At 37.6% G+C, this 57,671-nt stretch carries 49 protein-coding genes, 1 pseudogene and 1 riboswitch (1 of these 51 running past the window's edge); of the genes and pseudogenes, 12 read left to right on the top strand and 38 right to left on the bottom strand.

Features of this window, described 5'->3' with window-relative positions; translation table 11 throughout:
• The 6 genes and pseudogenes from dnaG to AEQU1_RS08095 all read right to left on the bottom strand — a co-directional run.
• Nucleotides 1–923, bottom strand: partial view of a DNA primase gene (dnaG, locus tag AEQU1_RS08120; protein WP_111880273.1) — the beginning only. It extends 1,036 nt beyond the left edge of the window; the window shows 923 of its 1,959 coding nt (coding positions 1–923); it begins with the start codon at nt 921–923; its stop codon lies beyond the left edge, outside the window.
• Between the two features lie 199 nt (nt 924–1,122).
• On the bottom strand, nt 1,123–1,509 hold the full coding sequence (locus tag AEQU1_RS08115; protein WP_111880271.1) for a hypothetical protein: 387 nt from the start codon (nt 1,507–1,509) through the stop codon (nt 1,123–1,125).
• 121 nt (nt 1,510–1,630) lie between these two features.
• Nucleotides 1,631–2,701, bottom strand: a complete 1,071-nt coding sequence (locus AEQU1_RS08110) for a hypothetical protein (RefSeq protein WP_111880270.1) — start codon at nt 2,699–2,701, stop codon at nt 1,631–1,633.
• 92 nt (nt 2,702–2,793) lie between these two features.
• Nucleotides 2,794–3,618 carry a hypothetical protein gene (locus AEQU1_RS08105; protein ID WP_111880269.1) on the bottom strand — a complete coding sequence of 275 codons (825 nt, stop codon included), beginning with the start codon at nt 3,616–3,618 and terminating at the stop codon, nt 2,794–2,796.
• Nucleotides 3,605–4,172: pseudogene (locus AEQU1_RS08100) on the bottom strand (RNA polymerase sigma factor). Before AEQU1_RS08100 ends, AEQU1_RS08105 begins: the two are co-directional and overlap by 14 nt.
• 140 nt (nt 4,173–4,312) lie before the next feature.
• Nucleotides 4,313–5,290 (bottom strand): polyprenyl synthetase family protein, encoded by a 978-nt coding sequence (locus AEQU1_RS08095; protein ID WP_111880268.1) that lies wholly within the window; start codon nt 5,288–5,290, stop codon nt 4,313–4,315.
• Nucleotides 5,291–5,611: 321 nt separating this feature from the next.
• On the opposite strand from AEQU1_RS08095, the gene AEQU1_RS08090 reads away from it, so the two are divergent.
• Nucleotides 5,612–6,418, top strand: a complete 807-nt coding sequence (locus AEQU1_RS08090) for a T9SS-dependent choice-of-anchor J family protein (RefSeq protein ID WP_111880267.1) — start codon at nt 5,612–5,614, stop codon at nt 6,416–6,418.
• A 48-nt stretch (nt 6,419–6,466) separates the two neighbouring features.
• Here AEQU1_RS08090 and rlmN read toward each other — a convergent pair whose 3' ends face one another.
• The 11 genes from rlmN to AEQU1_RS08035 form a co-directional block, all read right to left on the bottom strand.
• Entirely contained in the window at nt 6,467–7,507 is a 1,041-nt protein-coding gene (gene rlmN, locus AEQU1_RS08085; protein ID WP_111880266.1) for a 23S rRNA (adenine(2503)-C(2))-methyltransferase RlmN, read from the bottom strand.
• 79 nt (nt 7,508–7,586) lie between these two features.
• Nucleotides 7,587–9,242: a T9SS type A sorting domain-containing protein gene (locus AEQU1_RS08080; protein WP_111880264.1), complete on the bottom strand. Its 1,656-nt coding sequence runs from the start codon at nt 9,240–9,242 to the stop codon at nt 7,587–7,589.
• Nucleotides 9,243–9,370: 128 nt separating this feature from the next.
• Nucleotides 9,371–10,420 carry a tRNA preQ1(34) S-adenosylmethionine ribosyltransferase-isomerase QueA gene (queA, locus tag AEQU1_RS08075; protein WP_111880417.1) on the bottom strand — a complete coding sequence of 350 codons (1,050 nt, stop codon included), beginning with the start codon at nt 10,418–10,420 and terminating at the stop codon, nt 9,371–9,373.
• A 141-nt stretch (nt 10,421–10,561) separates the two neighbouring features.
• Nucleotides 10,562–11,806 carry a 3-phosphoshikimate 1-carboxyvinyltransferase gene (locus AEQU1_RS08070; RefSeq protein ID WP_111880262.1) on the bottom strand — a complete coding sequence of 415 codons (1,245 nt, stop codon included), beginning with the start codon at nt 11,804–11,806 and terminating at the stop codon, nt 10,562–10,564.
• On the bottom strand, nt 11,803–12,045 hold the full coding sequence (locus AEQU1_RS08065) for a hypothetical protein (RefSeq protein ID WP_111880261.1): 243 nt from the start codon (nt 12,043–12,045) through the stop codon (nt 11,803–11,805). Before AEQU1_RS08065 ends, AEQU1_RS08070 begins: the two co-directional genes overlap by 4 nt.
• Nucleotides 12,046–12,372 carry a nucleotide pyrophosphohydrolase gene (locus AEQU1_RS08060; RefSeq protein ID WP_111880259.1) on the bottom strand — a complete coding sequence of 109 codons (327 nt, stop codon included), beginning with the start codon at nt 12,370–12,372 and terminating at the stop codon, nt 12,046–12,048.
• Nucleotides 12,372–14,390, bottom strand: a complete 2,019-nt coding sequence (locus tag AEQU1_RS08055; protein WP_111880258.1) for a DUF3857 domain-containing protein — start codon at nt 14,388–14,390, stop codon at nt 12,372–12,374. Before AEQU1_RS08055 ends, AEQU1_RS08060 begins: the two co-directional genes overlap by 1 nt.
• Nucleotides 14,391–14,407: 17 nt before the next feature.
• On the bottom strand, nt 14,408–16,306 hold the full coding sequence (locus tag AEQU1_RS08050; protein WP_111880256.1) for a DUF3857 domain-containing protein: 1,899 nt from the start codon (nt 16,304–16,306) through the stop codon (nt 14,408–14,410).
• Between the two features lie 63 nt (nt 16,307–16,369).
• Complete coding sequence (gene dtd, locus AEQU1_RS08045) at nt 16,370–16,822, bottom strand: D-aminoacyl-tRNA deacylase (RefSeq protein ID WP_111880254.1); 453 nt, start codon at nt 16,820–16,822, stop codon at nt 16,370–16,372.
• 30 nt (nt 16,823–16,852) lie between these two features.
• A complete protein-coding gene (gene rsgA, locus AEQU1_RS08040; RefSeq protein WP_111880252.1) occupies nt 16,853–17,800 on the bottom strand; it encodes a ribosome small subunit-dependent GTPase A in 948 nt (315 codons plus the stop codon).
• A 21-nt stretch (nt 17,801–17,821) separates the two neighbouring features.
• Nucleotides 17,822–18,904, bottom strand: a complete 1,083-nt coding sequence (locus tag AEQU1_RS08035; RefSeq protein WP_111880250.1) for a bifunctional 3-deoxy-7-phosphoheptulonate synthase/chorismate mutase type II — start codon at nt 18,902–18,904, stop codon at nt 17,822–17,824.
• A 248-nt stretch (nt 18,905–19,152) separates the two neighbouring features.
• Between AEQU1_RS08035 and gldA the strand changes: the two genes are divergently transcribed.
• The gene (gene gldA, locus AEQU1_RS08030; protein WP_111880249.1) at nt 19,153–20,052 is read left to right on the top strand and encodes a gliding motility-associated ABC transporter ATP-binding subunit GldA; all 900 of its coding nucleotides are present in this window, start codon (nt 19,153–19,155) and stop codon (nt 20,050–20,052) included.
• On the opposite strand, the gene AEQU1_RS08025 is transcribed toward gldA, so the two are convergent.
• From AEQU1_RS08025 to AEQU1_RS07970, 13 genes are all read right to left on the bottom strand, one after another.
• A complete protein-coding gene (locus tag AEQU1_RS08025; protein ID WP_111880247.1) occupies nt 20,039–20,788 on the bottom strand; it encodes a head GIN domain-containing protein in 750 nt (249 codons plus the stop codon). The genes gldA and AEQU1_RS08025 overlap by 14 nt on opposite strands.
• Nucleotides 20,789–20,812: 24 nt before the next feature.
• Complete coding sequence (locus AEQU1_RS08020; RefSeq protein WP_111880245.1) at nt 20,813–21,922, bottom strand: acyloxyacyl hydrolase; 1,110 nt, start codon at nt 21,920–21,922, stop codon at nt 20,813–20,815.
• A gap of 27 nt (nt 21,923–21,949) precedes the next feature.
• Nucleotides 21,950–22,702, bottom strand: a complete 753-nt coding sequence (locus AEQU1_RS08015; protein ID WP_111880244.1) for a head GIN domain-containing protein — start codon at nt 22,700–22,702, stop codon at nt 21,950–21,952.
• 3 nt (nt 22,703–22,705) lie between these two features.
• Nucleotides 22,706–23,797 (bottom strand): acyloxyacyl hydrolase, encoded by a 1,092-nt coding sequence (locus AEQU1_RS08010; protein WP_111880242.1) that lies wholly within the window; start codon nt 23,795–23,797, stop codon nt 22,706–22,708.
• A 20-nt stretch (nt 23,798–23,817) separates the two neighbouring features.
• On the bottom strand, nt 23,818–24,774 hold the full coding sequence (metF, locus tag AEQU1_RS08005; RefSeq protein WP_111880240.1) for a methylenetetrahydrofolate reductase [NAD(P)H]: 957 nt from the start codon (nt 24,772–24,774) through the stop codon (nt 23,818–23,820).
• Between the two features lie 58 nt (nt 24,775–24,832).
• Nucleotides 24,833–27,592 carry a methionine synthase gene (gene metH / locus AEQU1_RS08000; protein ID WP_111880239.1) on the bottom strand — a complete coding sequence of 920 codons (2,760 nt, stop codon included), beginning with the start codon at nt 27,590–27,592 and terminating at the stop codon, nt 24,833–24,835.
• Nucleotides 27,592–27,945, bottom strand: coding sequence for a four helix bundle protein (locus AEQU1_RS07995; RefSeq protein WP_111880237.1), 354 nt, complete (start codon nt 27,943–27,945; stop codon nt 27,592–27,594). The genes metH and AEQU1_RS07995 overlap by 1 nt, the downstream gene beginning before the upstream one ends.
• Nucleotides 27,946–28,131: 186 nt before the next feature.
• Nucleotides 28,132–29,073, bottom strand: coding sequence for a pyridoxal-phosphate dependent enzyme (locus AEQU1_RS07990; RefSeq protein ID WP_111880235.1), 942 nt, complete (start codon nt 29,071–29,073; stop codon nt 28,132–28,134).
• The gene (locus AEQU1_RS07985) at nt 29,070–30,083 is read right to left on the bottom strand and encodes a homocysteine S-methyltransferase family protein (protein ID WP_111880416.1); all 1,014 of its coding nucleotides are present in this window, start codon (nt 30,081–30,083) and stop codon (nt 29,070–29,072) included. Before AEQU1_RS07985 ends, AEQU1_RS07990 begins: the two co-directional genes overlap by 4 nt.
• Nucleotides 30,084–30,101: 18 nt before the next feature.
• Nucleotides 30,102–30,527 (bottom strand): OsmC family protein, encoded by a 426-nt coding sequence (locus tag AEQU1_RS07980; protein ID WP_111880234.1) that lies wholly within the window; start codon nt 30,525–30,527, stop codon nt 30,102–30,104.
• Between the two features lie 127 nt (nt 30,528–30,654).
• Complete coding sequence (locus AEQU1_RS16375; protein WP_111880232.1) at nt 30,655–31,797, bottom strand: aspartate kinase; 1,143 nt, start codon at nt 31,795–31,797, stop codon at nt 30,655–30,657.
• Nucleotides 31,775–32,785, bottom strand: a complete 1,011-nt coding sequence (locus tag AEQU1_RS16370; protein WP_111880231.1) for an alpha/beta fold hydrolase — start codon at nt 32,783–32,785, stop codon at nt 31,775–31,777. The genes AEQU1_RS16375 and AEQU1_RS16370 overlap by 23 nt, the downstream gene beginning before the upstream one ends.
• A 33-nt stretch (nt 32,786–32,818) precedes the next feature.
• Nucleotides 32,819–34,114, bottom strand: a complete 1,296-nt coding sequence (locus AEQU1_RS07970; protein WP_111880229.1) for an O-acetylhomoserine aminocarboxypropyltransferase/cysteine synthase family protein — start codon at nt 34,112–34,114, stop codon at nt 32,819–32,821.
• 126 nt (nt 34,115–34,240) lie between these two features.
• Nucleotides 34,241–34,360, bottom strand: a riboswitch (SAM riboswitch).
• Nucleotides 34,361–34,632: 272 nt separating this feature from the next.
• Between AEQU1_RS07970 and AEQU1_RS07965 the strand changes: the two genes are divergently transcribed.
• The 5 genes from AEQU1_RS07965 (at nt 34,633) to AEQU1_RS07945 (ending at nt 43,160) form a co-directional block, all read left to right on the top strand.
• On the top strand, nt 34,633–39,087 hold the full coding sequence (locus AEQU1_RS07965; RefSeq protein WP_111880228.1) for a chemotaxis protein CheB: 4,455 nt from the start codon (nt 34,633–34,635) through the stop codon (nt 39,085–39,087).
• Nucleotides 39,084–39,449: a PleD family two-component system response regulator gene (locus AEQU1_RS07960; protein ID WP_111880226.1), complete on the top strand. Its 366-nt coding sequence runs from the start codon at nt 39,084–39,086 to the stop codon at nt 39,447–39,449. Before AEQU1_RS07965 ends, AEQU1_RS07960 begins: the two co-directional genes overlap by 4 nt.
• A 29-nt stretch (nt 39,450–39,478) precedes the next feature.
• Nucleotides 39,479–39,838, top strand: a complete 360-nt coding sequence (locus tag AEQU1_RS07955) for a PleD family two-component system response regulator (RefSeq protein WP_111813817.1) — start codon at nt 39,479–39,481, stop codon at nt 39,836–39,838.
• 346 nt (nt 39,839–40,184) lie between these two features.
• Nucleotides 40,185–41,438 (top strand): methionine adenosyltransferase, encoded by a 1,254-nt coding sequence (gene metK / locus AEQU1_RS07950; RefSeq protein ID WP_111880224.1) that lies wholly within the window; start codon nt 40,185–40,187, stop codon nt 41,436–41,438.
• Nucleotides 41,439–41,837: 399 nt separating this feature from the next.
• On the top strand, nt 41,838–43,160 hold the full coding sequence (locus AEQU1_RS07945; RefSeq protein WP_408730902.1) for an amidase family protein: 1,323 nt from the start codon (nt 41,838–41,840) through the stop codon (nt 43,158–43,160).
• On the opposite strand, the gene AEQU1_RS07940 is transcribed toward AEQU1_RS07945, so the two are convergent.
• From AEQU1_RS07940 to alaS, 8 genes are all read right to left on the bottom strand, one after another.
• Nucleotides 43,161–44,711: a M20/M25/M40 family metallo-hydrolase gene (locus AEQU1_RS07940; protein WP_111880223.1), complete on the bottom strand. Its 1,551-nt coding sequence runs from the start codon at nt 44,709–44,711 to the stop codon at nt 43,161–43,163.
• Nucleotides 44,712–44,786: 75 nt separating this feature from the next.
• Entirely contained in the window at nt 44,787–45,434 is a 648-nt protein-coding gene (locus tag AEQU1_RS07935) for a response regulator transcription factor (protein WP_111880221.1), read from the bottom strand.
• 77 nt (nt 45,435–45,511) lie between these two features.
• Nucleotides 45,512–47,305 carry a sensor histidine kinase gene (locus AEQU1_RS07930; protein ID WP_258455228.1) on the bottom strand — a complete coding sequence of 598 codons (1,794 nt, stop codon included), beginning with the start codon at nt 47,303–47,305 and terminating at the stop codon, nt 45,512–45,514.
• A gap of 3 nt (nt 47,306–47,308) precedes the next feature.
• On the bottom strand, nt 47,309–47,551 hold the full coding sequence (locus AEQU1_RS07925) for a hypothetical protein (RefSeq protein ID WP_111880219.1): 243 nt from the start codon (nt 47,549–47,551) through the stop codon (nt 47,309–47,311).
• Nucleotides 47,552–47,769: 218 nt separating this feature from the next.
• Nucleotides 47,770–49,638 (bottom strand): PQQ-binding-like beta-propeller repeat protein, encoded by a 1,869-nt coding sequence (locus tag AEQU1_RS07920; RefSeq protein ID WP_111880218.1) that lies wholly within the window; start codon nt 49,636–49,638, stop codon nt 47,770–47,772.
• Between the two features lie 279 nt (nt 49,639–49,917).
• Nucleotides 49,918–50,436: a DUF6252 family protein gene (locus AEQU1_RS07915; RefSeq protein WP_111880216.1), complete on the bottom strand. Its 519-nt coding sequence runs from the start codon at nt 50,434–50,436 to the stop codon at nt 49,918–49,920.
• A gap of 137 nt (nt 50,437–50,573) precedes the next feature.
• On the bottom strand, nt 50,574–51,557 hold the full coding sequence (locus tag AEQU1_RS07910) for a GSCFA domain-containing protein (RefSeq protein ID WP_111880214.1): 984 nt from the start codon (nt 51,555–51,557) through the stop codon (nt 50,574–50,576).
• 58 nt (nt 51,558–51,615) lie between these two features.
• Nucleotides 51,616–54,228, bottom strand: coding sequence for an alanine--tRNA ligase (gene alaS / locus AEQU1_RS07905; protein WP_111880212.1), 2,613 nt, complete (start codon nt 54,226–54,228; stop codon nt 51,616–51,618).
• A gap of 122 nt (nt 54,229–54,350) precedes the next feature.
• Here alaS and AEQU1_RS07900 point away from each other — a divergent pair, with 122 nt between their 5' ends.
• From AEQU1_RS07900 to AEQU1_RS07880, 5 genes are read left to right on the top strand one after another with little or no spacing between them, the layout of a single operon-like run.
• Nucleotides 54,351–55,328, top strand: coding sequence for a M23 family metallopeptidase (locus AEQU1_RS07900; protein ID WP_111880210.1), 978 nt, complete (start codon nt 54,351–54,353; stop codon nt 55,326–55,328).
• A 39-nt stretch (nt 55,329–55,367) separates the two neighbouring features.
• Complete coding sequence (locus AEQU1_RS07895) at nt 55,368–55,697, top strand: MerR family transcriptional regulator (protein ID WP_111880209.1); 330 nt, start codon at nt 55,368–55,370, stop codon at nt 55,695–55,697.
• Nucleotides 55,698–55,711: 14 nt separating this feature from the next.
• Nucleotides 55,712–56,320 carry a LemA family protein gene (locus AEQU1_RS07890; RefSeq protein WP_111880207.1) on the top strand — a complete coding sequence of 203 codons (609 nt, stop codon included), beginning with the start codon at nt 55,712–55,714 and terminating at the stop codon, nt 56,318–56,320.
• Nucleotides 56,320–56,781, top strand: coding sequence for a TPM domain-containing protein (locus tag AEQU1_RS07885; protein ID WP_111880205.1), 462 nt, complete (start codon nt 56,320–56,322; stop codon nt 56,779–56,781). The genes AEQU1_RS07890 and AEQU1_RS07885 overlap by 1 nt, the downstream gene beginning before the upstream one ends.
• 45 nt (nt 56,782–56,826) lie before the next feature.
• Nucleotides 56,827–57,624, top strand: a complete 798-nt coding sequence (locus AEQU1_RS07880; protein WP_111880203.1) for a YgcG family protein — start codon at nt 56,827–56,829, stop codon at nt 57,622–57,624.
• Nucleotides 57,625–57,671 lie beyond the last annotated feature (47 nt).

Genomic DNA, 57,671 nt, shown 5'->3' with positions numbered 1-57,671 from the left:
AAAAGCACAGTTATGTTTTTGGTAAGCCTATTTATGAGCCTAATTTGCTCCGAAGTTAAAGCCGTTCCCGAAGAAGATACTACGTTGTGAATACCCGTTTGGTGAAATTGAATAACATCTGTATAGCCTTCAACTAAATAACAATTGTCTTCTTTGGCTATGCTCTGTTTGGCGTGAAAAATGCCGTAGAGCACTTTACTTTTATGATAAATGTCGCTTTCGGGAGAGTTTAGATATTTTGCAGCCTTTTTATCAGAAGTTAAAATCCGTCCCCCAAAACCAAGTGTACGACCACTCATACTGAGAATTGGGAACATTACCCTTCCCTTAAAACGGTCAAATTGTTTTTCTTCTTTTACAATAGATAAACCTGTTTTGTCAAGAAATTCTAGCTTGTAGCCTTTTTTTATAGCGTGGCCGGTAAAGGCATCCCAAGAATCGGGCGAATAACCTAGCTCAAACTTTTTGATGGTTTCATCAGTAAATCCACGTTCCTTAAAATAGGAAAGACCAATAGCTTTTCCTTCTTCAGTTTTTAATAATGTACTGTGAAAATAATCCTTTGCGAATTCGCTTACCAAATATAAACTTTCCCTTTCATTGGCCTGCTCTTTGTCTTCGGCTGTCTGTTCGGTTTCATCTACTTCAATACCGTATTTTTTTGCCAGATATTTTATGGCTTCGGGATAAGTAAAGTGTTCGTGCTCCATCAAAAAAGCAACTACATTCCCTCCTTTTCCGCTACTGAAATCTTTCCAAATCTGCTTTACGGGACTCACCATAAAACTTGGCGAGCGTTCATCTGTAAAAGGACTTAACCCTTTAAAGTTACTTCCAGATTTTTTAAGCTGAACAAAATCGCCTATCACCTCCTCTACACGGGCGGTTTCAAAAACGTTGTCTATGGTGGTTTTAGATATCAGAATTTTGGAGTGTTAGATTTTCGATTTGTAAAAATAGGGATTTCTTTATAGTTTCAAGTTTAAAGTTGTAAGTATAGATTGACACACTTGCGGTTCTATGCGTTTTGCTGCTTTATGACTTAAATAATTATTTACTATAAAAAAATAAAACCCTGTAAACATTCATCTACAGAGCTTTTTCAAAAACTATGTATTAACGCTAACTAACTTTTGAAAGCTTTAATACTTTTTCTACTTCTATATTGCAGGTGATGGAACGAGTATAGTCCATTATTAGATTTACGGACACATTTTTTAAGGAAACGCCTTGATTGTTTCCATATCGATGTATGTAGTATTTTTTGAAGTTCTTTATTGCATTATCATCTTCTATTTCTATTTGCTCAAGTGCGTCGAAACTATTATTAAGCGTTTCGTAATCTTGGGCGTTGATGCTTTTGCCTCTAGATAGATCCAAAGAAATAAGGTAATGCTGATCATCTATATCCTTAACGTAGCAGCTGTCTGAAATTAGCGAAGGAATATTTAAACCTTTATTTAACTGAATTTTCAGTTTTAGGTTTTGTTTACGGAGGTCTCTTTTCATAGTTTAAGAATTATGATGTTGAAACGCTCAGTTTTTGTCTGATATAAAAGTAGTAAAAAAACCTGCACTTTAAAATATAAAATGTGCAGGTTTTAAACAATCAATAATGAAATCGTTTTGGCTAATCCATATCAAAACGCAGTCCGAGAGATACATTGCGCTGGTCCACAAGATTATTTTTAAAGATTGTATTTAAATCATATTTGGCATATACAGCCACGCCCTGCCAACCTATGTAAGCACTTAATCCGTAGATGAAGTTATTTGTATTGTAATCTGCTTTTAACTTTAGCTTTTGATCTTCGCCGTCTTCTTCAAATTTTAGTTTTTGGCGCGCGCCCAAATTGATACCTGCATAACCACCAAGCCCTACTTTTATTTGGTTTTCTGTGTTATAGCGAAAGTAGCCATCGTGTTCTTCTTTTTTGGAAGAGCCAAACTCAAAATGAATTGGCACCACCAAATTATCCATTCTAAATTTTGATTTGTCGAGATTTAAAGGATATTCCTGAAGCACAGTTTCTGAACCAGTATCTACATAGAAACGATTTTCAGTCGGTTTCAATCCATTAAATTGAAAAGAAACCCCGTACTTAACCCGTAACCAATTAGTGTTTTTGAAAACACGTGTTTTCCAAGCCCAGCCTAACTCTGCAAAGCGACTACCTCCAACTTTAAAGTCTGAATCCTGCAAAGATTCTCCCTCTGTAATTACGTTGTTTAAACCGAAAGCGAAAACGAGGTCTGAGGTAGTACGGCGGTCATATTTGCGTTTTTTGTCTTTTGGGCCGATATAAAGTACATTGTCATTCTCATTGTTTTTGCCACTGGAACCAATGCGAATAACCATACCGCTGTCTTCGTCTTCTTCAACACTTCCATTACGTTTTAACAGTGCTACTTTATTGTCAATGATAGCAAGTCGATTTTCAATATTAAGCGCGTGCCTTTCTGCAGCTTCCTGCTTTAATGTTTCGGCCTCTTCTTTTGTAATTGCCTCATTTTCCAAACGGGCATTGATGTTTTCAACATCAGCGAAAAGGGCATCTTTTTCTTCCTGAATTATTTTTTCTTTTAATTCCGTTAGCTGCTCCACAGCTGCCTGGGCGTCGTGGTCCATTTCCTGAGCCTGTGCATACATTGCCGCAAATAGCCATAAAGAAAAGGCGATAGTGATTGTAATTAATTTCATAACTGTTCGATTTTTGATTAATGATGAATTTTACTATTGATGAATTTGTGAATAAGTGAGTATGTGAATCAGTAATATTAATTATTGATTGATTAATCATTCCGTTCGTTCACGGCAGTGCGCACTTTTTGAAAACCTTCCCCAAGGGCGTCAAACACTTTGTCGCGGAAGCTTTTTTCGAGTTCCCACTCAACATCCTGCAACAACGCCATAGCATCTACTTTTGGACTGTTTAGTATCCGCTGGGTCTGTATTTCGCGACGCGCGCTGTTCAGTAGTGCCTCCACTTCGGTTGTGGATACTTCTGTATTATTCTCTTGAAGTTTTTTTACAGAGGCTACTACCTCGTCCACTTTCGTGTTAAAAATTTTATCTTCCTTAAGTTTTGCTATGGATTCAGAAGACAGCTCGGACTTAATTGGTTTTTCCTTGTTTCCAACTTGTGGCATTTCCTCATTCGTAACTTTAGCGATGGCATCTGTTTTTTCAATCTTTTTGTCAAGTGCAGACTTTTTCTGCGGAAGTGGTTTCAATTGAACCGAATTTGATTGTTTCTTTTCAGTTTCCTTTTTGGAAACATTCGTTTCAATTTTTTCTGAATTATTGGTTTCAGAAGCAATTTCTTCAGCTTCAGAATTATTTGGAATAATTTCAGATTCAACATCAATATTTTGTTTTTCTGAATTTTCATCCACTATTTGGTTGTTCACTTCAGTATTATTTCTACTAAAGAAAACCGAAGCCAAAATGAGCAGCCCCACAAAACTTGCGGCAATGTAATACCAAACAACAGTTTTCTTTTTGGGCTGTTTTGTCTCCAATTGTGCTTCCAATTTTTTCCACGCCTCTGCGGAAGGTTTCATTTCCCTCGCTTCTAGCTTTTCGCGGATGTTGTCTTCCAGTTTATAAGGTGCCATAACTTAAATTGTTTTGTTGTTTAACCATGTTCTGAAGCATTTTACGGGCTTTAAAAAGTTGTGTTTTTGAAGTGTTTTCGCTTATCTGCAATAACTCTCCAATTTCACCGTGTTTGTAACCTTCAACTGCATAGAAGCACAAAAACTGTTTTGTAACCGTCTGGCAGGCTGTCTATCATTTTTTGAATTTCAGCTGTTTCCAACTCGGTTTCAATGTAAGTGGAATGTTCGGTCGTGTTCTCTATTTCAGTTTCAGAAATAAATTGCAGCTTTTTGTCTTTCCGAAGTTGAGAAATACTTTCGTTCACCATTATCCTGCGAATCCAACCTTCAAAACTACCTTCGTTTTTAAAATCGTTTAAGTGGGTAAACATTTTCAAAAATCCAGAAAGCATTACTTCTTCTGCTAAATCGTTGTTTTTTAAATATTGTCTGCAAACTCCCAGCATTTTTGGCGAAAACATTTCGAACAATTGGTGTTGCGCGCGACGGTCGCCGTTGGACGCTTTCTCAATTAAATTTGAATAGTTTTTATGTAACGATATTATCTTCACGCAAGCTTTGCTGTTTGTGCTTCTATTTTAATAGACGCAGGTTTTTGAAGAATGGTTGCCTGAGGAGAAAAAAATTCTTGTTTCAAGTTTCAAATTGAATAAACAAACTCACGAATTCAAGGATTCATAATTTCATTTATTTACTTTTTCCGGTCAATAACATAATTCACCATCAACTCTAGAGATTTCTTATAGGGCGAAGCGGGATAAGTTTCCAATAGGCGAAGAGCTTCTTTTTGGAATTCCTTCATTTTTGTAACGGCATAATCCAGGCCGCCGTTATCTTTTACAAAAGTGATGACTTCCTTTACGCGCTGTTTGTCTTTATTATGGTTTTTAACCGAATTGATGATCCATTTTTTTTCTTCGGAAGTAGAATTATTTAGTGCATATATTAAAGGTAGTGTCATTTTCTGCTCCTTAATATCTATACCCGTCGGTTTGCCAATGTGTTCGTTTCCGTAATCGAAAAGGTCATCTTTAATTTGAAAAGCAGTTCCTATAAGTTCCCCGAATTTGCGCATTCTTTCAACTTCTTCATCGGGAGCCATTACAGAGCGGGCGCCCATTGCACAGCAAGCAGCAATAAGTGTTGCTGTTTTTTGACGTATTATTTCAAAATAAACATCTTCAGTAATATCCAGGCTTCGGGCTTTTTCAATTTGAAGTAACTCACCTTCGCTCATTTCACGAACGGCTACGGAAATTATTTTAAGTAAATCAAAATCATCGTTATCTATAGAAAGCAACAATCCTTTAGATAATAAATAATCACCAACAAGCACGGCAATTTTATTTTTCCAAAGTGCATTTATGGAAAAGAAACCACGGCGGCGGTTGCTGTCATCTACAACGTCATCGTGAACCAATGTTGCTGTGTGTATAAGTTCGATGACCGAGGCGCCGCGATAAGTTCGCTCATTCACTTTGCCATCGCCTGTCATTTTCGCAATAAGGAAAACGAACATGGGGCGCATCTGTTTTCCCTTTCGATTAACTACATAATGTGTAATTCTGTTTAAAAGCGAAACTTTTGAAGACATGGAAGAAGAGAACTTTTTTTCAAAAAGCTCCATTTCCTTTTCAATAGGAAGTTTGATGTGAGAAACTATCTTCATAAGGTTCAAAGATAGTTAAAATTGGATGATGGTTTTAATGCGTGAACTAAGTAGAATTGATTGTTTTCTGAAGACTGAACTTCACATTTAACATTTTTTAATAATTACGCTTTAAAGCAGTATAATAAAATAACTAAGCAATGATAGGCAAAAAATAGAATGCTTTAAAAAGGCTGTTAATATCAATTAGATAATTTAATATTTCAATAATATTTTGATGATTTTCAAAAAGGCGTTAAAATCATTAAAAATCCTATATTTCTAAAGGAGTCGTCTTATTTTTGAAAAAATCAATTTTTAATCTCTTAATTAATAATTACAATGAAAAAAATTACATTATTTTTCACATTATTTGCTGGCTTTGCTATGAATGCACAGACTGTTTTCTTCTCAGACGATTTTAACGATGAAGACGTTTCAGATTGGACACGTTATGACGAAGATGGTGATGGAAACTTTTTTGCTGATCTTTTTGTGGTTGAAGACGGAAGCGGAAACCCTGTAACTCCAGTTTCGATTATCTCAAGATCTTGGCAAGGTGCTCCTCTATTTCCAGACAACTGGATTGTATCTCCTGCAATTGATTTGACAACTGCAACTGGTCTTGTTCAATTAACTTGGAAAGTTCAAGCTGCCGCAGCTTCTTGGGATTTAGAAAAATACAGCGTTTATGTAGGTACAAGCAGCGACATAGCTGATTTAGAATCTGCTACTGTTACTTTTACTGAAGTTTATGATGATCCAGCAGACTTGGGAACACAATACGATCGTACTTTAGATCTTTCTAGCTTAGCTGGTGAGACTGTTTACCTTGCTTTCAGACATCACGATGTTACTGATCAAGATTTTCTTTCTATTGATGATGTAACTGTTGCTGGTGTATTGGCAGTTGGAACTAATGAGTTTAAAGGCTTCAACTATTTTGTAGCAAACAACCAATTGAGCCTTTCAGCAAATACTTCAATGGAGAATGTTGTACTTTACAATATGTTGGGACAACAAGTTGTTTCTCAAAAACTAAACAACAGCAACGAAACTATTGAGCTTTCTGGATTGCAATCTGGAGTTTACATTGCTACTGTTTCTATTGATGGTGCAAGCAAGTCTTTTAAAATTGTAAAAAACTAATTTACTTTTTATATTGAATTGAAAAGAGCGGCCAAAAGCCGCTCTTTTTTATTGTTTATTAGCCAACTGCCCGCAAGCAGCGTCAATGTCTTTTCCACGGCTTCGGCGAACCGTCACGGGTATTCGACTGTGCTCTAAGGCTTGTATATAATCATCGATTACTGTTGAAGAAGCTTGTTGAAAATGGCCATCGTCAATTGGGTTGTATTCAATAATATTTACTTTACACGGCACATATTTGCAGAAAGTAACCAATGCTTCCATATCTACCCATTTGTCATTGATGTCTTTCCAAACGATGTATTCGTAAGTTATTTTACGCTTCGTTTTACTGTACCAATATTCCAAAGACTCACGCAAATCTGGCAAGGTAAAGTTTTTTGCAAAGGGCATAATTTGCTCACGGGTTTCTTGAATTGCCGAATGAAGAGATACGGCAAGATGGAATTTCACTTCGTCATCAGCCAATTTTTTTATCATTTTTGGCACTCCAGATGTGGAAACCGTAATTCGTTTTGGTGACATTCCCAAACCTTCATCAGATGTGATCTTTTCAATAGATTCCAGAACGTTTTTATAATTCATCAGCGGTTCACCCATTCCCATAAAAACGATATTTGAGAGCGGCTTGTCGTGATAAAGGCGACTTTCTTTATCTATTGCAACTACTTGGTCGTAAATTTCATCAGGGTTTAGATTTCGCATTCTTTTCAACTTTGCAGTGGCGCAGAATGTACAATCTAAACTACAGCCCACTTGTGACGAAACACAAGCAGTAGTCCTTTTTTTTGTTGGAATCAAGACAGATTCAACAATTAAATCGTCGTGAAGTTTTACTGCATTTTTTATTGTACCATCAGCGCTTTTTTGAAGATGATCAACTTTTATATGATTGATGACGAAATTTTCGTTCAAATGCGCACGTGTTTCCTTTGATAGATTTGTCATTTCATCGAAACTGTGACTGCCTTTACTCCAAAGCCATTCGTAAACTTGCGTTCCACGAAAGGCCTTATCGCCAATGCGTTCGAAAAAACTTCGAAGTTCTTCTTTTGAAAGTGCCCGTATGTCTTTTTTTTCTGAAATCATTTTGCAAAACTACTTTAATTTAAAGTAAAAAGCCCCTTCCTTTTCAGAATAGAGGCTTACCAGTAAATAGAATTATGGTTTACTTTTTTATTATTACTTTTTTTGTGATACTATCTTTACTGTCTTCATCTAATAAATAAAGAAAATAAACGCCCTCTGCAAGATTATCAACAGCAATGGTGTTCATAGTATTAGCCAATGATCCAGCGTGGATACGTTGCCCAATTACATTAATCATCTGAAAGGACAAATGCGGATATCTGTTGTTCATAATTGTGATGGTAGTACTTGCAGGATTTGGATAAATTTTAAGCTCACCAAGAAGTTCAAAATCTGGAGTATTCAAAAGATTTTGAAGTGTTTCTACAGTAGTGTGTCCCGAATTGGCTGGATCCAACCAATCCATTAAACGAGATTCGGGGGTTGTCCCGGTACTCCAAGAAACCCCGAACCTACCATAAATATCATAATCGTGGTTGTTTTCTAAACCGTTACAGGCAGATTGCCCTGCATACAGCTGTCCAATAATTCTTCCATTTTCATCAAATAAAGGAGAACCCGAAGATCCACTTTCAGTTGTACCTATTTCCCAGCCATTACCATTACCGTGTGATCCACCGCCAATTAGCCAAACCTGAGTGCCATTGGCATCTATTTTTTGGGTTCCAGAATCATCACGACATATTTTCATAATATCTCCGTTAGGATGATGGATTCCCACTTCATACAAAGGGTTGTTGTCTGAATTATCCCAACCAGCAAAAGCAACATCCCAAGACTCTGGGATGGGATCAAAAAGTTCTACCAACGCAAAGTCACTTTTGCTATTGTTTGCTCTTAATTCTGCACCGCTAATGGTAAAATTGGTCTGCAGATCTCCACTCTCATCGCCTGTTCCACAAACCGGGACAGGGCTTACCCAGTTAAACCGGATAGTCCAAAGACTGGGGTTACTGTTTTCCAAGCAATGGTTTGCGGTTAGCAGATACGGAGTTTTGTCATTTGTAGTATTGTTCACTAAGGCAGCAGAGCATAAATATCCATTGCCTAAATTCAACAATGCAACTGTCTTTTTAACTAAATCCTTTTTTGAATCAAAATCATTTCCGATGGGGCAATTTACGTCATAATTGCATTCTCCGGAATCATTTATACCGCGGTTTTCTCCAAGCAGTGCATTTACCCTTCCCATTCTATAACCGTGAATAACACTATTAATTTGAAGTTTAGGGGAATCCTGCGTTCCTGGAGGCTGATAATATTCTACCCAAATGATATCCCCTTCAACAAACCAAGTACCTATACTTCCATCCATTCTATTATGGGAATTAGTATAAGTATTTGTAATATCAGTATGATCTTGATTGTAAAGCTGAAGACGTGAACCTTTTGGCAAATAGTAATCGTTAAAATTCACACTAAGATTCAATGCTCCCGATGATTTTATAACTGTTTGCCATATTTTTCCTCCATCGGGCAAAACAGTCCAAAGTCCACCATGTTGCATATTTATAGCCACAGATCTTTCAATTCCATAGCGCCAAGGCATGCTTTTATCTAAATCGTTAATACTGTCTTGCTCTATTATCAATTCAAAATCTAAAGCTGGAAGACGAACAATATTGGGCTGTTCAAGTAAATTAAGACTCCAGCTTTCGGGCAGGTAGTCTTCGCCACCTTGTGGAAAGGCAGAAAAAAAAGCAAGAAAAAAAATGAAAAGTATAGTTTTTTTCATTCAAACAGCCAATTAATTTTTAAATGACAGACTAAGGTAAATTATTATTTTGACATTTGAAAACCAAACGCTTATAAAATAAAAAATCCTGATTAGCATCAGGATTTTTAAAATATATGTACTATTTATTAGATAATCAACATTGCGTCTCCGTATGTGTAAAATCTGTATTTTTCTTTTATTGCTTCAGCATATGCTTCCTTTATAAAATCATGACCTGCAAAGGCGGAAACCATCATCAACAAAGTAGATTTTGGAGTGTGAAAATTGGTAACCATTGCGTTTGCGATACTGAAATCATAAGGAGGGAAAATAAATTTATTTGTCCACCCCGTATATGCATTAAGTGTATGGTTTGAAGATACTGAACTCTCTAATGCACGCATCGCGGTTGTTCCCACCGCGCAAACACGTTTTTTTCGTTTTATACCTGTGTTTATAACATCTACAGAGTCTTGAAGAATACTCATTTCTTCAGAATCCATTTTGTGTTTAGAAAGATCTTCAACCTCAACAGAGCTGAAAGTTCCCAAACCTACGTGAAGTGTAACTTCAGCAATGTTTACCCCTTTAATTTCAAGGCGTTTCAATAGATGTTTTGAAAAATGCAAGCCTGCGGTTGGGGCAGCTACAGCTCCTTCAATCTTTGCGAAAATGGTTTGATAACGGTCTGCATCTTCTGGCTCAACTTCTCTTTTTATATATTTTGGAAGAGGCGTTTCACCCAACTCAGTCAATTTATTTCTAAATTCTTCATAAGAACCATCAAAAAGAAAACGAAGTGTTCTTCCACGTGAAGTAGTGTTGTCTATAACTTCAGCCACAAGAGTTTCATCATCGCCGAAATACAGTTTGTTCCCTATTCTTATTTTTCGTGCTGGATCAACCAAAACGTCCCAAAGACGAGTTTCAGAATTTAATTCTCTCAAAAGGAAAACTTCGATACGCGCACCTGTTTTTTCTTTATTCCCAAATAAACGTGCGGGAAAAACCTTGGTATTATTGGTCACCAACACATCATCCTCCTCAAAGTAATCAATAAGATCCTTGAACATTTTGTGCTCTATAGTTTTGGTTTTTCTGTTAAGGACCATCAGGCGTGATTCGTCGCGGTTTGGTGCTGGATATTCGGCTAATAATTCCTCTGGAAGGTTAAAGCTGAAATTTGAAAGTTTCATTCCCATAATTCGTTGCGTCTTTAGATTTTAAAAGGGTGCAAATATACAACCTCAAAATAGGCGTTGTCAAGTAAATGACTGTTTATTATTTAGAAATGTGTATTGCTGGGTGTTAGAAGCTAGAAGAAAAAAACCCAGTAGCTATTTTAATGAATCTGCAAACTCACACTTAATGCCTGCTTTTTGCAAATCTTCCCAAAAACGAGGGTACGATTTTGAAACTACTTCGGCATCATTTATAGTGAGATTAGCTTTTACCGCGAGAGGCGCAAAAGCCATGGCCATACGGTGGTCTTGATAGGTTTCAACTGTTTTACTTTCAAAAATATGAATTGTTTTTTCAAGATTTAATGAATTTTCGTCCACCTGAATCATAGCTCCAAGTTTTTCCAATTCATTTTTTAAAGCTAAAAGCCTGTCCGTTTCTTTAATTTTTAAAGTATGAAGACCCATTAACTTACAGCCAATGCCCAATCCGAAACAGCTTACGGCAATAGTTTGTGCTAAATCTGGAGTGTCTGTTAAATCGAGTAAAAGTGAATCTGGGAGTTCTGTATTTTTTTTTGAAAGTGAAATGGTGTTATCAGAAATATTAAAAATAGTTTCAACTCCCAAAGAATCATAAATCTGTACTAAAGCAGAATCCCCTTGCAGACTTTCTTTTGAAAAGCTTCCGAGAGTTATCTCAAAATTTTCTGAAAGAGCAACCAAACTATAAAAATAGGATGCCGAGCTCCAATCTGACTCAACAATCAAGACATTTTCTTCAACATTATTTGCGGCAGGAATTGAGATTATATTTTTATTGAAATTTCCTTCTACTCCAATTCTTTTTAGCAATGAAAGCGTCATTTCAATATAGGGTACTGAAGTAGATTTGCCTTCCAAGGAAATTTTAAGACCATTTGGGAGCTTGGGCGCTACAAGCATCAATGCTGAAATATACTGGCTGCTGATGTTGGCTTTGATTTTTACTTCATTTTTTTCTAAGGATTTTCCTTTTATTTTTAATGGCGGAAAACCATCTCTTTTAATATATTCAATATCGGCACCTAATTTTCTTAGTGCGTCTACCAAAATTCCGATGGGTCTTTCCTGCATACGCTGACTTCCGGTGAGCGTTATTTCTGCTCCTTCTTTTGCTGAAAAGTAAGCAGTGAGAAAGCGCATAGCCGTTCCTGCATGGTGAATGTCTACTGTTCCTTTTGTTATTTTTAGTCCCTTTTGAAGTACGGAGGTATCATCACTTTCCGAAAGATTTTCAATAGAGATATGCGGAAAGTGCGATTGCAGAATTAACAAACGGTTCGATTCGCTTTTGGAACCTCCAATGTTAATTTTTACTTTTTTTAAGGGAAAATCTCCACGTTCGAGAATGACTTTCATCGTCCAGAATCGTTTTCTTTCAACTTAGCTCTAAACTTTCCAAAGGTTACAAAAAACCCATAAACAAAGCCTGCAAGCACTATTGTAAGTATAAGCATCACTGGATTTCTTTCAGTAAAATATGCCATTTCAAAACCTTCTATTGCCCATTTTATAAATGTAAAAAGCACAGAGAAAGCAACGGCCAAAGAAAAGACAGATTTCCAAAAACCTTTTGTGTTTATTACTCTTTTGAACATTTATTTTAGTTTTTTATTTTCGTGATGCCTATCGTGATCACGTTTAGTTTTAATCTCCAACTTTTTTTTGAAAGCTTCCTCCAGATCAATGCCGGTTTGATTGGCGAGGCAAAGTACTACAAAAATAACATCTGCAAGCTCTTCGCCCAAATCTTTGTTTTTATCACTTTCCTTTTCGCTCTGCTCGCCATAACGTCGGGCAATGATTCGTGCCACCTCGCCCACTTCTTCCGTGAGCTGGGCCATATTGGTCAACTCGTTGAAATAGCGAACGCCATGTTCCTGTATCCAGTTATCAACTGCTTTTTGTGCGTTTTTTATATCCATTATGCTTTTGAAAGTACAACTTTTTCGTTTTCCTTCGCTATTAAAAGTTCAAAGAATTTTTTCAAATTTCCATATTCTTCAGCTGCGATGAAGGATTTGTTTATGGAAAACTCCACGGATAGTTGCAGTTTGTTGCCTAGCTGGGAAATTAAATAACGATAGCTTCCTATATTTTCGCCTAAACTGAAAACCGCATTTTCGGGCATAGACTCAACTTTATATCCTTCGGGCAAAGCTATATTTATAATGTATCGATCTTTCATGGGGTAGTTAAAATCAACTGGATATTGACGGGTTTCAGGCTTGAAAGGGCTTTCTTTGGTTGCCATAAAAACCATTGGAGAAAAATATAATTTCCCTGCAACATCTTCCACTGCATCCAAGGATTCGAAATCATATTCCAGAGAAACTGGTTTTCCAGCAGTTTCTAAATTTTCAAAATGAAGCGCTGAAATTTCCACTTGGCTACTGTTCTTTTCAATTGCTTTGCGCTGTGCATCTTCGTTTAAGCTTTTAAAGTCTGTTCTGTAGTGAAAGGCATAGTTACCAGTATATCTGTTTTGCGCTTTACCAATAACTGAAAAATCTGGTTTGATTTCAACATTCACCATCGCGCTCTTTACTGCGGGACTTTGAGGGCTTAATGACACCCAACCAGAAGTTCCATCTTTCATAATAATTCGGCCTTGCCAATTCATTATATTTGATTTCAAAATGCCCATTTCGGCATCCTTGCTTGTGGCGTCTAGCAATATAGTACCTTGTGGCAATTCTACAGCGGCAATAACATAATTAAAACCATTTCGAGTTGGGAACAACGGAATTCCATGCGAGGTAGTACTCACCAAAACAGGGTTTGCAGGCAAGTTTGCATAGCGTAACATAGCTATTAGCATGAGGTTGATATCTGCAACATTTCCTGAGCCTTTTTTATAGGCGGTTTTAACGCCTTCATTGGTGTAATATCCATTAAAGCCATTCCAACTCATTTTGTTTATAACATATGAAAATATAAGCGCTGTCTTTTCTTCGGGATTGCTTACACCATTCAGTAGGTTTTTTAAATCATCTTCAAAATAATTGTTTCGCTCCAACTCTGCTCCAAACAAATCAACTTTATAAATACCTTTAGAAACATCTTCCCAAGTTGTTGAGTATGTTCTTAAAGGGCTTCCCGGAAAATCCATATAGCTCATTTCAAACTGAAGAGCAGTAGCGTAATTATTTATATTCCCAGCATATGGTTCTTCCTTAATTGCTGGAACTTTTTCCAATTCTACGGTATATACGTTTTCTTTAAATTTCACTTCACGAGTTGTTGTTTCTGGAAGTCCAGCGCCAGAAAAAGCTTTTATATCTTGGCTCGTTTGCCGATAGCTCATCGTTCTATCTCTAGTTTCCGAAGCAACTTTATAAGGAATCCACCCTCTTTGATGTGTCTTGTAAGCAAAATATTCCGGTGAATTGAAAACCACCTTTACCTTATCTACTGGAATTGTTTCTTGAAATTTAAACTCATCAATATTAAATATAAAAGGAGAATTGATTGTGTACTTGTATTCAATAATGCAGCCCTCCCGAACATCTGGCATAGTAATTTTTGTTTGTGAAAGATATTTAGTGGTTTCCTGTTCAAAAATACCGTCACTTTTAAGCTTCACTTCTTCCACTTTTCCATCGGCTCCTAAATAATATGTGTAGCCTTTTAGGCCTATAAGCTTATCCTCTCCTTCACCTGTGAAAAGATCTATAGTGGCATTTGCCCAATCAAAACCTTCTTTAGAATAAATTTTTACCCGCTCAAAGTAGTCAGTAACCATATACCATCCGGCATCCTGAGTATATTGAAACTCAGTCTTGATTTCCCTATAAAGCACGGCAGCATCTGCTGATGGTTCTGTGGGATGCTGTTTTTGGGCTAATTCTTCTTTGGAAACTTTTCCGAATTTATAATTTTGTGCAACTAATACATTCAGAAAACATAATATTACAAGACAAGTGAGTAATGTTGACTTCATAGAGTTTGAGGTATTTATTAGATATTTTGTTTTAAAAGTATTTTTGTTTTGTCCAAACGGGCGATTGATCGTAAAAAATCTCTGTAATTCTCGTATTCAGAAGGAGGATATTCGCCTTTATTGATTAATATTTTTCGACTGTAGATTAACTTATTGTCAGATACTTTACTGAAACTCATTTCATATTTACCAAATTTGGTTTCCAAAACGGTTTCTTCCGGAAGCCCATCAATACTAAAATTTTCAGGAATTTCAATTTCTACTGTATCAACATCCATAAATCCAGTACCTATAAAAAGATTTTGCTTGCGGTTTTCAATACGCGGCGGAATGTATTGGTTTTGGTTAAAAATATTAGCACAGAAAAGATAATCATTACCTACCGGATTTGCATAATTGGGAATAGTGAGCGATAAGTTTTCAGTGAAAGCAATCTCCTCCCTATCATTATTTAAATTCACATCGTTTATTGAAAAACCGTTAATATAACTCCATCGGCTTTTGTATTTTTCATCCAAATCTTCTTTTTTTTCCTTCGGAAGCAAATATTTGTCATCATACTGAAGCCCTTTTGAAACACCTTTAAAATTAGCAATTACATTTCCCTCTTTATCAACTTTTACTTTTGATACATTTTCTTGGGAATTATCTTCAGTTTCATAAACTTTTGTGTGGGCTATTTTCCCGCCTTCCGGCGTAATTATCAACACATCCCTATCGTCTGTAAAATCTCCAATAAAGCCATAAGGTGTATCTTGACTTGTACACTCCAACCAAGTTATTTCTTCACCATCGGGAATGGCTAAAATCATATGGTTTCCTTGTAGCGACGAAAAGTCTGCAACAATATTTCTTTTACTTCTATCGCCATACAGAATAGTGTAATAAGATGGAACGCCAACAGCTTCAAGCATAGCTTTGGTGTAATTTGTCAGCGCTTTGCAATCGCCATAACTCAGTTTATCAACATCAGATGCAAGCATAGGTTTCCACCCGCCAATGCCTATCTGTATACTTACGTAACGCACTTTATCTTGAAGAAATTGATAAATTTTTCGAGCCTTTCCTTCATTGGTGGTTTCATTGGCAACCAAACTTTTTACCCGTGCTAAAGTGCCTTCGGGTAAATCACGGACATCTGATAGCAAACTTTTGTCCATCCAACTTCCAAATTGTTTCCAATCCTTACCCGAGCCAGAAGTACCTTTCAATCGGAAATTGTCTAGGGCAATGGTTACATTTGGAAAAATATCACTAGGTGAAGGACTGTGCTCTTCATAACGTATTGTAGTAAGATTTGAAGCCGAAAAAGTGATTTCTTCAGGAGTTTCTGAAATTTTTATATCCCAACCTTCCAGATTTTTAGGCTTATATTTTGGTTTGTTTAATGGATCAAACTTAATTTTTAAAACGCTTTTTTGGGTGCTTTCGGCATATCCGCTTAAAGGATACCACGGGCTTATGAATGCAGAGTCCCCTGTTTCTGTTTCACTATCGTAAACCACAATATAAGGATAGGTTGTGGGCGTATATCTTAAATACAAAGCTCGCGAATCCATGTACATATTATTGCCAGTGCGGCTCACGTCCATAAAATCTTTCTTTTTAAAGTGTTCAATTTCCTTTCCAGCAGCATTGAAGATTCGCACTTCAATATCCTTTACTCGCGAGTTTTCATTATAATATTCATAAAGGTTGGTATCTTCATCCCCAAGCTTATTAAAAACCGCGATAACTCGATGGGCTTTTTCTTTCATTTTGCCAATGTCGGTAACATCAATTTCTACCAATTCATCAATCAAAACGCTATTTGAAGATTCTGTTAACTCTTTAGGAATGGACTTTATAGAATAGTCCTTTTGGGAAAATATACTAGCTGAGCAAAATAGCATTGCCAAGCAAAAAATCTTTTTCATGGGTACATTTTATGGCTTGGCAATATATAAAATATATGAAAGGTTAAAAAAAAGTTAAAGAAATTATTCTCTTTTTTTTGAATCAATCCAAATTGTAACGGGACCGTCGTTCACCAAAGCAATATCCATCATAGCACCAAAGCTTCCTGTATATGTTTTTTTATTGGTCTCATTTTCAAGCTGAAGAATGAATTTTTCATAAAGGGGAATAGCAGTTTCTGGCTTTGCTGCATTTATAAATGAAGGTCGGTTGCCCTTTTTGGTATTTGCGTGAAGTGTAAATTGGCTAACAACCAAACAATCGCCTTTTACATCTTGAACAGAAAGGTTCATTGCATCATTTTGATCAGAAAAAATCCGCAAACGGGCAATTTTTCCGGCTAACCAATTTATGTCTTCTTGGTTATCTGCGGCTTCAATTCCCAAAAATATAAGCAAGCCCTGACTTATTTCAGAAAAAACTTTTCCTTCAATACTCACGGATGCTTTTTTTACTCTTTGAATTAAAACACGCACTATTCTTTGGATTATTGGCTCTTTGGATTGCTATTTTTCATAGATGTCTTTTCTGAAATGGTCTTCTTCGCCTTCCAGAATCTGCAGATAACTTTTGTAGCGGGACCAAGCTATTTCTTCTTTTTCCAAAGCTTCTTTTATTGCACATTGTGGTTCTTCCAAATGAAGGCAGTTGTTAAACTTACAATTTTCTTTTAGATCAAAAAACTCTGGAAAATAATCTCCCAATTCTTCTTTATCAATTTCAACCACTCCGAAGCCTTTGATGCCAGGGGTATCAATTATCTGTCCCCCAAAAGAAAGGTCGAACATTTCAGCAAAGGTTGTAGTGTGTTGCCCCTGTAAATGTTGTTCAGAAATTTTTGAGGTTTTTAAACCTAATCCTGGTTCCAAAGCATTGATTAAAGTAGATTTCCCAACACCGCTATGGCCTGAAAACATCGTTACTTTATCCTGCATTAAAGCTTTTACTTTGTCGATATTTTTTCCTGTAATTGCTGAAATTCCGATGCACTCATACCCAACTTTTCGGTAAAGCGCGGCAAGAAGTTTTATTTCCAACAATTGATCTTCGTCGTAAGTGTCAATTTTATTGAAAAGAAGCACAGCTTTAATGTGATATGCTTCCGCAGTAACCAAAAACCTGTCGATGAAAGTAGTAAATGTTGGTGGATTGTTTAGGGTAATCAATAGAAACGCAATGTCAATATTGGCCGCAATAATATGTGTTTGTTTGGAAAGATTAACAGATTTACGAATGATGTAATTATCACGCTCATCAATATGTGAAATTACGCCTACGGTTTCATCTCCTTTTTTTTCAATTTCAAAACCCACATGATCCCCCACCGCTACGGGATTAGTACTTTTGATCCCGCCAATACGGAATTTGCCTTTTATACGGCAATCGTAAAAATTGCCGTTTTCAGCTTTCACACTGTACCAGCTTCCGGTAGATTTATAGACAAGGCCTTTCATTCCACAAAGTTGCAAAACTTTTTAATCATTAATAACCTTTTTCTGATGGTTGATGGATTCTTGGTGAATTGCTTTATAAATTTTTAGCACAAACTCCTCGCTAAGTTTATTCTCTTCGCCTTCAAGAATCATTCTTCCCAAGACTTCGTTCCACCGTTTTACTTGAAGGATTGCAACATTATTCTTCTTTTTCAAAGCTCCAATATTATCCACAATTTTCATTCGCTTGCCCAACATATCCATTATTTGGTCATCAATTAAGTCAATTTGTGTTCGCATTGTGTTCAATTGGTTCTTGAATTCAACCTCATCACCTTCCACTTTTCGAATTTTAAGATCAATGGTCATTTTTTCCAATGTAGCTGGCGTAATTTGTTGTTTGGCATCACTCCAAGCATTATCGGGATCAAAATGGGTCTCTACCATTAAACCGTCATAATTTAAATCGAGCGCAGTTTGGCAAAGTTCAAAAATTATATCGCGTCTACCGGCAATGTGTGACGGATCCAAAATGAGCGGCAGATCTGGAAATGTATTTTGAAGATCAATAGGGATTTGCCATTCTGGATTGTTGCGGTAACGCGTTTTTTCATAGGTAGAAAACCCGCGGTGGATAACACCGAGTTTGGTTATTCCAGCTTCATAAAAACGTTCAACGGCGCCAAGCCACAAAGCCAAATCTGGATTAACTGGATTTTTAACCAAAACAATTTTATCGGTTCCTTTCACGGCATCTGCAATCTCTTGTACAATAAATGGCGAAACCGTTGTGCGGGCCCCAATCCATAAAATATCTACATCGTGTTTCAGGGCCAAATCAACGTGATTGGCGTTTGCCACTTCAGTAGTTGTAAGCAATCCTGTTTCTTCTTTTGCTTTTTGAAGCCACTTTAATCCCAAAGCACCCACGCCTTCAAAATTTCCGGGACGGGTTCGTGGTTTCCAAATTCCAGCACGTAAAACTGAAGTGTCTGTATTTTTTAGCTGATGTGCAATTTTCAGCACTTGCTCTTCAGTTTCGGCACTGCATGGCCCAGCTATAACAAGTGGATGATCCAATCCAAAAGCATCTAGCCAACCGCGTAATTCTTTCTTATTTTCCATAAATTCAATTTCATAAAAAAAGCCCCAAGAATGGGACTTTTCATAGTATATTTAAAATACAATTACCCCACTAGCGAATGCTTCTGAACATATGCCACCACGCCTTGGAAGGATTGTATATAAGATTTGTATTCATTGCGGCTAAATTAGCCAATAAATGTGATTTTTAAAACGTTTTATGAAAAATTTAAAATCGAAGAGTAGAATCACTTCGGAAGAAATTTATGTAGCTTTGTTTTTGTAATAATATGTCTATAAAAGTTGAAAATATCACCAAAACCTACGGCGAACAAAAAGCGCTGAACAAGGTTTCGTTCTCCATTGAAAAAGGTGAAATCGTCGGTTTTCTGGGTCCAAATGGCGCTGGAAAATCTACCATGATGAAAATTCTAACTACTTTTCTTCCTGCTTCGGAAGGAGTTGCTATCGTGAACGGTTTTGAAGTAAATAAAGATGGTATTGCCGTTAAAAAAAGTGTGGGCTATCTGCCCGAACACAACCCCCTTTACTTGGATATGTACGTTCGCGAATACCTTCTTTTTAATGCGGGGATTTATAATATTCCAAAATCTGAAGTGGAAAGCATCATTGAAAAGATAGGATTGACACCAGAAGCGAATAAGAAAATTGGTCAACTTTCAAAAGGATACCGCCAACGTGTTGGGCTTGCAAATGCGTTGCTGCACAACCCCGCAGTTTTGATTCTTGATGAGCCAACAACAGGCTTGGATCCAAATCAATTGATTGAAATTCGTCAACTCATAAAAAATGTTGGAAGGGAAAAAACAGTTTTGCTTTCCACGCATATTATGCAGGAAGTAGAAGCCATTTGCGACCGCGTTATAATTATAAATAAAGGTGAAATTGTTCTTGATAAAAAGCTTTCAGACTTGAAGAACAAAAAGCAACAAATTATTGAAGTGGAATTTGATTACCGTGTTGAAGAAGTGGCGCTTCAGCAGCTTCCAAAAATTGATAAGGTTGAAAATTCAATTGGTTTTGTTTATCAGCTTTATTTTGAAACCGAACAGGATATGCGCGGAAAGGTATTCGATTTTGCGCACGACAATGGTTTGAAAATACTTCAACTGCATCAAAAAAATACTACTTTAGAAAAGCTATTCAGCGAGCTTACTATTCAAAAATAAGTTTCCCGCGATACAATTCCTCCACCTCAACAATTGGCGGTCTTGTTTTTGAAATCACGTTGCCCAAACCCACTATTTTACCTCTAATGGCCTGCTGTGGATTTACAACCATTTCTCCCGTACTTCTGTGAAAAATAATCAGATTCTGAACGATTAAATTTTCAGAAAAAATTCTACAATCGCTTGCATACAGACCAAAACTGGCACTTGTGGCACTTCCGCTTAAATAAAATTTAGAAAGACCATTCGCCACAACATTCAAGTGCCCAACGTCCAGATTCATTTTAAAATCACCATCAGTGTGGTATGCGTCTTCGTTTAGTTGGTCTTCAGATAAAAGCGTTAAAGATGGATATTGTAGTACTCCAATACTTTCCACCGGCAAGCCTGTGCTACTGCGTATTTCAGTAATATTTGGTGAAGTGATGTACACTTTTGTCATTCCATAATTGCGGACCAAATTACAGGAATTGTTATTGTGAATTTCAAGCTTTCCATCGATAACTGAAACTTCAACATCATTCATTAAATTCTCACCAGTTTCTACAACTACTTTTTGTTCGTCGCCTTGCTTAACAAAAAGTTGTATACGCTCCCACACAAGTATTTTTGTAAATGGTTGCACGGTAAATTCCGTTTCTACAATAGCGCCTGCTTTTTGTGTACAATCCCAACCATTTTCCGAATCACATCCGGCAAAAAGTAGCATCAGTACAACGTAAATTATATTTTTCATATTTATTGTTTCTGAAAAAAAATTCTATAATCGATATCCAACGCCAAATTCTACAGCTTCAGCCTTGGCCCAGTGCGCATGCACTGTTACGGAAGCAAATATGTTATCATTAAAGAAATAACGTTTTAAGCCCAAACGGTTATAAACGCGATTTTCAAAATCATAGGGCCAGTAAACATAATAGCCCAATTGAGAAACAAAAGCTACTCGATTAAAACGCCATTCATGGCCTACAAAAACACCAACGCGTTTGTAATCTTCATCCCCAGAAAGTCCATCTTCAGGATATGCAATGGAGCGATAGGTGATCAATTCCTTTAAAAAGGTTGAAAAGAATACATCTACACCAGCGGTAAATGTGCTTTTGTAGTTAATGCGTTTATCTACAAAGAATGAAAGTTCATAAAATGGTTCTTGCCCAAGGCCAACTACATCACTTTCATTTAAACCAGTTCTAAAGGCAAGATTATATTTAAATCTTTCGGCATGTGTTTTACTGAGTGAATCTTCTTTATGAATGTATTCGGGAAAGTCTTTATAATCCAATTGATAACTTACCCCTGCATTTAACAGAAATGAGTTAGTACTATTATTTGGTGCTTTAAAATTAGCATTGCTGTAATGAATGATTGTGAAGCCCGCATGAAGCCCGAGACCTTTCCAAATGTTTTCTCGTACGTAGTTCCCTTTTAAAAAAGTTGTGCTTAAAAATTGTGTGCCGTAAGCGTTATTATTATAGTTTGATTGGGTATCAAATGAGTTTCCAGAATAGGCTATTCCTTGTCCCACCCGAACCATAAGATTTCTGTTTAAAAAATACCAATTGAAGTGTCCATAAGCCCCAACAACTTCGCCCAAATATTCATCGTGCAAATCTTGATAAGCAACCGTAAAACCCCAATCGGGATAATTATAACGGCGTTCCCATTCATTAAAACCGTATGTTTTTCTGTTGAATGAAAAAATAAAACCTGTGGGATGCCCCGATATTAAATGTTCAATATCTGGGTTGTGTTCCAAAACACTTCCGTAGAAAAAATCAGCCTCCAAAGAAACTGGCTTTAATTCTTTTTCCTGCGAAAAGAGCGGAAAACTTAAAATTAGAATTGTGAATACGGAAAGAAGGTGCTTCATATTTTTTTCAACGCGAGTAAAGATAAACTAATCTTCAAATAATAACCTACCTGTAAATAATTCTTTTACATCTACCAAAGCAGGGCGATTGTAGCTAACAATATCACCCGTTGCCACGATTTTTCCGAGAATACTTTGTTGCGGATTCACTATCATTTTATTCGCACTTCTTTGAAAAACAATAAGTTCATTTATTAAAAAATCTTTGCCTTCAAATCGGGGCATTTCATCATTAAAACTCAATGTGGCTTTATTAGCATTTCCGGTAATGTAAAAAACACTTTGCCCATTGGCAGCTACCCGGAATTCGTCGCAGATAATATTTAAATAAAAATCACCGCTCTTCCTAAAAGTTTCAGGTCCGGCAGTAGTATTACTTACCAATGTAAGTTGTGGAAAATTTAAAATTCCTTCCCCAATTACATCGTAAGCCGAACTATTTCTAATTTCAGAAATATTTGGGGTTGTTACAAAAACTTTTGTGATTCCGTAATCGCGAACCAAATTGCAATTGTTATGATCTTTCACTACAAGTGTATTTTCTTCAATACTTACGGAAATATCGCCCAAAAGGTTTTCACCGGTTTCAAGTTTTACCTGTTGTGTTTCACCTTGTTTTAAATAAAGTGTAACATCATCTTCGATCCTAATTTTTGAAAAATCTGAAATAAAGTATTCTTTGGAAACAGAATCTCCTGCGGCTTGAATACAATCCCAACTCTTTTCGGAATTGCACGAAAACAGTAAAAAAATCAAACCGATGGTAAATAATTTCTTCATAATTTATATTCTAATTCCCACTCCAAATTCCACACCTTCTACTTTGGCGCCATGTGATTTTAAAGTGATTGCGCTGAAAAATTTATCGGTTATATAATATTTCAAACCAACCCTAAAATAAGTTCTTCCTTCAAAATCATAGGGGTAATAAACATAGTAGCCTACTTGAGAAACCACTGCCAAATTACTGATGCGCAATTCATGGCCCGCAAAAATCCCCACGCGCTTAAAATCTTCATCGCCTTTAACGCCGAAACTTGGAAAAGCTACTGAAAGATATTCTATTTCTTTTTTTAGAAATGGTAAATAGAAAAAATCTGCGCCCAATTGCAGCGTACTTTTATAACTCAACCGTTTATCTGCAAATGCTGAAACTACAAAAAACGGATGTTTCCCAAGATTTAAATAATCACTTTCATTCAAGCCGCCGCGAAGCACGAAATTGTATTTAATTGCCTCAGAAATTTTCTTCGGAAGCGAATCGGAAATATATTCTGAAGGCTTTTCTGAAACCGAATATTGCACCCCTACATTTAAAGTAAAAGCATTCGTACTCGAATTTGGCGCTTTAAAATTTCCATTGGAATAATGCACCAAAGCAATTCCTGCCTGTAGCCCGAAATTTTTAAAAATATTTTGCTTATTGTAATTCAGCATCAAATACGTTGAACTCAACAAACGGCTTCCGTAAGCATTGTTTTTGAAATTGGTTTCCAAATCAAACGGATTTGTATTATAAGCGATGCCCTGCCCTATTCGGAAGAAAAGATTTCGCTTTAAAAAGTAAAAATTGAAATGTCCATAAAGGCCATAATTCTCACCCAAAACATCATAATGTGCGTTTTGATGCACAAATGAAAAGCCCCAATCGGGGTAGTTAAATTCCTGATGCCAGCGTTTGGTTCCGTAAGTTTTTCGGTTAAAACCAACAATGAAACCATCGGGATGATTGTTTACCAAATGCGAAATATCCTTATTATGCCGAAGAATGGTTCCGTAGAAATAATTTGCATCCACGAAAAAATCCTTGTTCTTTTCCTGTGAAAAAACAAAAGAAGCCGTGATAAGAAATAAAAAAAATACGATTCGGGACATTGTCGCAAAATAAAGCAATCTTAAAATACCTGCGAAGCGATTTCCTTAATATTGCTGCTTTTCCCCATAGAATAATAATGAAGAAAAGGCACGCCAGCTTTTACAAGTTCCTGACTTTGCTTAACGCACCAGTCAATCCCAATTTGCCGAACGGCTTTATTATCCTTCGCTTTCACAACTTCCATAACCAAAGCATCGGGTAAATCTACTTTAAATCTATGTGGAATTAGATTGAGATGCGACTTTACTGCAATAGGCTTCAATCCTGGAACAATTGGAACGGTAATGCCTTCTGCTCGACATTTTTCAACAAATTTGAAATATTTTTCATTGTCAAAAAACATCTGCGTTACAATATATTCTGCACCGTTTTTAATTTTCTTTTTAAGGAAATGAATATCGCTTTCGCTACTTGGCGCTTCCATATGTTTTTCGGGGTAACCCGCAACGCCCACACAGAAATCCGTCGGAAAAGTATGCTGAAGTTCATCATCCAAATAAGCGCCTTTATTTAAGAAATTTATTTGTGAAACGAGGTCGCAAGCGTATTTATGTCCGTTCTTTTCTGGTGAAAAATAGGTTTCACTTTTCACCGCATCGCCCCGAAGTGCCATCACATTATCAATCCCCAAAAACTGAAGATCGATTAAAAAATTCTCTGTTTCTTCTTTTGTAAATCCGCCACAAAGAATATGTGGCACCGCGTCAACCTCATATCTATTTTGAATCGCGGCACAAATACCAACAGTTCCCGGACGTTTGCGAACCACTTTCTTTTCTATTAAACCGTCTTTCAAATCTTTAAAAACATATTCCTCGCGATGGTATGTTACGTTGATATAGGGCGGCTTAAACTCCAGCAATGGATCAATATTTTCAAAAATGGAATGTATGTTTTCACCTTTCAATGGCGGTAAAATTTCAAAAGAAAATTGTGTTTTTCCGTTACCGTTTTTTATGTGTTCTGTTACTTTCATAGTAATGCCCGTATTTCGTCTCCGCTCAATATAAACTTTGGCGGGTATCTTTTTGTTATTAATCCGCTAAATTGGTTTTCAACCACTTCGTGGCTTCTTCTAAATTCATATTCTTTCGAATTCCGAAATCTTCAATTTGATCTTCCTTTATTTTCCCAATTCCGAAATAACGCGCTTCGGGATTCGCAAAATAATATCCCGAAACCGAAGCCGCCGGCCACATTGCCAAGCTTTCGGTAAGCTCCACGCCTATATTTTTTTTCACTTTCAAAACCTCCCAAATAGTAAGTTTTTCCAAATGATCCGGACAGGCGGGATAGCCTGGCGCGGGGCGAATTCCTTTATATTTTTCTGAAATCAGATCTTCGTTGCTAAGGTTTTCTTCGGAAGCGTAGCCCCAATATTCTGTCCGTACTTTTTTGTGAAGATATTCCGCAAATGCTTCTGCCAAGCGGTCTGCCAAAGCTTTTACCATTATTGAATTGTAATCGTCGTGCTCTTTTTCATATTTAGCAGCCAATTCTGCCGTTCCAAAACCAGTACTCACGCAGAAACAGCCAATATAATCTTGAAGTCCACTTTCTTTCGGAGCAATAAAATCTGACAAAGCGATGTTTGGTTTTCCTTTTGCTTTTTGGGATTGTTGGCGTAAAGTCCGGAAAATGGAATTTGGGATTTGGTCCCGAAGCTTCGGGATGGAATTTGGATCTTCGACAGGCTCAGACTGACAAATTTCCAAACCAATATCATCATCATTTACCGTATTCGCTTCAAAAATTCCAAAGACAGCTCTTGCTTCCAACAGTTTTTCTGAAATTATTTTTTGAAGCATTTTTTTTGCGTCCTCAAATAATTCAGAAGCTTGTTCGCCAACAATTTCATCTTTCAAAATATCGGGATATCTTCCGTGAAGTTCCCAACTTCTGAAAAATGGCGTCCAATCTATATATTGTTCCAAAAGATTTAAATCGAAATCCTTTATAACCTGAACGCCAAGTTGTTTCGGTTTAATTATTTCTGAAGTATTCCAATCAATTTGAAATTTATTTTTTCGCGCTTCGGAAATCGGCAAATAAGTTTTTACTTTTTGACGTTTCAGGAAATCTTTTCTGAAGACATCGTAATCTTTTTTCAAATTCTCTTTATACAGAACCGAAGTTTCCCTTTTCAGTAAATCCCCAACAACTGTTACCGCTCGTGAAGCATCATTTATATGAACCACCGCGCATTCGTATTGCGGATCTATTTTTACAGCTGTGTGTGCTTTGCTTGTAGTTGCACCACCAATTAATAAAGGAACCTTGAAATTTTGTCGTTGCATTTCCTTTGCCAGAAAGACCATTTCGTCCAAAGAAGGTGTAATCAAGCCGCTTAAACCTATGGCATCCACGTTTTCTTCCTTTGCGGTTGCTATAATTTTTTCGGGCGGGACCATTACGCCTAAGTCTATTATTTCATAATTATTGCAAGCTAAAACAACGCCAACAATGTTTTTTCCAATATCGTGAACATCGCCTTTTACGGTTGCCATCAATATTTTTCCCGCGTTTTTTGAATCACCTATTTGTGGATTTTTAAGTTTTTCTTCTTCAATGTACGGAAGTAAATACGCCACGGCTTTTTTCATAACCCGCGCCGATTTAACGACTTGGGGTAAGAACATTTTTCCACTTCCGAAAAGATCGCCAACCACATTCATTCCGGTCATTAAATTGCCTTCTATTACCTCAATGGGTTTATTGGCATTTTGTCGAGCTTCTTCAATATCTTCTAAAATAAATTCATCGATTCCTTTTACCAAAGCTCTCGTAATACGGTTTTGCAAAGGTTCTTCCCGCCACGATAAATCAATTTTACTTTCTTTTGTTGTGCCTTTTACGGTTTCGGCAAAATCCAACAATCGCTCTGTAGCATCATCGCGACGATCGAACATTACATCTTCCACTCGGTCCAAAAGATCCTTTGGAATATCGTCATAAACCTCGATCATAGCGGGATTTACAATCCCAATGTTCATTCCAGCCTGAATCGCGTGATACAAAAACACAGAATGCATCGCTTCGCGAACGGGATCGTTGCCGCGAAAACTGAAGGAAACATTGCTCACGCCCCCACTTACACTTACGTACGGCAGATTTTCACGAACCCAGCGGGTAGCTTCTATAAAATCGATTGCGTTTTTTCGATGCTCATCCATTCCCGTTGCCACGGGAAAAATGTTTAAATCGAAAATGATATCCTCTGGGGCGAATTTCACCTGATTCACTAAAATATCATAAGATCTACTGGCGATTTCAATTCTTCGATCGTAATTGTCGGCTTGCCCTGTTTCATCAAAAGCCATTACAATTACCGCGGCCCCGTAACGTTTTATCAATTTTGCGTGGTGGATAAATTCTGCTTCGCCTTCCTTTAAACTGATGGAATTCACAACGCATTTCCCTTGAACAACCTGCAATCCAGCTTCAATGATTTCCCATTTACTACTGTCAATCATAATTGGAACGCGGGAAATATCTGGTTCGGCAATCACGAGATTTAAAAATTTCACCATCGCTTCTTTGCCGTCAATCAAGCCATCGTCCATATTGATGTCGATAATTTGCGCACCGTTTTCCACCTGTTCGCGAGCCACGGAAAGTGCTTCTTCAAAATTTCGATTTTTTATAAGTCGAAGGAACTTCTTTGAACCCGCCACATTAGTGCGCTCGCCCACATTTATGAAATTACTTTCGGAGGTGATGATAAGTGGCTCTAAACCTGATAATTTCAGGTATTTTGGTTGTTGGTTGATAGTTGTTGGTTGTTGGGCTTTCATTATAATTTCTTGTAATAATTAATAAATCCGTTCAACAGCTTTTTACAACTTCCTATCTGGGAAACGATTTCATTCAATTGATTTTCACTTATAAAATTTTGATCCAAAGCAAGGAATAATTGTGTTTCCAATTCATATAATGAACCACGAGAAATATATAAAAATTGAATTGTGTCTTTTGATGTTCTTCTACCGCAACCTTCCGCAATATTTGATGGAATGGAAATTGCGCATCTTCTTATTTGATTTGTCAATCCATACAATTCTTCCTTCGGAAAACTTTTGGTCAGTACGTAAATAGAATTGACTAGTCTCCGAGAAAATTTCCACACATCTAAATCTCTATATTCCATAAAAATTTGGTTTTTGGTTATAAGTGGATAGTTGATGGATTTTCATATTATTTTTTGATATAAAGATTCCCTTTAATTTCCTGTTTTTAATTTGAGCTTTAAAAAGACTAATTCAATTTTTATTCAATATTTAATTATAAAAAAATCAAGATTTTCACCCATCAACTATCAACCAACAACAATCAACTAGAAAGGTAAATTCTTCAAATCCACATTTCCGCCGGAAATTACAATACCAACTTTTTTATGTCTAAATCGTTCTTTCTCGCGAAGTAAGGCTGCAAATGCAACCGCGCTGCTTGGTTCCACAATAATTTTCATTCGTTCCCAAATTAGTTTCATTGCTGTAATGATCTCGACTTCTTCAACTCTTATAATTTCTGAAACCAATTCTTTTATTATCGGAAAATTTACGTCGCCTAGGAAAGTTTTAAGTCCGTCGGCGATTGTATTTGTGGTTTCGTTGAATTCTATTTTTCCACTTTTTAGACTTCGGAAAGCGTCGTCAACCTCAAAAGGTTCGCCGCCGATTGTTTTGCAATCAGCACTGAAATATTTCACAGAAAGCGATGTGCCAGCAATCAAGCCACCACCGCCAACTGGGGCGAAAACATAATCCAAATCGGGATGGGACTGCAATAATTCTGCGGCGGAAGTCGAATTTCCGAGAATCACATTTTTATCGTTGGAAGGATGAATAAAAGTCGCCCCGGTTTCTTTCTGAATACGTTCCGCCTCATTTTCACGGGCAATTGGCGTTGACTCTGACTCTGTAATGATTCCACCGTAGCCTTTTACTGCTTCTTTTTTTACTTGTGGAGCATTCTCAGGCATTACTATGTATGCTTTTACTCCAAGATTTTTAGCAGCCAATGACAGTGCCTGTGCAAAATTTCCAGAGGAATGTGTTACAACACCAGCTTTTTTCTGTTCTTCGGAAAGTTGAAGAATTGCGTTGGTAGCACCTCGCATTTTGAAAGCTCCCATCTTTTGAAAATTCTCACATTTAAATAAAATTTCAGCGCCTGAAAGTTCATTTAAATAGGATGATTTCAATACTGGCGTATTGTGAACATATGGTTTTATGCGTTCACAAGCTTCTTCTACTTCTATTTTTGTTGGAATCATATTGAAATATTTTCAGATGAAAAAACTGCTCGCGGCTTGTATTGCGAAGCGATTTCGGCGATGGCTTTTATGTGTTCTGGCGTTGTTCCGCAGCAACCACCTATAATGTTTACTATTCCTTTGTCTAAATATTCTTTTATCTGCGCAGCCATTTGCTGCGGAGTTTCATCATATTCGCCAAATGCGTTTGGTAATCCCGCATTTGGATAGGCGCTCACGGCAAGATTGGTGCGGTTTGCAATAACTTCCAAATGAGGAGTGAGTTGTTTGGCGCCCAAAGCACAATTGAAACCAATGCTTAACAGTGGAATATGCGAAATTGAAATCAAAAATGCTTCCGCGGTTTGGCCAGAAAGTGTTCTTCCCGAAGCATCTGTAATGGTTCCGCTTATCATTATTGGAATGTCGATATTTCGTTCTTCCTTTAGTTCATCAATTGCGAAAAGTGCTGCTTTGGCATTTAAAGTATCAAAAATAGTTTCGACCAAAAGAAAATCTACGCCGCCATCAATAAGCGCTTCGGCTTGTTGCCTGTATGCAACTCGTAATTGTTCAAAAGAAATCGCACGAAATCCAGGATCGTTCACATCTGGGCTCATACTTGCGGTTTTATTTGTCGGACCCATTGCTCCCGCAACAAAACGAGGCTTGTTTGGTTCTTTGGCAGTGAATTCATCCGCGATTCGTTTAGCAATTTTGGCGGATTCATAATTTAATTCATAAACCAAATCCTGCATATCATAATCGGCCATCGCGATTGTGGTACTAGAAAAAGTATTGGTTTCCACAATATCTGCGCCTGCGGCAAAATATTTTGAATGGACATCTGCAATTGCTTGCGGGTGCGTAATGGAAAGCAAATCGTTATTCCCTTTTACCGATTTATGGAAATCCTTGAACCGCTCGCCACGGAAATCTTCTTCGGAAAACTTATAGCGCTGAAGCATCGTGCCCATTGCACCGTCCAGGATCAATATTCGGTTTTGAAGTGCTTGTTGTATTTTATTCATCATTGTTTTTTGATAATTCTATATATCTAATGATTTCCCATTTAACACAATACTATATGAAATTTTCACTGAACCTTCCAAGGTAATGGAAACCGAACAGTATTTTTCAAAACTCAACTGCGCTGCGCGAATTGCTTTTGCTTCATCAATTTTGCCTTCCAAATAAAGGGTTACGTGAATTGCCTCAAACGGTTTGGAATCACGAACTTCCTTTCGTTGGCCCTCAACTTCCATTTTATAGGAAGTGATTTCCTGCCGTTGTTTTTGTAGTATTAAGATTATATCTATGGCGCTACAACCGCCAACGCCCATTAACAATAATTCCATTGGGCTGGCACCTTTTGAAGCTTCATCAGATTTGTTATCGATGAAAACTGGAACGCCGGAAGAGCCTTTTGCTTCAAAAAGGAATTTTTCGTTTTTTCTGTCTAGGGTAACTTTCATAATTATATATTTTTTTTATTTAGTTGAAAATGACATAGTACGATAAGACTTAGGGCGTAGGAATAAATTTTTTATTTTTTTAGTCTTACGTCTTACATCTTTTAGCGCAGCGGTCTTATGTCTTTTTTCAATCTTTATCGCTTATTCGCAAAATATCACCAAAAACACCTCTTGCCGTAACCGCTGCTCCCGCTCCGGCACCTTGAATAACTATTGGATTATCACCGTAACTTTCGGTGTATATTTCAAAAATTGAATCGCTGCCGCGAAGTGCGCCCAACATACTATTTTTTGGAACCGATACCAAACTCACATCCAATAGTGCGCCTGTTTCTTTTGACAAATCGCCGTGCAAATCTGCCACGTAACGGAACACACAGTCCTTCGATTGATTTTTCTTTTTTATTTGAAACGGAACGTCCAATTCCTGTACTCGCGTCAAAAATTCTTCTTTTGAAACGTTTCGCAAATCCTTTGAAATTAGGTTTTGTATTGAAATATCAGCAAACTCGTTATGCAAATCCAATTCACGAGCCAAGATAAGTAATTTCCGTCCAACGTCATTGCCGCAAAGGTCTTCGCGCGGATCGGGCTCTGTAAATCCTTTGTCTATTGCCGATTTTAAAACGGAGCTAAACGATCTCTCTTCTTCGGAAAAAGTGTTAAAAATATAACTCAACGAACCTGAAAACACACCGCGAATTCTCGTGATATTTTCTCCCGAAAGATGCAAAAGTTTGATTGTATCAATCAACGGAAGCCCTGCGCCTACATTCGTTTCATATAAATACTGCCTCTGTTTTGAAATCAGTTTTCTGCGTAATTCTTTGTAAAACTTCAAATCCAACGTATTGGCGATTTTATTTGAGGAAACCAAATGAAAACCGTTTTCAACAAAAGCTGAATAATTATGGACAAAGCCAGCATCTGCTGTATTGTCAACCAAAATCAGGTTTTGAAGATTGTTGGTTTTTGCGAAGGAAATTACTTCTTTAACATTATAAGATTGCCCAGATTCAACTTTTTCTTCCTTCCAATCTGCATTCAAACCTTTCTGTTGAAGCAAAACCGTTTTTGAATTGGCAACTGCGAAAATATTGAGGTCTAAATCGCGTCTTCTTGAGATCTCCTCCTTCGAGGAGATGATTTGATCCACCAAATGGCTGCCCACATTTCCGTGGCCAAAAATGGCGATGTTTATTTTTTTCTTTTTTATACTGTTTAGGTCAATTCGGTCCAAAACCGGATTATCTAATATTTGCGTGCTCATAATTTTTTGTTTTTGTAATATTCTTTTCTGAATTAAAAATGGGGCCCAGAATTCCCGCCAATTGTTCGTATTCTATTAAAAATGCATCGTGCCCGTGAATGGAGTTTATTTCAGCAAAATGCACATTGCTTTTTATAGGTTTTAATAAAGAATAGGTCTCTTTTATCTCTTCATTTAAATAAAGTCCGTCACTGTCTATTCCCACCAAATAAATGTTTCCTTCAATTTTTGAGGCTAATTCCAAGAATTCATCTTCTGTTTCACAAATCGCCGTCATCAATAAGTGATTCATCAATTTATAGGCTTGCAACTGAAAACGTTTGTCTAAAGTTTTGCCGTGATGTAACAACCAACTTTCCACATTATAAATATTCTGTATGTCACTCAAACTTCTATTAAATTTCTGCTTAAAAGATTGCGGCGTTCTATAAAAAGTCATTGCGTGAATACGCGCATCGTGCACAGGATTATCAGAATTATTTAAAATCTGCTTTTGCACCCTGCATTGCGCAATCACCCAATCTGTCGCTTTCCAATCGGTTGCAATGGGAATTAAATTCTGAAACAATCCAGGTTTCAAAACTGCCATTTGCCAAAGAATACTTCCACCCAATGAACCGCCGATTCCTGCAAAAACCGACGGTATTTGTAGTTTTGCTAATCCTATTAAAAACAATTGGGCAACATCGTAAATGGTGAAATCTTCATAGTTTTCAATGAAAAAATCATCGTATCCATTCCCGGGAATATTAAAAGCAAGAATGGAATATTTGTTAACATCAATGCACTTTTCAGTACCAATCAAAGATTTCCACCAACCGTTTTCACCACACACATTGCTGTTTCCAGTTAGTGCGTGCGTCACTAAAACAATGGGCGCCGTGCCCAATTTCTGTCCAAAAACCTGATAGGTTAATGGAAGGTTTTTAAAGTGAAATCCACTTTTGGTGGTGTATTCTTTTATGGTTTGAGATGAGATGTTAGACATTAAGAGTGAGATATTAGACGTGAGATTAAAACATTAAACCAATTCTTCTTTAAAAACACTTTCGAAAGCTTGTTCGATATCTGCCGTTAAATCTTCAATATTTTCCAAACCAATAGAAAGTCTAATCAAATCTTGACTCACGCCAGATGCAGTTTGATCTGCCAAACTTAATTGTTGGTGCGTTGTACTTGCTGGATGAATTATCAAGGATTTTGTATCGCCAATATTTGCCAAAAGTGAAAATAACTTCACATTATCGACTACTTTTTTAGCGGTTTCAAAACCACCTTTTACGCCGAAAGTAACTAAACCACTTTGCCCCTCGGGAAGGTATTTTTGTGCGAGGTTGAAATAAGGATTTTCCTCTAAACCGGGATAATTCACCCAAGCCACTTCTTTGCGACTTTGAAGCCATTTAGCAAACTTCAGTGCGTTTTCGCTGTGTTTTTTAATTCGAATTTCCAAAGTTTCCAAACCTTGAATAATTTGAAAAGCACTAAACGGACTCAACGCAGCGCCGAAATCGCGAAGACCTTCAAGACGTACTTTCGCTATAAAAGCTGCTTCCTTTAAAACTTCGGAATAAACCAAACCGTGATATCCGGCGGAAGGTTCCGTGAATTCGGGAAATTTCCCGTTGGTCCAATCAAAATTACCGGCATCGATAATTGCGCCGCCAAGGGTTGTCCCGTTTCCGTTAATGTATTTGGTTAGCGAATGGATTACAATATTTGCACCGTGCGCAATGGGATTCAATAAAGCTGGAGAAGCAACCGTGTTGTCCACAATAAGCGGAATTTTATTTGCTTTCGCTTCAGTTGCAATCGCTTCAATATCTAAAACATCCAACTTTGGGTTTCCAAGAGATTCAATAAAAATTGCACGGGTATTTTCTTTAACTGCTTTTCCAAAATTTTCAGGCTCCGTAGCATCCACAAAAGTGGTTGTAATTCCCAAACGCGGTAAAGTAACATTCAACAAATTGAAAGTGCCGCCATACAAACTGCTAGATGCTACAATGTGGTCGCCAGCACGAAGCAATGTTAAAAATGTGGTTGAAATGGCAGAAGCGCCAGAAGCTGTAGTAACTGCGCCAATGCCACCTTCCAAAGCCGCCAAACGTTTTTCCAAAATATCGCACGTTGGATTGTTTAAGCGCGAATAAATAAATCCGGGTTCAGAAAGATTGAAAAGGTTTGCAGCGTGGTCGCTGTTTTTGAAAACGTAACTTGAAGTTTGATAAATTGGCACCGCTCTGGTTCCTCCGTTAGCGGTTACATCGTGTCCTGCGTGCAACAAGTTTGTTGCGAATTTGTTTTGTGTACTCATTTTTCTAGTTTTTTTGAGTTAATAAAAAGATTAAAACAAAAGCCAAAATGCGCCTTGCGACGTACTTTAATAGAAAAATGTTAAAAAGAATAAATGAAAAGCAATTTCAGATTAGAAATTGTCTTGTCGTTATCTATCGTCAATTCTAAAAATTCCAGAATCGTTGTAGAATGTAGCACCTTCTTTCCTGAGAAAGGGTTGCTAAGGCGTCATAGGGTCTAATCCCTCGGCCTTTCTTGATAACATTTCAATAAAGGTTTGAACTTTGTGAGCGCAAATATAACGTCAGAAAAATTTAATAACCAAATTTTTTTGAAATAAATATAGAAATTCCCAACCCCAATCTAACGATCCTCCAAATTCTATGGGTTGCCAGAACACAAAAAATTTAATTGCACCGAGGATTTATTATCATAATATTAGGAAAAATAAAACTATAAAGTATTATATTCCAGCGTTCATTTTTCCCCTCTTCCAAGAGAACTAACCAAAGTAATTGAACCATTTAAAACAACATCTTGGGCAAACCATTAAAGAACCTTACAAAATCTGCTAACAATTTCCCAGTAGTAGGCATTGGCGCCTCCGCCGGTGGCCTTGGCGCATTTAAAAAATTAGTAGAAGCCATCCCGGAAGATTCGGGTATGGCTTACGTACTTGTGCAACATTTAGATCCCAACCACGAAAGTCTGTTGGCAGAGCTGTTGCAAAAGGTTACAAAAATCCCGGTGCTGGAAATCGCAGACGATATTAAAGTAGAACCCGATCACATATACATTATCCCCAGCAACAAAATGCTCTTGGCCAATGATGGGGTTTTGGAGCTTAGCCCGCGACCCACTCCCAATAAGAGCGTGCGAAACCTGCCCATTGATCTCTTTTTCAGATCGCTGGCAGAAGTGCACCAAAATCATTCATTGGGCGTTGTGCTTTCCGGCACAGGGTCTGACGGTACCGCGGGGTTAATGGCCATTAAAGATAATGGCGGGATTACCTTTGCACAAGACCAACAATCTGCCGAGTGGGACGGGATGCCCCAGAGCGCTGTAGATGCTGGCGTGGTTGATTTTATACTCAAGCCTGAGGAAATACCAACCAAAATTTTGGATTTGATTCGCTCTATGGATAGAAATGGCTTTGAGAAAGAAGACATTTCACATCAGGAAGAAGAGGTTTTCCGGAAAATACTTTCATTGTTGCGCATACGCAAGGGCACAGACTTTACCTATTATAAACAGACCACCATCCGCCGAAGGATACTCCGCAGGATGGCCATTAATAAAAACAAAAAGCCAGCATCCTATCTTGCTTACTTAAGGGAAAACAAGAACGAGCAGGATGTGTTGTACCAAGATTTGCTGATTCCCGTAACATCATTTTTCAGGGATGTGGATGTTTTTGATTCGCTGTGCGAACGCTTAATATCGATGCTTCAGCAAAAAAAAGGTAATGAATCCTTACGTCTTTGGTCTGCAGGATGCAGTACCGGCCAAGAAGCTTACTCCCTAATTATCTGCTTGAAGGAATACTTAAATGCCAACCCGTCACTTATTGGCGATTCAGCAACTAAGGCAGGTATTAAAATACAGTTATTTGCGACGGACATCAGCGAGCCCGCGATAGCAAAGGCACGAAAAGGGTTGTACACAACTAGTGAAGTGGAAAATGTAAGCCCTAAGCGGTTGAAGGAATTCTTCACCAAAACTAAAACCGGCTACCAACTTAATAAAGAAATCAGGGAAATGTGCGTATTTGCAGTTCATAATTTCCTGAGCGATCCTCCTTTTGCCAATATGGATATTATAAGCTGCAGAAACGTACTCATCTATTTGCAGCCATACTTACAGAAAAAAGCCCTTTCTACGTTTCATTACTCTTTAAACGAAAGTGGGTATCTGTTGCTTGGAAAATCGGAAACCAATAACAGTATGCCTGAGCAATTTAGCCCAGTAAATAAGAAAGACAAGCTATATACTCGGAAAAATACGGCTACTTCCGTTACAAAGACCTCCACTAGGTATAGCGAAAAAAGATCGCAAACCGATAAAGAATCTGAACCCGAAACCGAAAAAAAGCGCACCGATTTTAAAAAAATAGCAGATGAACTATTATTAAGCCGCTTTACCCCTGCCAGTGTTGTGGTGAATGAGGACATGGATATTATCCTTTTCAATGGAAACACCAACAGTTATTTAGGGCAGCAAAGTGGCAAACCCAGCCATAACCTGTTCAAAATGGCAAAAGGGAGTTTGACGATTGAGTTGCGAAACATCATCCATAAAGTAATGAAAGAGGGCACTTCGGTTACAAAAGAAAATATCGCTTTTGTTGAAAATGACGTCCGGCAGATGATTTCTTTGGAAGCCGTGCCGCTTCCAAATGTGGTTGAACCGCATTATTTGGTGCTGTTTCACCAGCAGTTAGCAGCCCGGGAAGATCTTACCCTAAATAAAAAAGATTCCAAAAAAGATGAAAAGGACCTGCGCATCCAGCAATTGGAAAAAGAACTTGAGCAGACTCTTGAAGATATGCGTGGCATCACCGAAGATCAAGAAGCCGCCAATGAAGAACTACAAAGTGCAAATGAAGAACTGCTGAGCGGAAGCGAGGAACTGCAAAGCTTAAACGAAGAACTGGAAACCAGTAAGGAGGAACTGCAAAGCACAAATGAAGAAATAACAGTAATAAACCACGAGCTCATCAACTTAAACGAGTTGGTAACGGAAGAGCGTAATTATGCCGAAAGCATAGTGGAAACCATCCATGAACCCTTGTTAGTTTTGGACAAGAACCTCAAAGTAACCGCCGCTAACAATTCTTATTATAAAGCCTTTCATACTAAAGAGAAGGAAACAGAAGGCAAGTTGATCTATGAACTGGGCAACAACCAATGGAACATCCCTGAATTACGTAGGCAACTTGAAACCATTCTGCCAAAAAAAAGTAGCTTTGAAAATTTTGAGGTAGTCCATACTTTTGAAAACATTGGGGAACGCACTATGTGTTTGAATGCCACGGAGATTAAACGGGAGGACCGATCCAAGAATTTGATTCTATTAGCCATTAAGGATATTACGGCACAAAAGCATCATTGGAAAAAAAAACAAGAACTTTTAGAGAAATTTAAAAACTTAGTAATGCAGGCCCCCGTGGCCATCATGTTCTTAAAAGATAAAGATTACAAAGTAGAACTAGCTAACGATCTTTTCTTGCATTTGGTTGAAAAAGAAAAAGACTTTGTGGGCAAGCCTATTTTTGAAGCCTTGCCCGAACTTAAAGAACACGGTCTCAAAAAACTTCTTTACAACTCACTAAAAAGCGGGGAACCTTACTACGGTAACGAAATGGAAGTGAAGATGGGCAGGGAAAAGAAAGCCGAACCGGGATTTTATAATTTTGTGTGCCAACCCATGCGCGATCAGGACAATATTATTACGGGTATTATGGTAATAGTAAATGAAGTAACCGAGCAAGTACTTGCCCGAAAAATGGTAGAGGAAAGTGCGCACAGGTATAATGAAATGATACATTCTTCGCCTTCCCTTATCGCTATTTTTGTAGGAGAAGATTTAGTGATATCCACGGCCAACGATGCCATTTTGGAAGCGTGGGGCAAAGATAAAAGTGCCATCGGCAAGCCCTTAATGGAGGCTATACCGGAACTGGAAGGGCAGGGTTTTGATAAGCATTTGCTGGACGTTCTAAAAACTGGCAAAGCCTATCATGCCCACGAAATGCCCATGAACCTTATTCGCAACGGTAAAATGGAAATGCCATATTTCGATTTTGTTTACCAAGCCCAACGGGATTTGGATGGAAAAATTGAGGGTGTTGCCGTTATCTCGACCGAAGTTACTATCCAAGCCGAACTGCATAAAAAACTAAAACTGAGCGAAGCTCGGTTTCATCAAATGACCGACTTGGTACCAGATATGATAATCAATGCAACCGTGGATGGGGAACTATTTTATTTCAACAACGTCTGGACCGATTTTTCGGGATTGACTATGAAAAAAATAAAAAAAGAAGGCTGGGGGAAATTGATGCACCCAGAGGAGTTACCTACAGTAGAACAAAACTGGATGAGTGCAGTGAAAACCGGGAATGATTTTGAGATGGAATTTAGACTTCTTGACAGAAATGGGGATTTTAAATGGCATATTAGCCGCGCCAATCCCGTTAAGGATGAAACCGGAAAAATCATTATGTGGGTAGGTGCCAGTACCGAAATACAGAAATTAAAGGATGAGGAAAAACGTAAGGAGGAATTCATGAAAATGGTAAGTCACGAGATCAAAACCCCCGTTACCTCCATTAAAGGATATACCCAATTGTTGTTGATGATGCTGAAAAGTGGGACGCAGGATACCTTAGGCAGCATTCCATTAATACCCAGCCTAGAACGTATAGACAGCCAAGTATCGCGGCTTACCCGCCTAATTTCAGAAATGCTAGATCTTACACGGGTGGAGGAGAGCAAACTGGAATTGCAACGGGAAGCCTTCAGTATAAATGAACTTGTGGAAAGCAGTGTGCAAGACATAAAATATACCACCCACGAATATAAAATAAAGATAATCCAGGATGATACTTTCAGCGTATATGGCGACAAGGACAGGATAAATCAGGTTTTAATTAATTTCATAACGAATGCCATAAAGTATTCCCCAGATAATAAAAACATTACTGTTCGTGTTTACAAAGTAGATGAAGAAAATGGGGCCGTAAGCGTAAAAGACAAAGGAATCGGGATCGACAAAAAGGATCACGAACACCTCTTTGAAAGGTTTTACCGTGTAAGTGGAAAAGACGAAACCACTTTTACCGGTTTTGGGATTGGTCTCTTTTTGGCCAAAGAGATTATAGAGCGTCACAATGGGCGCGTTGACCTAAAGAGCAAAAAAGGAAAAGGATCTGAATTTATTTTTACCCTTCCCATTATTTCTGGAAGCGATAAAATAAAGGATGTATGAAGAACATATTAATAGTTGAAGATGACCGCATAATTGGGGAAATGTTAAAATATATGTTTACTTCTAAGGGATATAAAGTTTGGGTGCAACAACACCCGGGCGAAATAGATAATAATATCCAGGAAAATAGGATAGACCTGGTGCTCTTGGATAAGTTTCTGGGCGGTTTGGACGGTTTGCTAATATGCAACAAAATAAAAACCAACAGCTCCACGGCACACGTTCCCGTTATTATGATGTCTGCGCTGGAGGAGGCAAAAGCAGAATGCATACAGGCTGGAGCCCATGATTTCATAACAAAACCGTTTGATATGAATGCCTTTTTTAACAAGATTGAAAAGGTCTTCAACCAAACCGACTAAAAATAAAACTATACTAAACAACCTACCCAATGAACAAGATACTAATAGTAGAAGATGATCACAATTTGGGAATCATGATCGAAGAAATGCTTGGGTTTAGCGGCTACGATGTTATGCTGTCAAGAAAACCCCTGCACACCAATGAAGATATAATTGAACATGACATAAAACTTGTGTTGCTGGACAAACTTATCTACGGGGTGGACGGCACGGACGTTTGTGCCAAAATCAGAAAAACAGCCGCTACCTCCAAAACCCCTGTACTAATGATGTCTGCACTTAGCAACGCACGAGAAAACTGCATGAAGGCAGGAGCTTCAGATTTTATCTCCAAACCCTTTGATATGGCCGATTTGATAGCAAAGATTGAACAGCTTTTACCTAAATAGGAGGTAATTCGATTATAAGGTTTTTAGTAATAACATAGATGCATACTTGTTGGTATTGCACCACTACTAATTATTTCGCCAAAAAACTTCAAATAAAATTGCTATTCATTTAATTTTTTTACTTTTGCCCAAGACAAATTAAGAGGACAGATTTGACTGATTGCAACCTCATTAAAAAATGCTAAAGGCAGTGAAAACTACCCTTCGGCACTTTCGTCAAATCTTCTGTAATAATGACATAAGACTATTATATATTTAATCCATATTAAGAAATAATTTTAGTCTTACGTCTTACGTCTTTTTATCCTGCGTCGTTTTCAATTTTTTAAAATTTAAAAAACATTTTATGGCCTATTTATTTACTTCGGAAAGTGTTTCTGAAGGACACCCAGATAAAGTTGCGGATCAAATTAGCGATGCGCTTTTAGATAATTTTTTAGCTTTTGATCCCGAAAGTAAAGTTGCTTGTGAAACACTTGTTACTACAGGACAAGTTGTTTTGGCGGGCGAGGTGAAAAGCAACACGTACCTGGATGTACAGCATATTGCCCGGGAAGTGATCAACAAAATTGGTTATACGAAAGGAGCTTATAAATTCAGCGGTGATTCCTGTGGTGTAATTTCCTTAATTCACGAACAATCCCAAGATATTAATCAAGGTGTGGATCGTGAAAATAAAGAAGAACAAGGCGCTGGCGACCAAGGAATGATGTTTGGTTACGCCACAAAGGAAACCGAAAACTATATGCCTTTGGCGTTGGATATTTCGCATAAAATTTTGATTGAATTGGCTGCGCTTCGACGTGAAGATTCTGAAATAAAATATTTGCGTCCCGATTCAAAAAGTCAAGTAACCATTGAATACAGCGATGATAATGTTCCGCAGAAAATAGTTGCGATTGTGGTTTCAACCCAACACGACGAATTTGATGCAGACGAGCCGATGCTGAAAAAAATCAAAAAAGATATTGTTGAAATTTTGATTCCGCGAGTGAAAAAACAATTGCCAGAATACGTTCAGGAATTATTTAACGATGATATTACTTATCATATAAATCCAACCGGGAAATTCGTAATTGGCGGACCCCACGGCGACACCGGACTTACAGGAAGAAAAATTATCGTTGACACTTACGGCGGAAAAGGCGCTCACGGCGGCGGTGCTTTCAGCGGAAAAGATCCGAGTAAAGTTGACAGAAGTGCTGCGTATGCTTCGCGACATATTGCAAAAAACCTTGTTGCAGCTGGCGTTGCAGATGAAGTCTTGGTGCAGGTTTCCTATGCAATTGGCGTTGTGGAACCGACTTCTATTTTGGTGAATACGTACAATTCCAAAAACATAAAACTTTCAGATGGTGACATCGCGAAAAAAGTTTCAGAAATATTCAATATGCGCCCAGCAGCAATTGAAAAAAGATTAAAATTGAGAAACCCTATTTATTCTGAAACAGCTTCGTATGGACATATGGGAAGAAATCCCGAAGTGATTACCAAAACTTTTGAAAGTCCGTACAATGGACAAATTACAAAAGAAGTGGAGCTTTTCACTTGGGAAAAATTGGATTATGTTGATGCCGTGAAAAAAGCTTTCGGTCTATAAAATACCTTTCCATTTAAAATGAAATTGAAAACCATTCTGAAATATCAGGATGGTTTTTTACATTTAGTAAAAATTTCTATTATGAAAAATATCGCAATCCTTTTTGCTTTTGTTAGCATAGTAACCTTTCAGTCGTATTCGCAGGAAACGCTTTGGAAATCACAGGATGAAACCGAAACAATTCAAAAACAACAAAATCATCCTATTGAAAGGATGCGATACAAATTGATAGCTTCTAAATATTTAGATAAAAATCAAGTTTTTCAACCCCTATATTCTGAAGTGCAGGCTTTTTCTGAAAAACGTTATGATGCATTGTTGCCGCTTATTTTAGATAAAGATATTCCAACGCTACAGAGCGAAATTTCCAAAGGCAAATTTTCTTATGAAGAACTTACGCTGTTTTTCCTAAAACGTATTTACAAATATGAATTGAATCCGGAAAAGACGTTAAATACAATTATTGCGCTAAATCCAAATGTACTAAATGAAGCCCGCGAGTGCGACAAAAATAAAAGTTCAAAGAACAATCCAATCTTCGGAATGCCAATTCTATTGAAGGACAATATTGATACGAAAGCGATGAAAACCACTGCGGGCGCTGTGGCGCTAATCGACAATACTCCTTCAGAAGATGCATTTATTGTTCAGCGATTGAAAGAAAACGGAGCTTTGATTATAGGAAAGGCCAACCTGAGTGAATGGGCTTATTTTTTCTGTAATGGCTGTCCGGTTGGATATAGCGCGGTGGGCGGACAAACTCTTAATCCATACGGTAGCATGATTTTTGAAACCGGTGGAAGTAGTGCCGGTAGCGGAACGGGAGTGGCGGCAAACTATGCCGTAGCTGCAGTAGGAACCGAAACTGCGGGCTCCATTATTTCGCCTTCCAGCCAGAACTCTTTGGTGGGGCTAAAACCTACTGTGGGCGTTTTGAGCCGTTCGGGTATTGTGCCAATTTCACACACACTCGACACACCTGGCCCAATGACAAAAAACGTGATTGATAATGCGATTCTGCTAGATGCTATGAAAGGGAAGGATAATGAAGATGCGGCTTCCATTGCTGTATCTACAAATTATATTAACGAAATTAAAAATACCACTCTAAAAGGGAAGCGCCTTGGCGTTATGAAGTCGTTACTCTCAGATTCCATTTATGCGACCACAGTAAAAAAATTGCAAAAAGAAGGAGCTATTATTATTGAATATAATCCCGAAGAAATAGACCTGCCCAACTTTTTGACATTGCTAAATCTTGACATGAAAGAAGACCTACCGGTTTATCTGAAAATGAATACTTCAGAAAATATAAAATTTAAAAATCTTGAAGAAATCATGACCTTCAATGCCACGGATAGCCTAAATAGAATGCCTTACGATCAAGGAATTTTTGACGGTATCATTGCAGACACAACTTCCGAAGAAGATTTTCAGAAAATCAAAGAAACGTTGAAAATAAACGGCACTGAATTCTTTCAAAAACCGATGAAAGAACACAACCTTGACGCTATTTTATCCATAAACAATTATCACTCGGCCTATGCAGCGGTTGCCTTGTACCCTTGTTTAACGATACCTATGGGCTATAAAAATACTGGCGAACCGCTTGGACTAACGTTTATTGGAGCACCTTTTCAAGAAGCAAAATTGCTACAATTGGCACGTGCCTTCGAAATAAAAAACCCAGTTAGAAAAAGTCCTTCGGAATATAAAGAATAACTATTGCCCACCTTTTCTTTCAGGAACCCTTGGCGTAGGCCAAGTTTGTGGTTCTCCTGTTTTATCATCAATTGGCAAAATAACTTGTTCCCGTGAAGTTTTTGAATCATCTTCCGAAGCCATATAAGCTAAAATTGCAGTGAGAATTACATTGCTTTGCACATCGTCAAAAACTATTTTATCATAGGTGTCACGATTGGTGTGCCAAGTGTAATTCCAGTAATCCCAACTCAAAGAACTCAAACTGAAAGCGGGTGCTCCAGCTGCAACAAAACTTGCATTATCGGAACCACCACGTGCTGGCGAGCCGGGAAAAGTGATTTCAATATTTTTGCGAATGGTATCGGGGACTGCCCGCAACCAGCGCGACATATAATCATACGATTGCAAAAAACCTGCACCATTGATGCTAGTAACTCTTCCGGTTCCATTGTCCTGGTTAAAAACTGCTTGAATATTGCTTACAGTTTCGGGATGATCAGCTACAAAGGAAGAAGACCCGTTCAGACCTTGTTCTTCACTTCCCCAATGCCCTACCAAAATGGTTCGCTTTGGATTTGGATAAACTTTTTTCAGAATCCGCATTGCTTCCATCATTACCAAAGTTCCTGTTCCATTATCGGTTGCGCCCGTTCCGCCGTCCCAAGAATCAAAATGGGCTGAAAGAATTACATATTCCTCAGGTTTTTCAGTTCCTTTTATTTCCGCAATTGTATTGAAAGTTGGCACTCTTCCCAAATCTTTCGATTCTGCAACCACGTGGATTTTCGGCTTGTCACCGTGTTCCACCATTCTGTAAAGCATGGTGTAATCTTCCAATTCCATATCTATAGAGGGAATTTTTTTAGTTCGGGCACTAAAAATTTTATTTACCCCAAAACCTTTTGACCAATAGGAATCAACTATTCCAACTGCGCCAGCTTCTTCCAAAGCGGGAATTATACTTCTTCTGTCGTATCCGCTTCGCTTTATATTTTCGTTCCAAGCTTTAGCCTGTTCACTCCTTTCCCTCTTCATTTTTTCAAAAGATTCTGGGGTTGCAAATTCCTTCCAATTTTCGTCTGGTCTTCCTGTGGGTTGTTTCATCGCAATCATCACAAATTTTCCTTTTACGTTCGGCAGCCAATTTTTAAAAGAAATTGAGTCTTTTATTTCTGGCAGCACCATCACTTCTGCAGTTACACCTTTTGAAGAAGTGCCGGGATTCCACGCTAATTGCGTTCCATCTAAAGTTTGCACTCTTGGATAAACCATATCAATATGCGTTATACCACGCTCCCAACCTTTCCACTCGCCCCATTGCTGATTTTCTGCGGAAATGCCCCAAGTTTTATATTTTGATACGGCCCAGTCATGAGCCTGTTGCATTTGGGGTGTCCCTACCAATCGCGGACCAATATCATCAAGTAATTCGTGACCGAGAATTTCAAGTTGTGAGTTTTCGTAAGCTTCTTTTTGAATATTTTCAATTACAGGGTTTTTTTCCTGTGAAAACACTGAAAGTGAATAAAATAAAAGAAAATAGAGTGTAAAGTAGAATAGTTTTTTCATAGTGATAATGTAAACTTCCGAAGTTTTTTTTCAGAAATGAAACATAAAACTACAACTATTTTTAGAAAGGAAAATTTAAATAATATTGTGATTACGCGCTTTTTGGACCGCCTCAATCTTACTGTGCACCTGAAGTTTTTTGTAAATATTCTCAATGTGTTTTCGGACGGTGCTGGGCGAAAGAAAAAGATGATCGGCAATTACGGTATAGCTCAAGCCTTTACTGAGTTGTTCCAAAACCTCAACTTCGCGTGTGGAAAGTGAAATTTCTTCTTGGTCGCGAGGATTTTGAATATCAATTGGGTTTCTGAGCAATTTCAAAGTTTTCATTGCGATGGAAGGATTCATTGCCGCTCCGCCATTTAAGGTTTCAACGATTCCTTCGTATAAATCTTTTGGGTTTATTTCTTTCAACAGATAACCGTCTGCACCTGCTTTTATGGCATTAAAAATATGTTCATCGTTATCAAATGCGGTGAGCATAATTATTTTGATGTGTGGGTATTTCTGTTTTACTATCTGCGTGGTTTCAATGCCGTTGAGAACGGGCATTTCAATATCCATCAAAATTAAATCGAGGTTGTGATTTTCCTCAAGTTTGGTAAGAAGATCGCTACCATTTAATGAAGTATGCTTTACCGTGATGTCGTCAAAAAAGGAAAGTTTTTCCTTTACCGCATTTATGAGGAAGGTATTATCGTCAACTATTGCAATTTTAAGCATCTTTGGTTGGTTAGTTGTTTATAAAGATACTAAAAATACATTTTAAGAATTACAGAGAAAATAGGGCAATTGCCGTATTAATTAATTTTTTCTAAAGGTAATTTTGGCGCATTTAACGTAATAGAAGTTCCCTTTTTCGAAGACTTTATTTGAAATGTCCCCTTAATTTCACGCGCGCGTTTTTTCATGTTGTTCAATCCATTGCCCAGTTCAATGGTTTCTTGGTCAAACCCGTTGCCGTTATCAGCGATTTCAATTTGATATTGGGTTTCCTTTTCTGAAATATTTACCTCAATTTCATCTGCTGAGGCATATTTCAAAGAATTGTTTACTGCCTCTTGAATAATCCTGTAAATATTCATTCCTTCCACAGAAGTAAAAACGTGAGTCTGATCAACATTTTTATCTATATTAAAAGAAAAATCAATTCTGTCGGAAGCATTTTTGGCGTGCTCTATAAAGTTGGCGATTCGCGCCTGCAGGTCTTCAAAGGTGATATTTTCCTTATTCATTGCCCAAATAGTATCGCGCAATTCATAAATAGTTTGGGATGTGAAATTGCTAATATTGGTAAGTTTATTGCCCAATTTTTCACTAATGTCTGTAAACCCAAATTTCAGATTGTCAATGCTGGAAATGATGAAGGTGAGTTGTGCCCCAATGTTGTCATGCAGATCGCGCGAAATTCGCAAACGCTGCTCCTGCAATTTGTTTTGAGTTTCTATTTTAGCCAACGCATTTTTTAGCTCACCCTCCTTTTGAAGTTGCCGATTTTTCAATTTTTGCTGACTGTAAAGTAAATAACCCAATAACCCCAAGACTAGAGCAAGCCCTAAACTGCCAAAAATAAAAGTGTTTTTTCGGCGGACTTCCAAATCCTTTTCTGCTAATTGAGCGCGTTGTTGAAGGATTTCATTTTGTTTCTTTTCGGTTTCAAATTCAATATTAAGAGAAGCGATGCTTTCCTGGACTTTTATACTATGCACACTATCTTTTACCGTTGAATATTGCTCAAAATAATACAAAGCTGAATCCGTATTATTCAACTTTTTGTATATATCTGAAAGCATTTTGTAGTTATACTGTGTAAGGTTTTGGTATTGTTTTTTAAGCGAAATAGGCAGTGATTTATGCATTAACGGAATTGCGTCGTTCCATTTCTTTTCTGCCATAAAAACCTCGCCCAATTGAGTGTAGTTTTCTGCAATTCCTAACGAATCTGCCCACACCAATCGTTGCTGAAGCGATTTGTTGAAATATTCCCTAGCCTTTGAATAATTTTCCTGCAAACCATAAACTCCAGCCATATTGCTCCAACTATACGGAATGCCAATGGTATCATTAATCTTTAGTTTAATTTTTAAACCTCGGTTATAATAATAAAGTGCACTGTCCAACTCTTGGTTAATTTCTTTTAAGACCCCGTAATTGTTATAAATGTCCTTTAATTCTTTCTCAAAATTATTAGCTTCAGCAACAGTTTTTCCCTTTTGCATGTAATAAATCGCCTGTTTTAAATCGCGGTATTTCATGCTGTAACCCATTTCAGCGTAGTAATCTGCTACCCTGTCTAATTTGTTCAGTCTTTCATAGATTTTTATTCCTTCAATTGAACTTTTGGCACTTTCCTCATATTTGCCTTGATAGCCATAAACCAAGCTGAGTTGTGAGTAAGCATCAGCCATGCCAAGCTCGTATGAGATTTTTTCGGCGTCTTTTAAATTTTTTTGAAATAGAGAAACTATGGAATCCTGTGGAATATTAAGTCCTTGAACATAGAGTTTATTTATGGAATCAATGATTTGTTTATTCTGCGAAAAAGTGGCCGTAATACTGAATAAAAGAAAATGGAGAAGAAGAAATCGCTTCATATCTTATAGTAGGGTTTCCGGTTGTACTATTAATGCTTCATTAAGATTGAACTTTAAAAAATCGTAGGTGTTCAAATTCGAATTTCTAAAATTTATTTGAAAACGATTGGTAGAAATGGCCGTTTCAAGCATAGAAATTTCTTCATTGTGAATGCGCACCAACGCCCTTTTCCCGGTAAAGAACCAAACCAAAAGCCCAATAATTAAGCTGAGTATAATTATGATTATGGCAGTTTGAAAAAACATATTTTGAGTTTGGTTTTAAAACCTAAAGATAACTCATTTTCATTTTTAACCATATAGGGCAATTGCCTTATTTAATTTTGAGATATTAATGTCTTCTCTTCTGGATTTTCTTCATTTAAGACTGATAAAAAAATAAACCCCATAGTTGAACATGGGGTTTCAAAACCGTAGACGCTCCTCACTTCGTCCTCGGTTTGATAAATAATCTGGCTAGTAGATTATTTTTTAAGATCATACGCAAAAATTGAGTTGTTATCTGCTTTGTAATAAAGCAACCCTCCAATTTCATCTACTATATATTCCGGCTGTTTGTCTTTAAGCACAATTTCCTTTCCTTTTTCACCAGTATCCTTACTCAATTTCACGAGACCTACACCATCTTCAAGTTTGGTAAGTATAAATTGGTCGTCTTTAGTAGCTGCGGTTGCTTTGAAACGTTTAAGCATTTCAGCAATTGACGCTCCCGTTGCGGCAGCCATTCCTCCGGCTAGATCGGCATCAATTTCAGACTGCCTGTCATATCCAGCCAATTTGTTTTGCATAGAAGAGTTTGCAGCAGCCATTGCTGTTGTTGCCGATGCTACTGCTGCTACTGCAGCTAAAATAGCACCCATAGCACTTTTCCCCGGCGCACGGTAATATTCTTGCCATTGCTTACCGCCATTCCAGTCCATTAAAAGCATATTTTGATCACTGGTCAATAGAATTCCGCCATCTCTAATTTCTACGTGTGAGGGAGCTTCCTTGCCATCAAATTTTGACTCGGCCAACGTAGTTACAGCACCAGAAGTGGCATCTACAGCAAATAAGTTTTCGTCTGCACTAATAAGATAGCGATTGTTTTTACTATCAAAAGTTGAGCTCACAGCGTCAGCTCTTTTATATTTTAAAGGTTTGTCCCAAACTTGATCGCCAGTTTTAAGGTTTACAATATTAGCATCTTCAGAAGTGATATAAATCAACCCTTGTGGTGTTTCAGCCATCGTTAAAATATTCTCTCCTGTTTTTAAGGGCTTTTTGAAAAGCGTCTGTCCATCAAACGAAATCTTGTTGATTCCTCCTTGGTAAATTCCGAAAAGAATTCCGTCTTCCATTATGTAGAAATGCTGAACGTAGCCTTTTGTTTTTGGTGCTTTCTCCCAAAGATCTTCCCCGTTTGAAGCATTCAAAAATGCGATGTTAGATTCGTTGCTGCGCGCAAAAACACTTTCATTGCCGCCATCGCTTTGATTGCTCACCACAGCAATACCATTTGGAAGAATTTCAAAATTCACTACTTGCCCTTTTACTTTATGATCGTCTTTCCAAAGCTCAGCGCCGTTAATTCCTAGTTTGTGAATACGAGTATTTTTTCCTTGGTTTACTAGTTCAAAAGCATAAATTTCAGTTTCTGATGCATCGGCAACAAGTGAATTCATATTCTTCATGTCATTTTGCCAAATAAGTTCTCCTGTTTGAGCCTTCATATTAAAAACCCCTTGGGAAGTTGGCACAACCAGACTATTCTTTAACAGAAGCGGTGTTCCTGTAACAGCATAAGTTTTCGCTATACCTACTCGTCCTGGCTCGCCTATATCAAACCTATAATCTTCTTTTCCAGTGTTAAGGTCATAAACAGCGACTTGTTGTGCATATTTTTCTTTTGAAGTTCTATTCCCGCTTACCACTAATTTATTTTGAGGCATCATAACAGTGCATGTTATAACATCTTTCCACCCATTACTTTCTGTACTAAAAAGCGTTTTGCCTGAAATATAATCAATAACTGTTTTTTTAGAGCTCAAATTGGCAAAACCACCTTGATAAACTATTACATAAGGTGCATTGGGAATATAAGTAAGCTCCTCTGGTTTTACTCTTCCGTATTCTGTGAAATTAAACAACAGTTGGTTGCTACCTGGTTTTATCCCCACAAGACCATCGTTGGTAGCAACAACCATTGTTCCTCCTTGCGTTAATGACATTTCGTTTATTTTGGCTCCGGTATCATATCGAAAATCCGGTTGCTCTGCTTTTTGGGCAGCAATGGTAAATGTCATAAACAAAGAAAGACAAGCCATTGCGTAAAATTTAATTGAAGTTTTCATAATTGTGGTTTTATACGTTGATGATTCAAAGATGCTTCAGAAAAAAAGTGAAATCAATAGGGCAGTTGACGTATTTTGGTTGATGGTTGATGGTTAATGGTTAATGGTTAATGGTTAATGGTTAATGGTTAATGGTTAATGGTTAATGGTTAAAAAATAAAATTTAAACTTCTAAACTCATAAACTAATCGACTCAATAAAAAAACCGGAGGAAAAACTTGCGTTTCGCCCCCGGCCCACGTAAAAACCTCAACATAGAGATTTTCTTTATAGCTTTTATTAAAAGTTTACATTGAAAGAACCTTCGGTAATTTCTTTAAAGGTGCCATCTGCATTTTTCCCTCGAAAATTAAAAGTTCCTTTAATATTTGTGCTTGAAATATCAGAAACTTTTATTTCACCAGCAACGCTAGTATCAAAAGGTGCAGTCCAGATTTGAGCATCAGTTGGATTGCCAGCATCTATTTCAGTATAGTTTGCAGTGTTAAAAACATTGGCTCCACCACCAATATTGTAGGAACCAACTCCATCAAAACCTCCCGCAATAGATAAAGTAATATTTTTTCCATTCATTGTGTTAGCCGTTATTAATAAAGTACTTGTTCCATTAGCATCACTGCGCACGGCACTTGTAAGAAGTGGTTCTGAATTATAACTGGACCCATTTACTTTTGCACTTACAGTTCCTGAAGCTGCTCCACCGCCACCGTCGCCACCGTCATCGTCTTTCTTACAAGAAGTTAAACTAATGGCAACTACGGCCATCAATACTAAAATTGTTTTGTTGAATGTTTTCATTTTGCTTGGTTTTAATTCTCCGCCTTAGCGGATACGTGATTATTAGTTGAAGCAAAATTGTCCCAAATGCAAACGTTTCACAATAGGGCAATTGACGTATTCTTTAGAAAGCAGTATTTGGATGCAGAGGGTAGTCCTTAAAATTGAATGTGTGGAAGCTGTTCTTTAAGTGCGGAAATTTTCTGTAGAAGATTTTCCAAAAACTGATGATGTTCTGCACTTGTTGGGTTGAAAGGTCTATGAAGCAAACCACTTTGAATGGAGGCAATTTCCATTTGAAGAGATTCCGTTTCAGAAGAAATCCACACGGTGAAAAATTTTTGCCAAATAATTTCGATTGCAGTTTTGTTGGGATGAATCATGTCTTCAGCATAAAATCTATAATCGCGCAGTTCATCCATCATTATTTCAAAAGAAGGAAAGTAATGGAATTGAAGATTAACGATTGAAGATTGCTGCCCTTCGACAAGCTCAGGGTGACAAATTGTTTGGTGGATTGCGGAAAGTAAATGTGCTTTACTCAGCGAATTTTCCACAAAACCATCTTTAATATGACGAACTGGTGAAACCGTATTTATTATAGTTGCATTTGGATTTATTTCTGAAATTCGATCAAAAATATTTTGAATGCTTTTTGAAATCGCTTTGATGGAAAGCAACTCTTTTGTGAAGTTTTTCTGCGGAAGTTTATGGCAATTGGCAACAACTTCTTTGCTTTCTTTTTCCCGATAAACCCATGAAGTTCCGAACGTAAAAATAATGTGAGTTGAAGAAAATAGTGTTTCGCGTAAACTTTGAAGCGCCGAGTTAAGACTCTTTAAAAATTCATCTTTGACCAAAGATGAAAGTTCGGAATGGGCTTCAAAACATTTCCAGATTTCGTTGTGATGAAAAATGTCTTTCTCAGAAAAAGAAACTTTTTCAATAGCACGAACAATCAGCTTTTCAATGGAAACTGGATTGAAAATAACCCCGAACGGATTCTGCAAATTCTGAAACTTATAAAAATCAAACTTTCCTCCAATATTTTCCGAAAAACAGCTTCCCAATAAAAGAATTTTCGAAGAATAATCTATTTGATATTCTTCGGGCTTTAGTGGTATTTCGGTTTGAAGTTTCATTTTTTAGTATTCAGTTTGCAGTTGCAGTAATCAGTTTTCAAGCTGCCACTGCAAACTGTTACTTTATAAATTCCTGTGCTTTTTCCAACGCCTCATCAATTCCCCCGGGATTTTTTCCACCCGCAGTTGCAAAGAATGGCTGTCCACCGCCACCGCCTTGAATGTATTTTCCAAGTTCACGGATAATTTTTCCAGCATCAAGTCCTTTTTCAGTAGCTAATTCTTTCGAAATGTAGCAAGCCAGTATCGCTTTGCCTTCGTGTTCTGATCCAAAAATCAAAAACAGATTTTCGGTTTCACCACCCATTTCAAAAGCTAAATCCTTCATTCCACCAGCATCCAAATCAATCTTTTTTGCGAGGAAATTTATGTCGTTTATTTGCTCTATTTCAGCTTTCAATTCGCCTTTTAAATTCTTCGCTTTGTCCTTTAACAATTGCTGAATCTGTTTTTGCAGATTGTTGTTTTCTTCCTGCAAGCTTTCTACAGCTTTTACAGGATCCTGTGCATTGTTCAAGGATTTTTGAAGCGTTGCAAACGATTCACTTCTATCAATAAAATATTGTTTTGCGGCATCTCCAGTAATGGCCTCAATCCTTCTAATTCCAGAAGCAACCGCGCCTTCAGAAGTGATTATAAAATGCCAAATATCATTTGTATTGGGTACGTGCGTTCCACCGCATAATTCCATCGATTTTCCAAATTTTATTGCTCGAACGGCATCACCATATTTTTCACCGAAAAGAGCAATAGCACCTTCGTCAATAGCTTGCTGGTATGGAATGTTTCTTCGTTCTTCCAAAGCGATTCCTTCACGGATTCTTGCATTTACAAAATTCTCAACTTGCTTTAATTCTTCATCATTCATTTTAGCAAAGTGTGAAAAATCAAAACGCAAATTTCTGCTGTGAACCATACTTCCCTTTTGCGCCACATGTTCGCCCAAAATATTTCGCAATCCTTGGTGTAGTAAATGCGTTGCAGTATGGTTTGATGCGGTTCGGCTGCGCTGTTTTTCGTCTACTCCCGCTTTAAAAGTGGTTGTTGGGTTTCGTGGAAGCGTTTTCGTAAAATGAATAATTAAATTGTTCTCCTTTTTGGTATCAACAATGTAAGTTACGCCACCATCCGTAGCTTCCAAATACCCTTTGTCGCCTACTTGGCCTCCACCTTCTGGATAAAAAGGGGTTAAGTTGAAAACAAGCTGGTACATTTCGCCGTCCTTTTTACTTTCTACTTTTCTGTAACGCGTAATTCTTACTTGAGTCTCCAAAGTATCGTACCCCACAAATTCCTCCACATCATCCTTTTCCAAAACAACCCAATCGCCAGTTTCTACTTTGGTAGCTGCGCGAGAACGTTCTTTTTGTTTTTTAAGCTCAGCATCAAACTCTTTTTCATTTAAAGAATACCCGCGTTCACGAAGAATTAAAGCCGTTAAATCTATCGGAAACCCAAAAGTATCGTATAATTCAAACGCCTTCTTTCCTGAAATTTCTTTTGAATCTGCGGTTTCAATAACATTTTCTAGCAAAACCAAACCTTGATCAAGTGTTCGCAAAAAAGAATTTTCCTCTTCGCGGATAACGTTTGTAATCAAATTCTTTTCATTAATTAACTCTGGAAAAGCATCGCCCATTTGCGCGCTCAGCGTTTCAATTAATTTATAAATGAAGGGTTCTTTTTTATCCAAAAACGTAAATCCGTAACGGATTGCCCTTCTTAAAATTCTACGAATTACATAACCAGCACCAGTATTACTTGGCAATTGCCCATCTGCAATTGAAAATGCAACGGCACGAATGTGATCGGCAATTACGCGGATGGCGATATCTTTCTTTTCGTCTTTACCGTATTTTGAATTTGTTATTGCACCAATTTCACGAATTAAAGGTGTAAAAACATCGGTGTCATAATTGCTCTGTTTATTTTGCAAAACCATACACAAACGTTCAAAGCCCATTCCTGTGTCAACGTGCTGTGAAGGTAGTTTTTCAAGACTACCACTAGCTTTTCGGTTGAATTGCATAAAAACCAAATTCCAAATCTCTACCACTTGCGGATGGTCGTTGTTCACTAAATCTTTTCCTGGAATTTTCGCTTTTTCTTCCGCTGAGCGAATATCTACGTGTATTTCGCTACACGGGCCGCACGGACCTTGGTCACCCATTTCCCAAAAATTGTCTTTTTTGTTGCCATTTAAAATTCGGTCTTCGGGAACAAATTGTTTCCACAAATTGTAGGCTTCAGTATCCCGTTCCAAACCTTCACTTTCGTCGCCTTCAAAAATGGTGACGTAAAGAATGTCTTTATCAATTTTTAAAACTTCGGTCAAAAGTTCCCATGCCCATTCGATGGCTTCTTTTTTGAAATAATCTCCAAAACTCCAGTTTCCCAGCATTTCGAACATGGTGTGGTGATAGGTGTCCATTCCCACTTCTTCCAAATCGTTATGCTTTCCGCTAACGCGAAGGCATTTCTGTGTATCTGCAATTCGGTTGTTTTTGGGTTTTCCATTTCCCAAAAAATATTCCTTAAACGGGGCCATGCCACTATTGATAAACATTAGGGTTGGATCATTTTTTACAACCATTGGAGCCGATGGTACAATAAGGTGTTGTTTTGACTCGAAAAACTTTAAAAATTGGGAACGTATTTCCTTAGACTTCATTTGTTATAAATTTATGCTAAAATTAAGGGTTGGGCGCACTGGTAAACAATTTCTATATTTGTAAAACGTTACATTTAATTCGCGCCAACAAGCAACGCGCAAAAATAGCAATTTTTTAACGCATGTCTAAGGTTAAATATTATTACGATAGTGAAACGCTTTCGTACCGAAAAATAGAAAAGAAAAAAGGGAGAAAACTGAAGATTTTCGTCCTTAGTCTTTTGGGAATGTTTCTAAGTGGTTTTTTGCTGCTTCTTATTTATATAAACCTTCCATCTGTTCAGACCCCAAAGGAGTTATCATTACAACGAGAGCTAAACAATATGGAGCTTCAGTTTGAACTTCTGAATAAAAAAATGAATCAAGCCCAAGCAGTTTTAGCGGAAGTGGAAGACCGCGATAACAATTTGTATCGCGTTTATTTTGAATCAAACCCCATTCCCGAAGAGCAGCGAAAAGCAGGTTTTGGTGGGATAAACCGTTACAAGGATTTGGAGGGCTTTGATAATTCAAAATTGATTATTAACGCAACACGAAACCTAGATATCTTGACGAAGCAAATTGTGGTTCAATCTAGATCTTTAGATGAAATAGCAAAACTTGCAGAAAAAAAGGAAAAACTTTTGGCTGCCATTCCTGCAATCCAGCCAGTAAAGAATGAAGATTTAACCCGTATGGCTTCAGGATATGGTTACAGAACAGACCCTTTTACAAAAGCTAGAAAGTTTCACTACGGAATGGATTTTACCGCTCCACGCGGAACCCCTGTTTATGCAACGGGTGATGGTGTTATTTCGCGAGCAGATAATACCGCCACTGGCTACGGAAACCACATTGTAATCGACCACGGTTACGGCTACGAAAGTCTTTATGGACACTTGTATAAATATAATGTTCGCGCCGGACAAAAGGTACAGCGGGGAGACATTATAGGTTTTGTGGGCAGTACTGGAAGAAGTGAGGCACCGCACTGCCATTATGAGGTGTTTAAGGATGGTGAACGCATTAACCCGATAAATTTTTATTACGGAAGCTTAACTGCGGAAGAATTTGCAGAAATACTTACAAAAGCACAACAGGAAAATCAGTCTTTAGACTAATCTTTCAAAGCTTACAACTAAAAATAGATTACTTAAAAAATGCACATAGACCTACCCGAAAGATTATATTATAGCATTGGCGAAGTAGCCGAGGCTTTTGGCGTGAATACATCGCTGATACGTTTTTGGGAAAAGGAATTTGACGCATTGAAACCAAAAAAAAACGCCAAAGGCAACAGAAAATTCACGCCACAGGACATAAAAAATTTGGAACTGATCTATCATTTGGTGAAAGAGCGTGGATTTACGCTGGAAGGAGCAAAAATTCATTTAAAGGAAAACAAACAAAAAACACTAGCCCAGTTTGATATTATACGTAAATTGGAATCAGTAAAAGCAGAACTTTTAAAAATCAAAGAACAACTCTAAAAACTAATCGCATCATGAAAAAATGGTTACCCATTATTATTATTCTTGGCATTATTCTTCTCATTGGCGCCTATATGGCCAGCCTAAACAATAAACTGGTTGTACTGGACCAAAATGCAACAGCCCAATGGGCAAATGTGGAAAGTTCTTACCAACGCCGTGCAGATCTTATTCCAAATATAGTAAGCACCGCAAAAGGTTATGCCGAATTTGAACAGTCAACTTTAATTGCTGTAACTGAAGCTAGAAGCAAAGCAACGTCTGTCACTATTGACCCAACGAATATTACACCTGAACAATTAGCGCAATACCAAGAAGCACAGGCAGGTGTTACCTCCGCTCTTTCGCGCTTGTTGGCCGTTTTTGAAAGATATCCAGATTTAAAGGCTAATGAAAATTTCAAGGAATTGATTAACGAACTGGAACGTACCGAAAACCGCATAAACGTTGAGCGAAATAGGTTTAATGACACTGCGCGTGAGTTTAATACAAAAGTAAATCAATTTCCCACAAAAATGTTTGCGGGTATGTTAGGCTTCCACGAAAAAGCATATTTCAAGGCAGATGCTGGCAGTGAAAATGCACCAAAAGTTGATTTTGACTTTGGAAAAGATAAAAAATAATGTCTAAAGTAGAAGATTTTCTTACTTCGGAAGAAGAAGCTGTCATTGTTGGAGCTATTCGTATTGCTGAAAAAAACACTTCAGGCGAAATTCGGGTGCATTTGGAACCAACTTCCATTTCCGCAGAAGAACCCCACGAAGCTATTGATGCCTTTGACCGAGCAGCAGAAGTATTTGATATGCTGAATATGCAAAATACTGCAGAAAGCAACGGTGTGCTCATTTATGTAGCTGTAAAAGACCGTACGCTTGTAATAATGGGCGACAAAGGCATTAACGATATCGTTGGCCAGAATTTTTGGGAAAGCACCAAAGATATTATCATAAACCATTTCAAAAATGGCGATATGAAACAAGGTTTGGTGGAAGGAATTTTGAAAGCTGGAGAACAGTTGAAAAAACATTTCCCTCACAAAAAAGACGACAAGAACGAACTTCCAGATGATATTTCGGTAGGTTAATTTAGTAGTCAGTTCACAATAATCAGTATCCCGTAAAAAAAATTAATGAAACTATTTCTTCAGAAATATAAAATTCTATTTGTAGTAATTGCCATTTCATTTTTTTCTGAAAATGTTTCGGCTCAATATGATATTCCACCGGTTCCTTCGGTTCAGACTTCACTGTATGATTATGTAAACCTGCTTACTCCTTCACAGAAAACTGCTCTGGAAAGCAAATTAATTCGTTATGCAGATTCCACGAGCACGCAAATAGTTTGTATTATTATTGGTTCTACTAACGGGGAAGATATTTCCATGCTCGGGGCAGAATGGGGTCAAAAATGGAAAATCGGTCAAAAAGGTGAAGACAACGGAATTGTAATCACGCTGGCAAAAGACGACCGCAAAGTAGATATAAATACGGGTTACGGCATTGAATACCGAATTACCGATTTAATGTCTGAACGAATCATCAACCGAATAATGATTCCTGAATTTAAAGCTGGGAATTATTATGAAGGGCTCGACAAAGGCAGTGATGCAATTTTTGCAGCCTTGAAAGGCGAATTTAAGGAAGACCGCGATTTTGAAAAAAAAGATAACGGCAAATTTCCATTTTTTATCATCTTCGTTTTTATCATTATTATTCTCGCTTTAATCCGCAAAGGTGGCAAAGGCGGTGGTAAAGGAGGCGGCGGAAGTCTATTAGATATTATTGTGCTCAGTAGCCTTGGACGTGGTGGTTTTGGAGGTGGTGGCGGAAGCTTTGGCGGTGGCGGAAGTTTCGGCGGCGGTGGCGGCTTTGGTGGCGGTTTCGGCGGCGGAGGTGTCGGTGGGGGGGGCGCTAGTGGCGGGTGGTAGATTTTAAGAGAGAATATTATGATATTTAATTATCTATTTTAATCAAT

The sequence above is a fragment of the Aequorivita sp. CIP111184 genome, from assembly GCF_900489465.1.
GTDB lineage: Bacteria > Bacteroidota > Bacteroidia > Flavobacteriales > Flavobacteriaceae > Aequorivita.
This window is presented reverse-complemented; position numbering and strand designations above follow the sequence as displayed.

What these genes read in the sequence shown, in the direction of transcription:
- AEQU1_RS07960 (WP_111880226.1), top strand. Translation starts at nt 39,084, where the DNA reads ATGAAGAACATATTAATAGTTGAAGATGACCGCATAATTGGGGAAATG.
- AEQU1_RS07900 (WP_111880210.1), top strand. Translation starts at nt 54,351, where the DNA reads ATGTCTAAGGTTAAATATTATTACGATAGTGAAACGCTTTCGTACCGA.
- AEQU1_RS08065 (WP_111880261.1), bottom strand. Translation starts at nt 12,045, where the DNA reads ATGTTCAAAAGAGTAATAAACACAAAAGGTTTTTGGAAATCTGTCTTT.
- AEQU1_RS08095 (WP_111880268.1), bottom strand. Translation starts at nt 5,290, where the DNA reads ATGAAGATAGTTTCTCACATCAAACTTCCTATTGAAAAGGAAATGGAG.
- metF (WP_111880240.1), bottom strand. Translation starts at nt 24,774, where the DNA reads ATGAAAGTAACAGAACACATAAAAAACGGTAACGGAAAAACACAATTT.
- AEQU1_RS08080 (WP_111880264.1), bottom strand. Translation starts at nt 9,242, where the DNA reads ATGAAAAAAACTATACTTTTCATTTTTTTTCTTGCTTTTTTTTCTGCC.
- rsgA (WP_111880252.1), bottom strand. Translation starts at nt 17,800, where the DNA reads ATGAAAGGCCTTGTCTATAAATCTACCGGAAGCTGGTACAGTGTGAAA.
- AEQU1_RS07985 (WP_111880416.1), bottom strand. Translation starts at nt 30,083, where the DNA reads ATGAATAAAATACAACAAGCACTTCAAAACCGAATATTGATCCTGGAC.
- AEQU1_RS08015 (WP_111880244.1), bottom strand. Translation starts at nt 22,702, where the DNA reads ATGAAGAAATTATTTACCATCGGTTTGATTTTTTTACTGTTTTCGTGC.
- AEQU1_RS08090 (WP_111880267.1), top strand. Translation starts at nt 5,612, where the DNA reads ATGAAAAAAATTACATTATTTTTCACATTATTTGCTGGCTTTGCTATG.
- gldA (WP_111880249.1), top strand. Translation starts at nt 19,153, where the DNA reads ATGTCTATAAAAGTTGAAAATATCACCAAAACCTACGGCGAACAAAAA.
- AEQU1_RS07990 (WP_111880235.1), bottom strand. Translation starts at nt 29,073, where the DNA reads ATGATTCCAACAAAAATAGAAGTAGAAGAAGCTTGTGAACGCATAAAA.
- AEQU1_RS16375 (WP_111880232.1), bottom strand. Translation starts at nt 31,797, where the DNA reads ATGAGCACGCAAATATTAGATAATCCGGTTTTGGACCGAATTGACCTA.
- AEQU1_RS07910 (WP_111880214.1), bottom strand. Translation starts at nt 51,557, where the DNA reads ATGAAACTTCAAACCGAAATACCACTAAAGCCCGAAGAATATCAAATA.
- AEQU1_RS08055 (WP_111880258.1), bottom strand. Translation starts at nt 14,390, where the DNA reads ATGAAGTCAACATTACTCACTTGTCTTGTAATATTATGTTTTCTGAAT.
- queA (WP_111880417.1), bottom strand. Translation starts at nt 10,420, where the DNA reads ATGAAACTTTCAAATTTCAGCTTTAACCTTCCAGAGGAATTATTAGCC.
- AEQU1_RS08050 (WP_111880256.1), bottom strand. Translation starts at nt 16,306, where the DNA reads ATGAAAAAGATTTTTTGCTTGGCAATGCTATTTTGCTCAGCTAGTATA.
- AEQU1_RS08070 (WP_111880262.1), bottom strand. Translation starts at nt 11,806, where the DNA reads ATGAAAGTCATTCTCGAACGTGGAGATTTTCCCTTAAAAAAAGTAAAA.
- AEQU1_RS16370 (WP_111880231.1), bottom strand. Translation starts at nt 32,785, where the DNA reads ATGTCTAACATCTCATCTCAAACCATAAAAGAATACACCACCAAAAGT.
- AEQU1_RS07995 (WP_111880237.1), bottom strand. Translation starts at nt 27,945, where the DNA reads ATGGAATATAGAGATTTAGATGTGTGGAAATTTTCTCGGAGACTAGTC.
- AEQU1_RS08110 (WP_111880270.1), bottom strand. Translation starts at nt 2,701, where the DNA reads ATGAAATTAATTACAATCACTATCGCCTTTTCTTTATGGCTATTTGCG.
- AEQU1_RS07885 (WP_111880205.1), top strand. Translation starts at nt 56,320, where the DNA reads ATGTCTAAAGTAGAAGATTTTCTTACTTCGGAAGAAGAAGCTGTCATT.
- AEQU1_RS08035 (WP_111880250.1), bottom strand. Translation starts at nt 18,904, where the DNA reads ATGGAAAATAAGAAAGAATTACGCGGTTGGCTAGATGCTTTTGGATTG.
- alaS (WP_111880212.1), bottom strand. Translation starts at nt 54,228, where the DNA reads ATGAAGTCTAAGGAAATACGTTCCCAATTTTTAAAGTTTTTCGAGTCA.
- AEQU1_RS08115 (WP_111880271.1), bottom strand. Translation starts at nt 1,509, where the DNA reads ATGAAAAGAGACCTCCGTAAACAAAACCTAAAACTGAAAATTCAGTTA.
- AEQU1_RS07930 (WP_258455228.1), bottom strand. Translation starts at nt 47,305, where the DNA reads ATGAAGCGATTTCTTCTTCTCCATTTTCTTTTATTCAGTATTACGGCC.
- metH (WP_111880239.1), bottom strand. Translation starts at nt 27,592, where the DNA reads ATGAAAGCCCAACAACCAACAACTATCAACCAACAACCAAAATACCTG.
- AEQU1_RS07880 (WP_111880203.1), top strand. Translation starts at nt 56,827, where the DNA reads ATGAAACTATTTCTTCAGAAATATAAAATTCTATTTGTAGTAATTGCC.
- AEQU1_RS08010 (WP_111880242.1), bottom strand. Translation starts at nt 23,797, where the DNA reads ATGTCCCGAATCGTATTTTTTTTATTTCTTATCACGGCTTCTTTTGTT.
- AEQU1_RS08105 (WP_111880269.1), bottom strand. Translation starts at nt 3,618, where the DNA reads ATGGCACCTTATAAACTGGAAGACAACATCCGCGAAAAGCTAGAAGCG.
- AEQU1_RS07940 (WP_111880223.1), bottom strand. Translation starts at nt 44,711, where the DNA reads ATGAAAAAACTATTCTACTTTACACTCTATTTTCTTTTATTTTATTCA.
- rlmN (WP_111880266.1), bottom strand. Translation starts at nt 7,507, where the DNA reads ATGATTTCAGAAAAAAAAGACATACGGGCACTTTCAAAAGAAGAACTT.
- AEQU1_RS07935 (WP_111880221.1), bottom strand. Translation starts at nt 45,434, where the DNA reads ATGCTTAAAATTGCAATAGTTGACGATAATACCTTCCTCATAAATGCG.
- AEQU1_RS07890 (WP_111880207.1), top strand. Translation starts at nt 55,712, where the DNA reads ATGAAAAAATGGTTACCCATTATTATTATTCTTGGCATTATTCTTCTC.
- AEQU1_RS07980 (WP_111880234.1), bottom strand. Translation starts at nt 30,527, where the DNA reads ATGAAAGTTACCCTAGACAGAAAAAACGAAAAATTCCTTTTTGAAGCA.
- AEQU1_RS08060 (WP_111880259.1), bottom strand. Translation starts at nt 12,372, where the DNA reads ATGGATATAAAAAACGCACAAAAAGCAGTTGATAACTGGATACAGGAA.
- AEQU1_RS08025 (WP_111880247.1), bottom strand. Translation starts at nt 20,788, where the DNA reads ATGAAAAATATAATTTACGTTGTACTGATGCTACTTTTTGCCGGATGT.
- AEQU1_RS07915 (WP_111880216.1), bottom strand. Translation starts at nt 50,436, where the DNA reads ATGAAAACATTCAACAAAACAATTTTAGTATTGATGGCCGTAGTTGCC.
- metK (WP_111880224.1), top strand. Translation starts at nt 40,185, where the DNA reads ATGGCCTATTTATTTACTTCGGAAAGTGTTTCTGAAGGACACCCAGAT.
- AEQU1_RS07920 (WP_111880218.1), bottom strand. Translation starts at nt 49,638, where the DNA reads ATGAAAACTTCAATTAAATTTTACGCAATGGCTTGTCTTTCTTTGTTT.
- AEQU1_RS08020 (WP_111880245.1), bottom strand. Translation starts at nt 21,922, where the DNA reads ATGAAGCACCTTCTTTCCGTATTCACAATTCTAATTTTAAGTTTTCCG.
- AEQU1_RS07895 (WP_111880209.1), top strand. Translation starts at nt 55,368, where the DNA reads ATGCACATAGACCTACCCGAAAGATTATATTATAGCATTGGCGAAGTA.
- AEQU1_RS07925 (WP_111880219.1), bottom strand. Translation starts at nt 47,551, where the DNA reads ATGTTTTTTCAAACTGCCATAATCATAATTATACTCAGCTTAATTATT.
- AEQU1_RS07955 (WP_111813817.1), top strand. Translation starts at nt 39,479, where the DNA reads ATGAACAAGATACTAATAGTAGAAGATGATCACAATTTGGGAATCATG.
- AEQU1_RS07970 (WP_111880229.1), bottom strand. Translation starts at nt 34,114, where the DNA reads ATGAGTACACAAAACAAATTCGCAACAAACTTGTTGCACGCAGGACAC.